Origin of the sequence: Niallia endozanthoxylica, assembly GCF_008710145.1 — a bacterium.
GTDB classification, from domain to species: Bacteria; Bacillota; Bacilli; order Bacillales; family Cytobacillaceae; genus Bacillus_BD; species Bacillus_BD endozanthoxylica.
In genome coordinates this window covers 1-53,971 of the sequence record NZ_VYKL01000048.1, presented here as the reverse complement: position 1 = coordinate 53,971, position 53,971 = coordinate 1, and the positions used below count along the sequence as shown (strand labels likewise).

At 37.1% G+C, this 53,971-nt stretch carries 48 protein-coding genes and 2 pseudogenes; 35 read left to right on the top strand and 15 right to left on the bottom strand.

Features of this window, described 5'->3' with window-relative positions; translation table 11 throughout:
* Positions 1 to 188: 188 nt before the first annotated feature.
* Both F4V44_RS24590 and F4V44_RS27655 read left to right on the top strand, forming a co-directional pair.
* On the top strand, positions 189 to 971 hold the full coding sequence (locus F4V44_RS24590) for a DUF2935 domain-containing protein (protein ID WP_150442648.1): 783 nt from the start codon (positions 189 to 191) through the stop codon (positions 969 to 971).
* Positions 972 to 1,231: 260 nt separating this feature from the next.
* Positions 1,232 to 1,495, top strand: coding sequence for a hypothetical protein (locus tag F4V44_RS27655; protein ID WP_191090851.1), 264 nt, complete (start codon positions 1,232 to 1,234; stop codon positions 1,493 to 1,495).
* A gap of 194 nt (positions 1,496 to 1,689) precedes the next feature.
* Here F4V44_RS27655 and F4V44_RS24580 read toward each other — a convergent pair whose 3' ends face one another.
* From F4V44_RS24580 to F4V44_RS24570, 3 genes and pseudogenes are all read right to left on the bottom strand, one after another.
* Entirely contained in the window at positions 1,690 to 2,430 is a 741-nt protein-coding gene (locus F4V44_RS24580) for a hypothetical protein (protein WP_150442646.1), read from the bottom strand.
* Between the two features lie 298 nt (positions 2,431 to 2,728).
* Positions 2,729 to 3,379: a helix-turn-helix domain-containing protein gene (locus tag F4V44_RS24575; RefSeq protein WP_150442645.1), complete on the bottom strand. Its 651-nt coding sequence runs from the start codon at positions 3,377 to 3,379 to the stop codon at positions 2,729 to 2,731.
* Positions 3,380 to 3,523: 144 nt separating this feature from the next.
* Positions 3,524 to 3,778, bottom strand: a pseudogene (locus F4V44_RS24570) (nitroreductase family protein); the annotation flags it as partial.
* Positions 3,779 to 3,961: 183 nt separating this feature from the next.
* On the opposite strand from F4V44_RS24570, the gene F4V44_RS24565 reads away from it, so the two are divergent.
* On the top strand, positions 3,962 to 5,032 hold the full coding sequence (locus F4V44_RS24565) for an S-layer homology domain-containing protein (RefSeq protein WP_191090850.1): 1,071 nt from the start codon (positions 3,962 to 3,964) through the stop codon (positions 5,030 to 5,032).
* 295 nt (positions 5,033 to 5,327) lie between these two features.
* On the opposite strand, the gene F4V44_RS24560 is transcribed toward F4V44_RS24565, so the two are convergent.
* The gene (locus F4V44_RS24560) at positions 5,328 to 6,242 is read right to left on the bottom strand and encodes a restriction endonuclease (RefSeq protein ID WP_191090849.1); all 915 of its coding nucleotides are present in this window, start codon (positions 6,240 to 6,242) and stop codon (positions 5,328 to 5,330) included.
* Positions 6,243 to 6,508: 266 nt separating this feature from the next.
* Here F4V44_RS24560 and F4V44_RS24555 point away from each other — a divergent pair.
* Positions 6,509 to 6,718, top strand: a pseudogene (locus F4V44_RS24555) (IS1595 family transposase); the annotation flags it as partial.
* A 17-nt stretch (positions 6,719 to 6,735) separates the two neighbouring features.
* The gene (locus F4V44_RS24550; RefSeq protein WP_150442642.1) at positions 6,736 to 7,188 is read left to right on the top strand and encodes a hypothetical protein; all 453 of its coding nucleotides are present in this window, start codon (positions 6,736 to 6,738) and stop codon (positions 7,186 to 7,188) included.
* A gap of 88 nt (positions 7,189 to 7,276) precedes the next feature.
* Here F4V44_RS24550 and F4V44_RS24545 read toward each other — a convergent pair whose 3' ends face one another.
* Positions 7,277 to 7,909: a LysE family translocator gene (locus F4V44_RS24545; RefSeq protein WP_150442641.1), complete on the bottom strand. Its 633-nt coding sequence runs from the start codon at positions 7,907 to 7,909 to the stop codon at positions 7,277 to 7,279.
* Between the two features lie 681 nt (positions 7,910 to 8,590).
* On the bottom strand, positions 8,591 to 9,403 hold the full coding sequence (locus F4V44_RS24540; protein ID WP_191090848.1) for a glycerophosphodiester phosphodiesterase: 813 nt from the start codon (positions 9,401 to 9,403) through the stop codon (positions 8,591 to 8,593).
* A gap of 150 nt (positions 9,404 to 9,553) precedes the next feature.
* Here F4V44_RS24540 and F4V44_RS24535 point away from each other — a divergent pair, with 150 nt between their 5' ends.
* From F4V44_RS24535 to F4V44_RS24520, 4 genes are all read left to right on the top strand, one after another.
* Entirely contained in the window at positions 9,554 to 9,859 is a 306-nt protein-coding gene (locus F4V44_RS24535) for an isochorismatase family protein (protein WP_223882027.1), read from the top strand.
* 229 nt (positions 9,860 to 10,088) lie between these two features.
* Positions 10,089 to 11,441 (top strand): S-layer homology domain-containing protein, encoded by a 1,353-nt coding sequence (locus F4V44_RS24530; protein WP_150442639.1) that lies wholly within the window; start codon positions 10,089 to 10,091, stop codon positions 11,439 to 11,441.
* A 275-nt stretch (positions 11,442 to 11,716) separates the two neighbouring features.
* Positions 11,717 to 12,232 carry a CBO0543 family protein gene (locus F4V44_RS24525; RefSeq protein ID WP_150442638.1) on the top strand — a complete coding sequence of 172 codons (516 nt, stop codon included), beginning with the start codon at positions 11,717 to 11,719 and terminating at the stop codon, positions 12,230 to 12,232.
* Positions 12,233 to 12,324: 92 nt separating this feature from the next.
* Positions 12,325 to 12,882: a CBO0543 family protein gene (locus tag F4V44_RS24520; protein WP_150442637.1), complete on the top strand. Its 558-nt coding sequence runs from the start codon at positions 12,325 to 12,327 to the stop codon at positions 12,880 to 12,882.
* Between the two features lie 248 nt (positions 12,883 to 13,130).
* Here the strand turns inward: F4V44_RS24520 and F4V44_RS24515 are convergent, their stop codons facing one another.
* On the bottom strand, positions 13,131 to 14,426 hold the full coding sequence (locus F4V44_RS24515; protein WP_191090847.1) for a C40 family peptidase: 1,296 nt from the start codon (positions 14,424 to 14,426) through the stop codon (positions 13,131 to 13,133).
* Between the two features lie 246 nt (positions 14,427 to 14,672).
* On the opposite strand from F4V44_RS24515, the gene F4V44_RS27650 reads away from it, so the two are divergent.
* The 18 genes from F4V44_RS27650 (at position 14,673) to F4V44_RS24425 (ending at position 37,517) form a co-directional block, all read left to right on the top strand.
* Positions 14,673 to 14,822 (top strand): hypothetical protein, encoded by a 150-nt coding sequence (locus F4V44_RS27650; protein WP_191090846.1) that lies wholly within the window; start codon positions 14,673 to 14,675, stop codon positions 14,820 to 14,822.
* Positions 14,823 to 15,501: 679 nt separating this feature from the next.
* Positions 15,502 to 17,493: a penicillin-binding transpeptidase domain-containing protein gene (locus F4V44_RS24505; RefSeq protein ID WP_150442636.1), complete on the top strand. Its 1,992-nt coding sequence runs from the start codon at positions 15,502 to 15,504 to the stop codon at positions 17,491 to 17,493.
* Positions 17,494 to 18,004: 511 nt separating this feature from the next.
* Positions 18,005 to 18,874, top strand: coding sequence for a UTP--glucose-1-phosphate uridylyltransferase GalU (galU, locus tag F4V44_RS24500; protein WP_150442635.1), 870 nt, complete (start codon positions 18,005 to 18,007; stop codon positions 18,872 to 18,874).
* Positions 18,875 to 19,365: 491 nt separating this feature from the next.
* Positions 19,366 to 20,133, top strand: coding sequence for a tyrosine-protein phosphatase (locus tag F4V44_RS24495; RefSeq protein WP_150442634.1), 768 nt, complete (start codon positions 19,366 to 19,368; stop codon positions 20,131 to 20,133).
* Positions 20,134 to 20,707: 574 nt separating this feature from the next.
* A complete protein-coding gene (locus F4V44_RS24490) occupies positions 20,708 to 22,534 on the top strand; it encodes a nucleoside-diphosphate sugar epimerase/dehydratase (protein ID WP_150442633.1) in 1,827 nt (608 codons plus the stop codon).
* A 246-nt stretch (positions 22,535 to 22,780) separates the two neighbouring features.
* Entirely contained in the window at positions 22,781 to 24,007 is a 1,227-nt protein-coding gene (locus F4V44_RS24485; RefSeq protein ID WP_150442632.1) for a DegT/DnrJ/EryC1/StrS family aminotransferase, read from the top strand.
* 1 nt (position 24,008) lies between these two features.
* Entirely contained in the window at positions 24,009 to 24,626 is a 618-nt protein-coding gene (locus F4V44_RS24480; RefSeq protein ID WP_150442631.1) for a sugar transferase, read from the top strand.
* Positions 24,619 to 25,806 (top strand): ATP-grasp domain-containing protein, encoded by a 1,188-nt coding sequence (locus F4V44_RS24475; RefSeq protein WP_150442630.1) that lies wholly within the window; start codon positions 24,619 to 24,621, stop codon positions 25,804 to 25,806. Before F4V44_RS24480 ends, F4V44_RS24475 begins: the two co-directional genes overlap by 8 nt.
* A 5-nt stretch (positions 25,807 to 25,811) precedes the next feature.
* Positions 25,812 to 27,011 (top strand): ATP-grasp domain-containing protein, encoded by a 1,200-nt coding sequence (locus F4V44_RS24470; RefSeq protein WP_150442629.1) that lies wholly within the window; start codon positions 25,812 to 25,814, stop codon positions 27,009 to 27,011.
* 148 nt (positions 27,012 to 27,159) lie between these two features.
* A complete protein-coding gene (locus F4V44_RS24465; protein WP_150442628.1) occupies positions 27,160 to 27,900 on the top strand; it encodes a xenobiotic acyltransferase family protein in 741 nt (246 codons plus the stop codon).
* A gap of 93 nt (positions 27,901 to 27,993) precedes the next feature.
* Positions 27,994 to 29,226, top strand: a complete 1,233-nt coding sequence (locus F4V44_RS24460) for a glycosyltransferase (protein WP_150442627.1) — start codon at positions 27,994 to 27,996, stop codon at positions 29,224 to 29,226.
* A gap of 118 nt (positions 29,227 to 29,344) precedes the next feature.
* Positions 29,345 to 30,655: a nucleotide sugar dehydrogenase gene (locus F4V44_RS24455; protein WP_150442626.1), complete on the top strand. Its 1,311-nt coding sequence runs from the start codon at positions 29,345 to 29,347 to the stop codon at positions 30,653 to 30,655.
* 33 nt (positions 30,656 to 30,688) lie between these two features.
* Entirely contained in the window at positions 30,689 to 31,513 is an 825-nt protein-coding gene (locus tag F4V44_RS24450) for a glycosyltransferase family 2 protein (protein WP_150442625.1), read from the top strand.
* An 88-nt stretch (positions 31,514 to 31,601) separates the two neighbouring features.
* Entirely contained in the window at positions 31,602 to 33,023 is a 1,422-nt protein-coding gene (locus F4V44_RS24445; protein ID WP_150442624.1) for an MATE family efflux transporter, read from the top strand.
* Positions 33,024 to 33,125: 102 nt separating this feature from the next.
* Positions 33,126 to 34,391, top strand: coding sequence for an O-antigen polymerase (locus F4V44_RS24440; protein ID WP_150442623.1), 1,266 nt, complete (start codon positions 33,126 to 33,128; stop codon positions 34,389 to 34,391).
* A gap of 447 nt (positions 34,392 to 34,838) precedes the next feature.
* The gene (gene rfbA, locus F4V44_RS24435) at positions 34,839 to 35,717 is read left to right on the top strand and encodes a glucose-1-phosphate thymidylyltransferase RfbA (protein ID WP_150442622.1); all 879 of its coding nucleotides are present in this window, start codon (positions 34,839 to 34,841) and stop codon (positions 35,715 to 35,717) included.
* A gap of 66 nt (positions 35,718 to 35,783) precedes the next feature.
* Positions 35,784 to 36,803 carry a dTDP-glucose 4,6-dehydratase gene (gene rfbB / locus F4V44_RS24430; protein ID WP_150442621.1) on the top strand — a complete coding sequence of 340 codons (1,020 nt, stop codon included), beginning with the start codon at positions 35,784 to 35,786 and terminating at the stop codon, positions 36,801 to 36,803.
* A 267-nt stretch (positions 36,804 to 37,070) separates the two neighbouring features.
* On the top strand, positions 37,071 to 37,517 hold the full coding sequence (locus tag F4V44_RS24425) for a VanZ family protein (RefSeq protein WP_150442620.1): 447 nt from the start codon (positions 37,071 to 37,073) through the stop codon (positions 37,515 to 37,517).
* 653 nt (positions 37,518 to 38,170) lie between these two features.
* Here the strand turns inward: F4V44_RS24425 and F4V44_RS24420 are convergent.
* A complete protein-coding gene (locus F4V44_RS24420) occupies positions 38,171 to 38,476 on the bottom strand; it encodes a hypothetical protein (protein ID WP_150442619.1) in 306 nt (101 codons plus the stop codon).
* A 285-nt stretch (positions 38,477 to 38,761) separates the two neighbouring features.
* On the opposite strand from F4V44_RS24420, the gene F4V44_RS24415 reads away from it, so the two are divergent.
* The 4 genes from F4V44_RS24415 to F4V44_RS24400 are packed head-to-tail and all read left to right on the top strand — an operon-like array spanning position 38,762 to position 41,707.
* Positions 38,762 to 39,283: a DUF6431 domain-containing protein gene (locus tag F4V44_RS24415; RefSeq protein WP_150442649.1), complete on the top strand. Its 522-nt coding sequence runs from the start codon at positions 38,762 to 38,764 to the stop codon at positions 39,281 to 39,283.
* 39 nt (positions 39,284 to 39,322) lie between these two features.
* A complete protein-coding gene (locus tag F4V44_RS24410; protein ID WP_150442618.1) occupies positions 39,323 to 40,678 on the top strand; it encodes a DDE-type integrase/transposase/recombinase in 1,356 nt (451 codons plus the stop codon).
* A complete protein-coding gene (locus F4V44_RS24405) occupies positions 40,671 to 41,471 on the top strand; it encodes an ExeA family protein (RefSeq protein ID WP_150442617.1) in 801 nt (266 codons plus the stop codon). The genes F4V44_RS24410 and F4V44_RS24405 overlap by 8 nt, the downstream gene beginning before the upstream one ends.
* Positions 41,468 to 41,707, top strand: coding sequence for a hypothetical protein (locus tag F4V44_RS24400; protein ID WP_150442616.1), 240 nt, complete (start codon positions 41,468 to 41,470; stop codon positions 41,705 to 41,707). The genes F4V44_RS24405 and F4V44_RS24400 overlap by 4 nt, the downstream gene beginning before the upstream one ends.
* A gap of 4 nt (positions 41,708 to 41,711) precedes the next feature.
* On the opposite strand, the gene F4V44_RS24395 is transcribed toward F4V44_RS24400, so the two are convergent.
* The 5 genes from F4V44_RS24395 to F4V44_RS24375 all read right to left on the bottom strand — a co-directional run bounded on the left by F4V44_RS24395 (position 41,712) and on the right by F4V44_RS24375 (position 47,942).
* On the bottom strand, positions 41,712 to 42,749 hold the full coding sequence (locus tag F4V44_RS24395; RefSeq protein WP_150442615.1) for a hypothetical protein: 1,038 nt from the start codon (positions 42,747 to 42,749) through the stop codon (positions 41,712 to 41,714).
* Positions 42,736 to 45,018, bottom strand: a complete 2,283-nt coding sequence (locus tag F4V44_RS24390) for a hypothetical protein (protein WP_150442614.1) — start codon at positions 45,016 to 45,018, stop codon at positions 42,736 to 42,738. The genes F4V44_RS24395 and F4V44_RS24390 overlap by 14 nt, the downstream gene beginning before the upstream one ends.
* Positions 45,011 to 46,219, bottom strand: coding sequence for a VPA1262 family N-terminal domain-containing protein (locus tag F4V44_RS24385; protein WP_150442613.1), 1,209 nt, complete (start codon positions 46,217 to 46,219; stop codon positions 45,011 to 45,013). The genes F4V44_RS24390 and F4V44_RS24385 overlap by 8 nt, the downstream gene beginning before the upstream one ends.
* A 652-nt stretch (positions 46,220 to 46,871) precedes the next feature.
* On the bottom strand, positions 46,872 to 47,456 hold the full coding sequence (locus F4V44_RS24380; protein WP_150442612.1) for a competence protein ComK: 585 nt from the start codon (positions 47,454 to 47,456) through the stop codon (positions 46,872 to 46,874).
* 261 nt (positions 47,457 to 47,717) lie between these two features.
* Positions 47,718 to 47,942 carry a helix-turn-helix domain-containing protein gene (locus tag F4V44_RS24375; RefSeq protein ID WP_150442611.1) on the bottom strand — a complete coding sequence of 75 codons (225 nt, stop codon included), beginning with the start codon at positions 47,940 to 47,942 and terminating at the stop codon, positions 47,718 to 47,720.
* A 514-nt stretch (positions 47,943 to 48,456) separates the two neighbouring features.
* Between F4V44_RS24375 and F4V44_RS24370 the strand changes: the two genes are divergently transcribed.
* The 4 genes from F4V44_RS24370 to F4V44_RS24355 all read left to right on the top strand — a co-directional run bounded on the left by F4V44_RS24370 (position 48,457) and on the right by F4V44_RS24355 (position 52,417).
* Positions 48,457 to 49,998 carry a YifB family Mg chelatase-like AAA ATPase gene (locus F4V44_RS24370; protein ID WP_150442610.1) on the top strand — a complete coding sequence of 514 codons (1,542 nt, stop codon included), beginning with the start codon at positions 48,457 to 48,459 and terminating at the stop codon, positions 49,996 to 49,998.
* 1 nt (position 49,999) lies between these two features.
* On the top strand, positions 50,000 to 50,581 hold the full coding sequence (locus F4V44_RS24365; RefSeq protein ID WP_150442609.1) for a transposase: 582 nt from the start codon (positions 50,000 to 50,002) through the stop codon (positions 50,579 to 50,581).
* Positions 50,582 to 50,810: 229 nt separating this feature from the next.
* A complete protein-coding gene (locus F4V44_RS24360) occupies positions 50,811 to 51,665 on the top strand; it encodes a HipA domain-containing protein (RefSeq protein WP_150442608.1) in 855 nt (284 codons plus the stop codon).
* Positions 51,662 to 52,417, top strand: a complete 756-nt coding sequence (locus F4V44_RS24355) for an HIRAN domain-containing protein (protein ID WP_150442607.1) — start codon at positions 51,662 to 51,664, stop codon at positions 52,415 to 52,417. The genes F4V44_RS24360 and F4V44_RS24355 overlap by 4 nt, the downstream gene beginning before the upstream one ends.
* 434 nt (positions 52,418 to 52,851) lie before the next feature.
* Here the strand turns inward: F4V44_RS24355 and F4V44_RS24350 are convergent, their stop codons facing one another.
* Both F4V44_RS24350 and F4V44_RS24345 read right to left on the bottom strand, forming a co-directional pair.
* Positions 52,852 to 53,076 carry a hypothetical protein gene (locus F4V44_RS24350; RefSeq protein ID WP_150442606.1) on the bottom strand — a complete coding sequence of 75 codons (225 nt, stop codon included), beginning with the start codon at positions 53,074 to 53,076 and terminating at the stop codon, positions 52,852 to 52,854.
* Positions 53,077 to 53,646: 570 nt separating this feature from the next.
* The gene (locus F4V44_RS24345) at positions 53,647 to 53,817 is read right to left on the bottom strand and encodes an acyltransferase (protein ID WP_150442605.1); all 171 of its coding nucleotides are present in this window, start codon (positions 53,815 to 53,817) and stop codon (positions 53,647 to 53,649) included.
* Positions 53,818 to 53,971 lie beyond the last annotated feature (154 nt).

Genomic DNA, 53,971 nt, shown 5'->3' with positions numbered 1-53,971 from the left:
CAAAAATCCGGAACGTTGTCAGAAAGAAGACCAGATTCTGACAAGACAACCCACAAAACCCAAAACCCTGTCAGAAAGCAAGCACGATGCTCCACCTAACCATACCAAACTAGAGAAACCTACTAATAAACCCCTCTACTCCCGAATAAAGTGGAAAAAGTCAGTATGAAAGGAGAGGAATACCTCATATGAGCAATCACATACAGACAGCCGTTTTTGAGCACCAATTTTGGCTCCAGGTCCTTGCAGACCATTCCCGCTTTATTCATGATTCGCTTTATCCTTCACAGAAGGAGGACATTGCCAAAGCCAATCACTTTATCAGGCTGTTTGATCAGCTCCACATGCAGGCCCAATCCATCAATCCATCCAATGCCGTTACTTTTTCAAAAACGGTGGAAGAACCGGTCAGCCAATTAAAAGCCTTTAAGCTTTCCATCATTAAAAGGCATCTCACAGGCCAAATGGGCATCCACCTTACACCGACTTTCGTTAATCATATGGTGAACGAATTAGAAGAATACGAGCGAATAGTAGGCTGCCTTAAGCAGGGGCAGGAACCGCCGGTATGTCACGAGCTGCACCATCATTTAGTTTGGCTAGTGGATGCGGCCGGTCATGCTGGAGCCATCAATGACCAAATGGATGCCGTGGAAAACAAGCTGAAGAAACAAAGCAAAACCTTTATGAAACACTTTGAACAATTTTATCTAAAAGCGGTTGAACTCACCGGCTACCTGCGCACGAACGTCCATCACTTTCCCGCACTGAACCGATTTACACATGACGTCGAAGTGGAAATGAAATTATTTATGACCTTTTTAAAAGAGCTGGAGGAATGGGAGGTAAGCGCCGAGGTGCTAAGCATCTTCACCGCACCAATGGCAGACCATATGTATCGAGAGGAGCGCTACTATTTAATGAAACTGGCGGAATCCTCCAGGCCAGCAGATAATGAGGATCATTCATGATACAGCGGTTTAAATAAAAGCATAGAAGCAAACAAAAAACGCTCACACCAAGCGTTTTTTGTCTTTTCCTTTAAGAAAATGCTGCATGGTTTTAGTTGTGTTCCTTCAGAGCCTTTGCCTCTACTCTCATCGTTTCAGATGCTTCTTCACCTTTCTTAATCATTTCTCCAAATATAAGACATTTAATCAATAGAATGGCCGTTACCAATCATTGCCTGTCCTAATAAGATATAAAGACTTTAATGAAAGGAGAGATGCAAATGAGTGATGAAATGAAGGACAATAAGAAAAAAGATGAAAAAGACGAAAAAGGCAAGCACAAGCACAAGAAGAAGCATAAGAAACCGAAGAAGCATAAAAAGCCAATGAAACCAAAACCGAAGAAGCATAAAAAACCTAAGAAACACAAGAAGCCAATGAAACCAAAACCGAAGAAGCATAAAAAACCTAAGAAGCACAAGAAACCAATGAAGCCAAAACCGAAGAAAAAAGACAAAAAGAAAGACAAGAAAAAGCATAAATAACAGGATTGACAAACAAACAAAAAACGCTTGCTGCCAAGCGTTTTTTGTCTTTCAACTATAAGGTCTGCGGCAACAACCAGCTAGCATTACCATCCTCTAACCAGCTCATTTGATTCAATTATCAGGGGACCTAGAGACACTAGTTTTTATCGTTTGCCGGGTCAAGGTGTCTGTCCCTATGTACCGCTTACTGTTCAACTCATTGGGCTTATCCCCGGTCTGATTTTTTTCTGGAGGGAAAACCACTTTCGTTGAACATCCGATTTATGGCGTTTCAACCTTGTGCTTGCAATAGGAATCGTCTGGAACACAGACAAATGAGGATACTCCTCCGTTACGATTTTTGTCAATAAGGCTTCCTCTTCTTCTGTCCAGTTTTTGGCCTGCTCCTGCTTAATCTGATAGACAAGATCCCTGTAGCGTTGATCGACTTTTGTGTACCAATAAGTCGAACATCTAGCAGGCGAAATACCGATTTCCTCACCCACTGCTTCGAAGATAGAGGAGAGCGTTTGGGCCTCTTTCGTGCCATCGATAACCGATCGAATAAGCAGCATTTCTTTTTCTTCATTCCAGTCAGCCGGATAGTTTTTCTCTTGTGCAACAGGGGTTGTCCGCACCGTATGTTCTTGCTGCCAGCCCTGGAAGATTTCATTGTATTTTTCAAAATAGGCCTCATACCACCGCTGATACGCATCGAATGTGGAATACGGGCACCCAAAGGCTGACTTTTGAAAAAGATTGAAATAGTTCGTCCAAAAATTCCAATAATCATTTTTGCCGCTTCCCCACAAACTTCCTGGCTGGAACATGCCTAACATCTCTTCAGTCCATCGCATATACTGTTGATTCAAAGCGAACATATCTCCAAAGTTGCCCTGCGCCTTGTTCAAATTCGGGAATCCCTGATAAAACAGCTTGAAAGTATCAACCATCCTATACCAACTCCTTTTATAATCTTAGATCATCCTGTTATCATTATCATTTTTAGATAAAAACAGCTCTGTCCTATTGCTATTCCTTTACGAAGGTAAATAGAACTCGAAAAGGGAAAAGAAACAGGATGGAAAGGGAGTAAAAGCGGATGTGGAAGGGAGGAAAGAGGCTGGCTGTCAGTTGATGGTGGCTTTTCAAAGCAGGACATTGGCAGGCGTTATAAGTATGGGAAAACGTCAGGAACTTTGGCTTGGAGAAAGTACTGTTGTATCAAATAAAACAATAGGGGAGGCAGGATTAGAGGAATTCATCTTCATTTGCCTCCCCATATTGAGCATTAAATTCATTTAATTCCTGTTCAAAAGCTTTCCGCTTTCGCGCTTCCTCAATGGAAATCTTAAAATACTTCTTTGGAATCCTCCAATGACGGCCCTCGGTTTGAAAGGCACCTGGATATTTCCCTTTTTCACACCAGCGCCGAATAGTCTGATCAGTAACACCAATGATCTCAGCCGCTTCTGTAGATGTGTAGGCTTCAGTATGTTCTACTGTAATCGGTATAGTCAATTCGGCTACTGCCATATGATTCTCGTTATAGTTTTGTGTTTGTTCTGCTAAAATTTTAGCTATAATTTTTTTCCCGTCTGTTTCAGGAACAATTTCTGATAATTTTAGAATGTATTCCACGAATGATTCATAGGCCAGCGTTGTATCGCTGCTTTTTAAGGATTGATAGATTTTCTTATCAAGTATACGAATAAGGTTTACAACTTCATTAGAGGGCAAATCAATTTTGATGTCTTCTAAAAACTTTGTTGGTAGTTTTAATGTCAAAAAGGTTCTTTCAATAAGAGTTTTGAATAAGACCGAGGCATTTTCAAAAAGATTTTGCTCTTTTAATATTGTGACAGTATCCCACAAAATTTCTTCTTCACGCTCTTTAATCATGAAATGATCACCTCCTATTCTTATTATAGTTGAATTTGTGTTGGGTATTCAATGAAAACCAACAAAACCAACAAAAATATAGTAAAACCCATCTCAATCTAAAAAAAGACTGTCAAAAACGATGATCTCCTCTCTAAAAAATCCTTATTTAAACACCAGTACACGTTCTTCAAGCGACTGGTACTGTTTCTCATTCGGAGGAGCAGTTGGCTTGTCAAATGGCAGTTGGGCAATAAGCTTCCAATGGCTTGGAATAGTCCATGTTTCTTTAACTTCCTCGTCAATCAGCGGATTGTAGTGCTGCAGCGATGCGCCAAACCCTTCGTTTTCTAAAGTGTTCCAGATGGTGTGTTGAAGCATTCCTGACGTTTGCTCTGACCATGGAGCGAAGTTATTTTTTAACGTAATAGAGATACTTGTAAAATGATTAATATTTAAACCTAATTTTGTCCGCATAAAGGTTTTCAAAAGAGGGTTTTGTTGTTCTTAAAATAGAACAATTTTAAACTTTTTATCTAACAAAATGTTGGTAAGCGTTATATAATAGACTTGTAGTAGATGGCGAACAGTGGAGGGGTCTATTTGAGAAAATCAATCATTGCGTTAGGGGTAGCCGGATTATTATTAACAGGCATGGCTGCACCACAAGAAAAGGTATACGTACAAAATAATCCAATCCAAACGGGGCAAATAACTCCATACGTAGATTTTGAACCAAACGCCTATTGGGCAGATGCCATGAAATGGGCGGTAGAACAGGGAATCGTAAAAGGTACAGACACGTCCCATTTAAACCCATATGGAACAGTAACAGAAGCTCAGTTTGTTACGATGTTCATGCGCTACATAGACCCACATACGTTAATTCAAAAGAGTGATATCTATGATAGGTGGTTTGCAGAAATGCCCTACTACTTGGCTGATAGTTATAACCTCCCAACAATAGGCTCAGCAGATGACCACAATGGAAATATCCATATAAGCCGAGGGCATCTAGCCAAATTACTGGGCTCATTAGTAGGCGGAGTATTACTTTCCGAGGAAAAAGCGATCCAGTACTTGTATGACCATAGAATCACCGCAAACGAACCATCCATATTCCACCCTGAACAGACCTTAACCAGAGCCCAAGCAGTGACCTTCCTTTATCGTACAGAGAATATCTTTGGAAAACGGATGTTTGAAGATGGATTAGTATGGACACCTATCCAAACAGAATCGAGTCCGCCGCCACAACCGCAAAATCCTTACAAAACCCAATTATGGCATGATATAAAACCTCTCATTTCCAACTTTAACGAACTTCACCAGGGTGCCAATATAAAGGCTGAACCAGGCGATGATATGGTAGAAGTATTTTCAGGAGAAAGAGAGCTCTCTCTCTTTGCTACGTTCATCCCGAACAACAGGGGTTATCAGTTCCTCACTCTCTTCCATGCAACAGACGAAAGAATCTTTAACTTATATGTCGATATCATCGATACGATCCAAACCATCCCATTAGACCGCAAAGAAATTGAGGCCAATTTAAGGGCCGTCAGAGACAATCAAGGAGTAACAAAGGACTTCGCTCAGTCAGGCTACTCGATAAGAATATACAGACCAGGTTCTGACGCTAATGTACTCTTGTTAGAATGGAAAGCGATGGAATAAGAAAGAAGAGGCTGGCTTTATTTCGAGCAGTTTGAGGAGTAAAAAAGACATCGAATAACATTCTAGTCAGTAACACATCACAAGGATAAAACCATGAAATTCTGGGGCTGTACCTTCTTTGTATGAACAGCAGCAGTTAAAAATAAAGAAGAAAAGTCGATTTTACACACAGAAGTCGACTTTTCTTCTTCATGTTTTTTAGTGCCGTATACTATTTTAATAGGCGAGATCCAGTTTTGCCCTTTTCAATGACCTCGAAAAAATAAGGGATGTCCGCTTGGAGTAATTGAAAACTTTATAAGATTTCTAGAAGTTTATGTTTATCCCATAATTCAACTTGAAGTTTTGGAGCTACTGATTTTGCCTGGTCAGAGAACGTAGAATTAGTAACAACAATAGCTTCTGTGCAGTCAAAAATAGTCATAGCCGTATAGATTTCTTGTATCGCTTTCATTCCTACCTTCGCTTTATGCCGTTTACATTGGAAGGCAGTTCTTTTTCCAGAAGAAGAAGTGGCAATAATATCGACACCATAATCACTGGTCTTTCTTGTGATTTCAATATTGGTATATCCAACTTTCGGTAAAATACGCTGGCCAACAAGTTCCTCGAATTCGAATCCTGTTATCTGATTAAGATCATGAACAGGCGTATGATACAAACGAGCTTTCTCAAGTAGTAACCTTTGATGTTCTTGTTGTTTTCTTTCTTCCTCTTCCTTTTGCTTGATTTTAAAAGCTTTGAGTATCTTTTTCTTTTCAAGCGTGAGTAAATGATTAGAACACCAGGTGCAAAGAGGTTCATTGAAAGTGATATACTCATCACATTGCTGATAATGATAGTCTCTTTCTTTTACAAATTTTTTAATGTTAAAGCATCGAGCACATTGATCTTTATGCGTTAAATTAATCAGTTGATAATGGGGCATTCGATTGGTTAGAAATTGTATGATGCCACTAATTACTTCCGTGTAAAAACCACTTTCATCAGGGAATTCTGTAAAGAGTGTCCTTGTTAGCAAATCAGCAAAACTGTCCCGATAATAAAAACTAGGTTTTGGGCAAATATAGATGGAAGTTTTGTTGAGTTTTCCAGACGGTCTCATAACAATCCAACCGGATTTCACAGCATTTTGATTATGTTTTGCCTTTTCATTCCCCTGATCATCGAGATCAATATAATTATCCGGGTTAATATGAATGACATGCATACTTAGAAACCTCACATTCATTTAAACGTTGTTAATGAATACATGATTTCCAGTTTATAAAGTTTCTATACTAGTGGTTTAATAGAGTTCATTTAGAAATGGCACAAGAGGTGGCCGACGAATGGATTGCAAGCGGTGAAGAGCTGAGAATGCCAGCGGGCTAGAGCTGCTATTACTGACTTTTAGGGAATGGAAAGGACAAAGGACGCTGAGTCATCAAGCAACCCCAAAGCAGCTATCATTGATAAAGAGAGACCCTTCGATTTCAAAATGTCAATGGTCTTCATTCACGAATGAAAAGGTGGATAGAAGGTTTTAAAGGTGTGGCTACGAAATACCTTGCTTGGTTCCTATTTGTAGATAGCTGTAGTAACAAAAGCACAAAACACCATATAAAAGAATTTCTTTTATCATCATTTGTATTTGAAATGACGGATACTTATAATCGTTTGCGTTTATCTAAATTCATTGTGTAACGGATGGTGAACACAGGATGAAACTTCCTAATGGAGTAACTGGTTTTTATGATTCAAAAGTCAATAACCCCCCACAAGTAGATGGGAAACAATTCAAGCGATTATGCTTCGACTTTGCTTCTTGTAACAGTGGAAAAGTAATAGATTTTATTACGCCTCAATACCCATCAAATTTTTATTATGCTCATGTTGAGATTGCAGGTAATCGGTTTTATATCCTGCTTAATGAACATTATCCTTATCTTGCATTCGCCTCAGTAGTTGAAGTTGGAAACATAAAATTTATCAACAAACCTGTTCTCTATGAGATATTTTCATCATTCTATCGAGTCATAGGTACAGGAGAACTACATGCTCCTTTAAATCAACATCTTTTAAAGCAAACGGAATTAAATAGTGCTGAATTGGAACAAATTGCTTATTGGAAGCCTGAAACGATAGGACAAATCATCTTTAACTATTGGGATTGACTAATTCGGAACTCCACAAAAATCGGAGTTCCGATTAGTTTATTTAAAATCAACATTAAAATGTAACAGAGCCTTTTACATAAAAAATCTAGTGATGGGCCTTTTCCAGAGCCAATCTCAACCCAAAACCAATCAAGATAGCGCCTGTAATCCCTTCAATCATCCTTTGTGTTTTCGGTTTCTTCATAAACGCACTAATTCGATGAATTAAGTAGACATACAGTAAGAACCATACGGCCGTTAATACCGTATAAGTAATCCCCATTAGCAGAAACGGGATAAAGGAACTGCTGCCAGATTCGACGAATTGGGGTAAAAAGGTTAAGAAAAAGACAGCCACTTTCGGATTTAAGAGGTTGGTCAGAAATCCTTGCTTAAAACAAGAGGCGTTTTTAAACCGACTCTTTGTGTGAACCTCAACGCTTGCTGCTGTGTCCTTTTTCCTCAAAGACCATAATGTCTTCACACCGAGATACATTAAGTAAACGGCACCAACATATTTGAAGACCGAAAATAATAAGGCGGACTTCACAATGAGTGCGGAAAGTCCTAATACAGCAGCAGACGTATGGATTAAAAGAGCGCAGCAAGTACCTAAAGCGGTTTTCAGCCCCCCAATTCTTCCAACGGTAACCGTATTTTTTGTAGCAATGGCCGTATCGGGACCTGGTAAAAGAATGAGTAAAGAGCACATAAGGACAAATAGAAGATAGTTTTCCATTCTAATCACACCTTTCTAGTTAGAATAAGTTCTGATTATATGATTCTACCATCGATAATCTAGAAATCGCATATTTAATTAAAAAAAGCCCAATCCACAAACAGCTGACTTCCAGCTGCCCACGGATTGGGCTTTTTATATGAAGGAAGTGCTGGCCGTTATGGTTAGCTGAATCACTGTACCTGTCCCTATGTCCCGCTCTCACTCTCTTCCATGCAACAGACGAAAGAATCTTTAATTTATATGTCGATATTATCGATACAATCCAAACCATCCCACTAGACCGCAAAGAAATAGAGGCCAATCTAAGGTCCGTCAGAGACAATCAAGGCGTAACAAAGGACTTCGCCCAGTCAGGTTACTCTATCAGAATATATAGACCAGGTTCTGACGCTAATGTACTCTTGTTAGAATGGAAAGCGATTGAATAAGAAATAAGAGGCTGGCTTTGTTCGAGCAGTTGGAGGAGTAAAAAAGAAATCGAATAACATCCTAATCAGTAAAAAATACTGAATGAAAAACAATGAAATGTACTGCGTTACTGTCCCTGTTCTTAGGCCTAGTCGTGTGTAAAAAGACAAAATCCCGCCCATTCACAATGAACGGACGAGATTTTGTCTTTTTCTTATAGTCCCATTAAGCAGGGAATCCTTGTCTTATAGATGAATGCTAGCCATAAAATTAAGGGACAATCACATCTGTTTCAATCAATCGAGGATGAATGCTTTTCGCTTTTGCATAGGTTTCAGCAGTGTTGACGGAGTATACATGGAGTTTAAGGCCTGCTTTTCTAATCTTTTTGGCCGTTTCTGCATCGACATTTTTAATAGATGTGGTGTAAATGGCGTTATCGTATTGTTTTAATTCTTCAATATCAGCATCTACATTCTTCAATGCATTTCCAAGGAAGGTCACCGTTGCTTCTGGGTACCATTCGTTAAATTGATTTCGAATATCATCATTGCTTAGAACAAAGAATGAATGATTCAATACTTTGGCCTCTTCAGCTTCTTCCATAATATCATCTACAAATTCCTTATCATGCCAGTCACCTTTTGAACCATCAAAATTGATGCCAATCTTGTATTTATGAGCTTCATCTAGCACTTCCTCAAGTGTAGGTACTTTATAATCTGTTACATTTCCTGCTTTATCTTCAATAGCAAAACGTTGAATTTCTTCTAAGGTTAAGTTTTTAACCTCTCCAGTGCCTGTAGTCGTGCGGTCAACCGTTTTGTCATGCATTAATATGTATTGGCCGTCCTTTGTTCTTTGGACATCAATTTCAACAAAGCCATATCCTAATAGCCCAGCCTGAGTGATTGCCTCTAATGTGTTTTCAGGAGCGGCCACTTGTGCACCGCGGTGAGCACTCAACTCCGTTTTACTGCTTTTCAACCAGTTATCATTTGGGGCTGCACTGGCAGCACCTGCAAACAAAGAAGTTGCCAATACAAACGGCACACTTAATGACAGGATTGTTTTCTTCTTCAATGTTCTCCACTTCCTATTCATTCGTATTTGATATACTTTAAAAATACATAAACAATGTAAATAGCCTATTAATCCATTGTTAATTTATAAGAAAATTTTGTTGTTTTTTCAGGTCTAAGGTAAAACGTGTGAAGCTTTTAGGAAGAGAGTATGATTCAAGAAAAAGGGATGGGACACAGGACCTGTCCCTATGTCACGGAAACGTTAATTATAACAGGTACTGTTACCAACATGTGTTGTGAGTCAACGGCGAGAGATGCTCAATTTAGGGACTATAATGTCATTTTTGTATCAGATGCCAACGGTACAATGGATCACCCTGATTTAGGAGCAGGAGCTATGACAGCAGAAGAGGTTCAAAAGGCTACACTTACTAGTTTGTCTCTTTGTATTGCTGAAATTGCTTCAACACAACAAGTGATTGATAAATTAGAAAGTTCAAATGTAATAGTTTGATTAAAAGGTTATAAGCTAGTTCCTAGCATAAGGAACTAGCTTTAGTTGTCAACTAATACCCAATTAAGTAAAAGAGATCGTCATTGGCGGTCTCTTTTCTTACGTTTAGTCAAGCAGTTTTCTTAAGAAATTAAATTGCTTTTTCATAAAACATTAGGGGTCATAATTGAATGAAAGATAAATAGGATGGAAGGATTCCTGTATAATAAGAATCATAGGAGGGGGTCATTTGAAAAAGTACTTTATATTGATAACGTTAATGTTAATAGTGGGAATGTTTGCTCCAGTCGTAGGACAAGCAGCTGGATTCAAAGATGTATCAAGTAACTACAGGTTTTATGATGAGATCTTGTATTTGTCAGAAGAGGGAGTTATTTCTGGATTTAAGGATGGGAGTTTCAATCCAGATAGTGTGGTTACCCGTGCGCAAGCAGCCATAATGATTGGCCGGGCTTTAGATTTAAATGGAGACCCCAAAAATACAAGATTTAAAGATGTTCCATCCACCGTAACCGGATCAGGTTATATTGCTTCAGCTGTTGAAAAAGGTATTATTACTGGTTTCTCTGACGACACTTACCGGCCAAGTGATCCTGTAACTCGTGGACAAATGGCAATATTTTTAAACAGAGCCTTTATACTAACTCATAGTCTAACAAACACGTATAAAGATGTTTCGCCAAATATGAAGGCGTATCAATCTATTTTAAACGTTTACGCAAGTGGGATTACAAATGGATATACGGATGACACTTATCGTCCTGACCTTGCTGTTACTCGTGGTCAGTTTTCTGCATTTATGGCACGTGCGCTAGAGCCTTCATTTAGAAGTTTGCCAGCGCTGACTATCGAATCCATTTCGGAATGGGAAAGAGATTCTTCTATCATAGAGGTGGATATTGATAAAGAATGGGTCATTCACTTTAATGACGAACTAGACTCGAGAAGCCTTTATGACAATATTTATGTTGTCCGTGAAAGAGACAATGAACGAATAAACATTACTGAGCCCTGGGATGATAAAAAATCGGTAAAACTCCGTTTAGGAGAATTATATGATTTTAATGAGACTTACTATTTATATATTACTAAAGATGTGAAATCTATAAATGGAACCCATTTAGCGGAGCCTTTGAAATTAAAATTTCAAACAAGAGAATCTGAATTTAACGTTAAAAAGACGATCGAACAGGATGGAATACAATTTGAAATCATGATAGATCAGTCGGATGAGAAGGTGTATACAAAAGTAAAAGCAACCAATATAAGTAGTGAAACCATTCCATATATAAGTGGTCATGGGTGTGATCCAGGAATGTCTGCGGATCTTTTCGCTGAAAGTGAAGCTGAGCAAGTAAAAGTAGGTAGTAAATGGGTTACTGTAATGGCCTGTCCTCAAATGGTTAACCAGTATTTTCTTGATCCCGGTGAATCAATTGAAATGCTAGAAGTGCTATATCCACCAACTCGGCCATTAAATCATAATTATTATATAAAAGTAACATTCAAAAAGGGAATAATTAGAGGTAATTCTTTTGCGACCTCAGTAGAAATTCCTATAGCTATACAAGAATTTGAGTGAAAGCTAGAATGTTAGATAAATTTAAAGTCGATTCCTTAACTTGAGAGGATCGGCTTTTTATGTTCTCAAAAAGATATAACCGACTGTAACAGTCTTATAAGGTTTCATAACTTAAGAGTTATGGAATGTTTACTTGTTCAACAGGCAGAATAGTGCAAAAAAGAAACATAGTTGACTGCTAACTAGCTTATCAAAATGAAATAGTTTGATTCCTTTACATGATTTTACAGTAAAAAGTGAAAACTGTTATTAAAACACGTGAAAGGGTATGTTTAATGCACGTCACTATTGCGATTCTAACTCTTATGGCTTCCTTTAGGTGGGGAAACTGGAAAAACTGGAGGGAGCACCATGCCAGTATGTTTTTTATCGCTACGGGCGGTTTGTTGTATGAATATATTGTAAAAGAAAACACCTTATGGAAGTTCCATCCTGATTTTCTTTATGGTCATGAAATGGTTGTGATTGTTTATGCTCTAATTACGATGCCTGTTAGTATCTTTTTATTTCTTTCCCATTTTCCTGAAAGGTGGTTTCAAAGACTTAAATACATATTGCTTTGGTCTGGAATTTACATTTCTGTTGAGTGGATATTGTATGTGTTCGGAAGAATCTCCTATCAGAATGGCTGGACATTTTGGTATTCTTTTTTATTTGATATTGCCATGTTTTCAGTCATTGCACTGCATCAATATAAACCATTCAGAGCTTATATCCTTTCTTTATTTATCATCATCTTCTTAATATCTTACTTTGATGTTCCTTTTAAGTTCATTAATGATACTCGTTGAATAACCAGTTCAGGTGAAGCATGGCAAGAAAGTTAAGATCCTTACATAAGTCCTTTTTTGCGGACGCATACTGGAATAAAAAAGGCAGCGACATGGATAAATTTCAAGAAATAGAAAAGCATTATGAGCATTTACGGCAGTTGTGGCTGGATTACTGGATTCAAGAAGTGGTTTTTACTTATCAGTGGTGGATCATAGTTTTTGTGTTGATTATCCCTATTTTTATATGGTGGAGATTGGTGGATAAAACTCGGATTATAGAAATAAGCATAGTTGGACTAATTGTATCTAATATTGCTTTTATATTAGACCAAATTGGTTCATCACTAGGTTATTGGACTTATCCATATACTTTAACATATTTAGAAAGAGACATGTGGGCAGTTGCTGATTTTTCTATTTTTCCCTTTTTTTATATGATGATTTATCAATGGTTTCCTAAATGGGAAACATACATATTAGGAATTATAATATTTGCATTATTTTCTGCATTTGTCGGGGAGACTCTTTTCCAATGGCTGGGTATTTATGTCATGTTAAATTGGAAACATATTTACTCTTTCCTAGGTTATATTTTATTGGGATTGTTTGTGAAAGTCGTACTGCAAAGGTTAAAAACGCTTCAGGCTGTTTTCAAAAGCAAAGAATAATATTCTTAGTTAGATTAAAGGGGGACTAGAGTTCAATAAGTTCTAGCCTTCTTCAGCAGCCGCAGATCTTCAATAATCGGGCGCTTTCCTATAAGGAAGGGGCTTTTTATAAAGGGAATGATCATCATGTATTATCCATCCTTTGTTACTGGATATTTCACTTACTCATTTTATCACAAAAAATAAAAAGCCCCATCCACAAACAGCTGACTTCCAGCTGCCCACGGATTGGGCTTTTTACGTATATATTAGTAGAATCGTTTAAAACTATCAAAATGCTTTTTCCAATAGACATTATCTAAACTTGTAATATCGACACCGTTTGAGCCGGCGTGGATAAACTCATTATTCCCGAGGTAAATCCCTAAATGGGAGATTCCTTTAATATATGTATCCTTGAAAAAGACCAAATCGCCAACCTGCGGTGAACTGACGTCAAACGAGCGGTCGTAATAACCTGCGGCAGATAGGCGTGTGATTGATTCACCTGCTTGGTTGAAGACATAATATATAAAACCACTGCAGTCAAAGCCTGCTGGCGTTTTGCCGCCAAACACATACGGTGTGCCGATCAACTTGGTCGCATGTTGAAGCACCTGTGCAATCGTTGGATTAGCTGTTTCCGCAACGCTTGTTTGCTTATCTTGGTTGTTGTTCGTGACTGGCTGCACATTGGCGCTGGCGGTTCCGCTTATCTTCAACGTTTGCCCAGGAAAAATCAAATCAGATGATAACCCGTTCAATGCCTTTAACTGCGTAACATTCAAGCCGACTTGTAATGCAATCTTAGCTAATGTATCCCCGCTTTTAATCACATATTCAGACGTTCCTGCATTAGTTGGTGTAGAGGATGAATGTGTAGGCGCTGCCACAGGCGGTGCACTCACACTAGGGCTAGAACCTCCTACACTCAACACCTGGCCTGGATGAATGAGAGACCCCGAGATCCCGTTCCAGCTTTTCAGCTCAGCGAGTGAAACGCCATATCGGTTGGCAATCTTTATCAGCGTATCCCCGGCTGCAACAGTATAAGTCGATCCGGAAGCTGCTGGTGCTGAAGATGGTGCAGACGTTCCAGTAGACGCACTTCCTGCAGGTACCTTTAATACTTGACCAGAATAAATCAAATCACCAGAGATTCCATTCAGGGCGCGCAGTTCAGCGAGTGTAATGCCATGCTGAAAGGCAATCTTACTTAACGTATCTCCAGCTGCAACCGTATAAGAAGCAGAAGCTGTATTCACAGCAGGTGCTGGAGCGGGCGCAGGAGTGGAAGCAGCCGGCGTTACTGCAGTATCTGTTGCCGCCGTTTCAGTACTTGCAATTTGGAGCTTCTGATTCACATAAATCTGGTTGGATGTCAATCCGTTTAATTGCTTTAATTGATCAACAGTCGTACCGTGTTTTTTAGCGATGCTAAAAAGGGTGTCCCCCTTTTGGACTGTGTAGGAACTGGCTAACGCTGTCGACGAAAACGCGGTCGACAGGAAGGCAGCAGTGGCAAGAGTAGCAACCATTTTTTCCATATTGACATATACCCCCAAAAATCACATAATTTAATCTTATTCTACCATATTAGACTTGTGAGATAATAGATATTTTGATAGGAATTGTCAAATTATTAGGTAATTAGTAAGATATTAGAATATTTTGAAACATATTGCCAAACTTCTAGATAATGAGTATGATAGACACATACGTGTATTTAACACATATTACCTATAACTAGACAAATAACGAGCTTAGATACCCAATAGGGAACAAATGAATATGAAGAAAGGTTGAGAGGATTGAAAGAGCAAAAGTCAGAGCAAATGCAGCTATTTAAAAACCTGCTGCAAAAAATGTATGAAAAGGGAGAAACTGACGAAAGAGTCTCCACAAAAGAACTTCTGCAGGCCATGGAAGGCGACTTGCGCATGATCTTTTCACAAAAATAATCTAATATATATACACAATCTCAAGAGACTGACTGGAAAAGGCTCGCTTCAAGGCCGGCAACAGATTGTCTCTTTTTTTATTACTGGCAGTGTGAAAAAGTATGCGCTCATGGCCGGGGTGGGTCATTCTGAAAGCAGAAGCGGAAATCAATCAAGCTTATAGGCGCCTGAACTAAGGTGATTGTCTCCTTTTGGGTCACCTATCGCGCTTATTGATGCCCGAAAAGCGGAGGTACTCTCTTTTTTGGGCACTTATCAAGCGTATTGATGCCCGAAAAGCGGAGATACTCTCTTGTTCGGGCACTTATCAAGCGTATTGATGTCCGAAAAGCGGAGATACTCTCTTGTTCGGGCACTTATCAAGCGTATTGATGCCCGAAAAGCGGAGGTACTCTCTTGTTCGGGCACTTATCAAGCGTATTGATGCCCGAAAAGTGGGGGTTCTCTCCTTTTCGGGCACCTATCAAGCCTATTGACGTCCGAAAAGTGAAGGTACTCTCTTTTTCGAGCACCCATGAAGCTTATCAACAACCGAGTTTGGCTGTAAATCAACCAAACTCAGTCCGAATACAAAACCCATCCAGACAGAGCAAGCAAAGTTCCCGCAAACCATCAATCAATCCTATAACTAAAATCCACCCCTAGTGGTACACTAAACCCAAGGAGGCGATCCAAAACAATGAAAAAGCTCTACTACGCATTTATACTAATTATGCTATTAATCCTCACTGCCTGCAACAAAGCACCAGAGCCGGCAGACACTATGACACAATACATAAACCTTTGGAATAAGCAGAAATTCGCTAGCATGTATGAGCTCCTCTCAACACAAGCACAAAAGTCGATCAGCAAAGAAGACTTCGTCAATCGCTATGAAAAATACTACAAAGACCTGGAAATCGCAGAGCTCAAAGCAACATTCAAAAAACCAGAAAACGAAGAAAAACCGAAAGAAGACAAAGTGACCTATCCTTTCTCCGCCAGCATGAACAGCATCGCCGGAGAAATCGCATTCGACCATCAAGCCACACTCATCAAAGAAGAAAAAAACAACGAGGAAAGATGGACCATCGACTGGAATACAACCTACATCTTCCCTGACCTTGAAGAAGGGGCGAAAATCAGTCTATCAACCGTCACAGCCAAGCGCGGCGAAATCATCGACCGCACAGGTCAAGGGCTCGCAGTCAACGGCCAGGTGTATGAAGTCGGCATCGTTCCAGCTGAAATGGGCGAACAAAAGGAAGAAATCATTACCCAGCTCTCCACCCAGCTTGGCATCACTACCGAAAAAATCAACAATGCCCTGAACGCATCATGGGTAAAGCCGGAGTATTTCGTCCCGATTAAGAAGCTTCCGCTGGAGGAACGTGAGCTTGCGGCCAGCCTAACAACCATTCCATCCGTCAACACGAAACAGGTCGCCGCACGGGTCTACCCGATGAAGGAAGCGGCCGCCCATCTCATCGGCTATGTTGGACCCATCACCGCAGAGGAGCTGGAGAAACGAGAAGGAAAAGGCTACACTGCCAATGATTCTATCGGAAAAAGAGGCCTCGAGCAGGTACTTGATGAAAGGCTCAAAGGTGAAAATGGCGTCACCATCAAAATAAATAAAGCGGATGGAACTGAAACCGTTCTTGCAGAAAAAGAAGTCAAGGACGGAGAAAATGTGCAGCTGACGATTGACGCAGCACTTCAAACAAAATTATTCGGGCAGCTTGCTGATCAAGCCGGAACCGCTGCGGCCCTCCATCCAAAAACAGGCGAAACACTGGGCTTAGTCAGCTCGCCAAGCTTTGACCCGAACCTGTTGTCATTAGGAGCGACAGCCGAGCAATGGACGGCACTGCAGGACAATCCGCTCAAACCCCTGCTGAACCGTTTCAGTGCCACCTATGCACCGGGCTCGGTCATCAAACCGCTGACAGCAGCAATAGGTCTCAAAGAAGGAACGCTTGATCCTGCGGCTGCCATCCAAGTGACAGGTCTCCAGTGGCAGAAGGATTCTTCCTGGGGAAACTATTATGTCACAAGAGTCACCGACCCGGGAACGTCGGTAGATTTGGAAAAATCCCTGCTCTACTCGGATAATATTTATTATGCCCAGGCTGCCCTTGCCCTTGGAAAGGACAAGCTGGCAGACGGCCTGAAGGGATTTGGCTTTGAAGAAGAGATAGAATACCTCTTCCCGCTCCAACCATCAAAGACAGGCCCGATGGACAGAGACATCCTTTTGGCTGATTCCGGCTATGGACAGGCACAGGTGGAGATGAACATCCTCCATCTCGCGGCAACCTACACACCGTTCATCAATAGCGGCAAGCTGATTAAACCGACCTTATTGATTCAGAACGAGCTCGGCAAAGCGTGGAAGCAGAACGTCATCAGTGAAGAACAGGCAGCCCACATCCATGCTATCCTGCAGAAAGTCGTTAATGACCCGCGGGGCACAGCGCATAGAGCCTATATACCAGGAATGCCTCTAGCAGGAAAAACCGGCACCGCTGAGCTGAAAGCAAAACAAGGAGAAAAAGGCACCGAAAACGGCTGGTTTGTCGCCTACAATACGGAAAATCCATCCCTCCTCATTGCCATGATGGTCGAAGGAGTTCAGGAAACAGGTTCATCAGTAGTCGTGGAAAAAGTGCGGAACATTTTTGCACAATAAAATCGTTGAGTTGGAAAGTTGGATAGTTATTAGTTGGCTAGGGGTTAGTTGGACAGGAAGTGCTTTTTCAGCCTTTCCTAACCAACTATCCCACCAACCAACAAACCAACTATATATAATAGAAGGAAAGCGTTTTCTAAATCTAGAATCATTGAAAAAATAGTTGATTAGGGGTTAGTTGGGCAGGAAGTGCCTTTCCTGCTCTTCCTACCCAACCATCCCACCAACCAACAAACCAACTATATATAATAGAAGGAAAGCGTTTTCTAAATCTAGAATCATTGAAAAGATAGTTGATTAGGGGTTAGTTGGATAGGAAGTGCCTTTCCCGCTTTTCCTACCCAACTTTCCAACCAACCAACTACCCAACCACTATGAAATAAACGTCAGTTTAAAAAAGAAAAATATAAGAAACCAATCAAGCCATCATGTCCCCTAAGAAGAATAAAACATGATACCATTAATAAGATAAATAAAAGCATGAAAATAAATAATCCAAGGGGAGATGAGTTTGAAAAAGGTACGTAAAGCGATTATCCCGGCAGCGGGACTCGGCACTCGATTCTTGCCGGCGACCAAAGCGATGCCGAAAGAAATGCTCCCGATTGTCGATAAGCCGACGATTCAGTACATTGTCGAGGAGGCCATACAGTCAGGCATCGAAGATATTATTATCGTAACAGGGAAAGGAAAACGCTCGATTGAGGATCATTTTGACCATGCGGTGGAGCTTGAGCAAAACCTCATCAGCAAGGAAAAATACGAGCTGTTAGAAGAAGTCCGCAATATCGCCAATATGGTTGATATCCATTATATCCGCCAAAAGGAACCAAAGGGACTTGGCCATGCGGTTTGGTGTGCGCGGAATTTCATCGGCGATGAGCCGTTTGCGGTACTGCTCGGAGATGACATCGTACAGGCCGAAACACCATGCTTGAAGCAGTTGATGATTCAGCATGACAAAACCCTTTCTTCTGTCATCGGCGTCCAGAAGGTTCCTGAAAGTGAAACACATCGTTACGGAATCATTGATCCCGTGGAAAGCTTCGGACACAGCTATCAGGTCCGAAACTTTGTGGAGAAACCCTTGCAAGGAACGGCGCCGTCCAATCTGGCCATCATCGGCAGATATATCTTTACACCGGAAATCTTTATGTTTCTAGATAAGCAGGAGGTCGGATCAGGCGGTGAAATCCAGCTGACCGATGCTATCCAGCAACTGAATCAAATTCAGCGTGTGTTTGCCTATGAATTTGAAGGCCAGCGCTATGATGTGGGAGAAAAGCTTGGCTTTATTGAAACAACGATTGAATTTGCCTTGCAGCACGAGGATTTGCGGGAAGATTTGCTGAAATTTATGGCAAAGAAGCTAGATCAATAGGATAAATGGGCTTAAGAAAAGGCAGTTGGAGCGGATCTCCACTGTCTTTTTTCCTAACCTCTCCCAGTTTTCTGCCATGTAATAAATACCAAATAGTAATTTTCCCTTCACAGAAGAGCAAAAAGATAGTTTAATTAGTAGTGTTCTAGTTGGTATTTCGCATAAAACATCAAATCTTAATACAATACAACAAAATTCGACAAGCAATATCATGTATTCATGATATGATAGGTTTGTTTTTGAAAAATCAATAGAAATAATTTTAATAGATAGTAGGAAAAAAGATATAACATTTATATAAAAAAGGATTCTTTTTATAGTGATTTCGTTGTAGAATAAGAACTATTCAGACAATTATCAACAAATTAATTGTTTTTTTATTAAAAGATGCATTTGAAATCATTGTTTTTATAAAAGGTTTCAAATTTATAAATTTTTAGTCTATTTATTTTTTCTATATTTACATATTCAAATATTAGGGGGTGTGAAGGGTGATTGATATCCATTGTCACATACTGCCGGGAGTCGATGATGGCGCACAAACCATTGAAGATTCGATCATAATGGCAAAAGAAGCGGTTCAAGAGGGAATACGAACAATCATTGCTACTCCACATCATCAAAACCATCAATACATCAATGAAAAACACTCCATCTTAGAAAAAGTTTCCGATTTAAATGAACAACTGGTAAAAGCAGAGGTCCCACTTAAGATTCTACCTGGGCAGGAAAACCGCCTATATGGAGAGATTCTTGAGGATTACCTAGCCGGCGGCAAGATTCTTCCATTAGCAGAAAGCTCCTATTTGTTTATTGAATTTCCTTCAGGTCATGTACCGCGTTATGCAGAACGGCTTTTGTTCGAAATTCAAACAGAAGGACTCATTCCAATCATTGTTCACCCAGAACGAAATCAAGAACTGATAGAGAATCCGGATATGCTGTACAAGTTTGTGAAAAACGGCGCATTAACACAGGTCACAGCAGGCAGTGTTTGCGGTTATTTCGGCAAAAAGATTAAAAAGTTCTCCCATCAGTTGATTGAAGCCAATCTTACTCATTTTATTGCTTCCGATGCTCATAATGTAACGAGCCGAGGGTTTAAGATGGCAGAGGCATTTGCTGAGGTAGAGAAGAGTTACGGAAATGATATGGTTTATATGTTGAAGGAAAATGCGGAGTTGCTTGTTAAAAATCAGCGTGTGAATAAAGAGATTCCTGAAAAAGTCGTGAGGAAGAAGTTTTTGGGGATTTTTTAATAGCAAACCTTGTAGCTTTGCAAAGAGCAGGATGGCGGAAATAACATCAAATGATTTTCTTGTTATGGGTATTCTATGCACTTCAGTAAGTTAAAGCATCTGAGTAGCACTTATCGATGAAAAGAATTATAATTATCCTTTCTCTTTATCCTGCTCGTTTTTTGTGTTTATTTAGTTGAATATTTTAATATCTCAGTGTAGTTATGAGAATGGGCAAATGAAAACCATTGGTTTTTTGAGGTTAAACATCATAATCGTTGACATTGTTATTCTGGGCATAGTAAATAACTAGAATAAACAAACGAATAGCATTTGGCGATGTCTCCTGTCCGTTATCCATGGAGGCACTCGGTTGCGCTGTGGGGCTTTTGTAGCGAGTCCTTAGACACTGGTTGTCGGGAGCGTGATGTGAGGGTGGGTTAGATGCCTATTTTAATTATAGTCTATTTTTTTAGTTGGTTAGTAGTATCGCAATATTAATTAGAATTTAATGAGAGGACATGTTTGTGAATGTGTATTGTCATTAAATACTAATAGTCACATCTAAAAATAAAGTAAAAAGAAGGGATTGCTGGTGAGTTATAAAAAACGAGTGCCATTGTTAATTGTCTTGGATTCATTGATTGTTTTAACTGCAATCTTTATTGGTTATTACGTTTTACATCCTTACATGAATGTGTACACGATGCCGATGCTCTGGATCAGTGCGATTACATTATTATGCAGCCATCATTTATTTGCTTCTGTTTATCGTCTGTACCAGAAAGCATGGGAGTATGCGAGTGTAGGAGAGTTAAAGGCGATTGTTAAAGCTGTTACGTTTTCTATTGCTTTGACAGCTATTGTTCAGCTAGTAGGCTATCAAAATGTTTATGTACGAGTGCTGGGGATTACCTGGATGCTGCACGTAATTTTAATCGGAGGATCTAGGTTTTCATGGCGTGTGTTACGAGACCACTTTATTGCACCGAATCCAAATAAGGAAAAAACATTGATTGTTGGTGCGGGTTCTGCAGGAACAATGGTTGCACGACAATTATTGAAAAGTAATGAAGCAGACCTTTATCCAGTGGCATTTGTTGACGATGATGAAAACAAGCAAAAGCTGCAAATTTATGGAGTAGAAGTAAAAGGCAATTCTAGTGATATTCCTAGAATTGTGGAACAATGTAAAATCAGTCATATTGTTATTGCAATTCCTTCATTAAGTAAGCAGGAAATGAAGAATATTTATGATGGATGTGCAAAAACGAAGGCGAAAACAAAGATTATTCCCATGATTGAAGATTTAATGACAGGAAAGGTTTCTGTCAGCCAAATCAGAGATGTTGAAGTAGAAGACTTGCTTGGCCGTGAGCCAATTGAATTGGATATGAACAGTATCTCTGATAAATTAACAGGAAAAACCGTTCTTGTAACGGGTGCTGGTGGATCAATTGGTTCGGAAATTTGCCGGCAGATTTCACGCTTTTCACCATCAAAGCTCCTTCTTTTAGGGCATGGTGAAAATAGTATTTATACGATTGATATGGAATTGCGTAAGAAATATAGTAATGAATTTGAAATCATTCCTATAATTGCTGATATTCAAGATCGTAATAGAATTTTTGATATCATGGCGCAATACAAACCGGATGTTGTCTACCATGCGGCAGCACATAAGCATGTGCCATTAATGGAGTACAATCCAACTGAAGCGGTAAAGAATAATATTTTTGGTACTCGTAATGTGGCTGAAGCAGCAGATGCAATGGGTGTGAAGAATTTTGTCTTAATTTCAACAGATAAGGCCGTGAATCCTCCAAACATCATGGGTTCAACAAAGCGGTTTGCTGAGATGATTATTCAAAACTTAGCGAAAGAAAGTAAAACAAAGTTTGTCGCGGTACGATTCGGAAATGTACTTGGAAGTCGCGGCAGCGTCATCCCATTATTTAAAAAGCAAATTCAGGCAGGAGGCCCTATAACAGTTACACACCCTGATATTACAAGATATTTTATGACAATTCCAGAAGCATCAAGACTTGTCATCCAAGCAGGTGCGTTGGCTCGCGGCGGCGAGGTATTTGTATTAGATATGGGAGAGCCAGTTAAGATTGTGGATCTTGCAAAGAATCTTATTACACTTTCTGGATATTCAGTAGAAGAAATTGGGATTGAATATTCTGGATTACGCCCTGGTGAAAAAATGTATGAAGAGTTGTTGAATGATAATGAAGTTCAGAAGGAGCAGGTGTTTCCGAAGATTTTTATTGGGAAGGCAGAGCCGATGGAGAAGAACGAGTTATATTCGGTTATTGGAACACTTCCTGATATGGATGCTGTTGAGTTGAAGGAAACGCTTGTGGGGATTGCTAATACGAAGTTTAGTGAGAAAAAGATATTGGTTGGTAGTATGTGATTATTTAGGGTGTGGGTGGATACTTACGGTATTCATTTACATCCTTCTGTTTTGTTGTTTTAAGTAGAGATAGGGAACTCATTTCCTATTGATTGGTCAACGGTTATAGAAGTAATATGATGTTGTATTTAGTGAATTAGTAGTTGGTTGAATTGGTTAATATCTAAAATGCAATTAAGTACTAAGTTACTAGATAAATATATTTATTGAATAAACCTAAACTAGTATAAAGTGAGGAAAATGTAAATGATTGATTCAAAAGTAAGAAATATACCATTCTCTCCACCAGATATTACAGATGCGGAGATTGAGGAAGTTATAAAAGCAATGAAGTCTGGTTGGATTACTACTGGACCAAGAACAAAGGAGTTTGAAAAAAGAATTGCTGAGTATGTGGGTACTAATAAAGCTGTTTGTTTAAATTCTGCAACAGCAGCTATGGAGCTTACTCTGCGTATTTTAGGTGTTGGACCCGGTGACGAGGTTATTACATCAGCCTATACCTATACAGCATCTGCCTCAGTTATTGATCATGTAGGGGCAAAGATTGTTCTTGTTGATACAGCTCCAGATTCTTTTGAAATGGATTATGCAAAACTTGCCGATGCGATTACAGAGAAGACAAAATCTATTATTGCTGTTGATATTGCAGGAAAAATGTGTGATTACGAAACAATCTACGAAATAGTAGAAAGCAAGAAAGAACTATTTAAAGCAAATAATGAACTTCAAAAGGTATTTGACAGAGTGATAGTAATGACTGATGCAGCTCATGCTTTTGGGGCGAAAAGAAAGGGAGAGCAGTGCGGGCAAGTTGCTGATTTTACATGTTTCTCCTTTCATGCGGTAAAGAATTTGACAACGGCTGAAGGTGGGGCTGTTGTTTGGCGTAATGACCAAGGAATTGATGATGAGTGGCTCTATAAACAATACATGTTATACAGTCTACATGGTCAGTCTAAAGATGCACTTGCTAAAACTCAAAAAGGTGCATGGGAATATGATATTGTTTACCCAGCCTATAAGTGTAATATGACGGATATTATGGCAAGCATTGGTTTAATTCAGTTAGATAGATACGAAGGTTTGTTGGAAAGACGTAGAGAGATTATTGAGATGTATGATAAAGCGCTTTTGCCAATTGGTATTCAAAGTTTGCAGCATTATGGTAGGGATTTTTCTTCCTCAGGTCATCTTTATTTAGCTAGGATAACTGGATTTGGGGAAGAAGAGAGAAATGAAGTTATTGTTAAGATGGCTGAAGCTGGCGTTGCTTGTAATGTTCACTATAAGCCATTGCCTATGTTTACGGCTTATAGGAATTTAGGCTTTGATATTAGGGATTATCCTAATGCTTTTAAAATGTATAGGAATGAGATTACACTTCCGCTTCATACTTTGATGAGTGATGAGGATGTGGAGTATGTATGCAAGAATGTAATCGAAAATATTGGGATTGTAAGAGGTTGTTAAAATGTATAAAATGGGTATAAAACGGATATTCGACATTGTTTTTTCTATATTACTTCTGCCCTTTCTGATTATTATTGTAGTTGTTGTTTCACCACTTATCTATTTTGGAGACTTTGGTACGATCTTTTATGTTTCAGATAGACGAGGATTGCATGGGGAAATATATAAAATGTACAAGTTTCGAACAATGAAAATGAATTCTCCCGACTATAGAAATTCTGATGGGTCCACATATAATTCAAATGGAGATGACAGATTAACAAAGGTTGGAAAGCTCTTAAGGAAAACAAGTATTGATGAGTTACCTCAATTATTTAATGTTTTAAAAGGGGATATGAGTTTTATTGGACCTCGACCTACTTTAACTGGAAAAGGCTTAGAGGAATATAATGAAAATATGAAAAAAAGAATTAAAGTACGCCCAGGTTTAACTGGTTATAGTCAAGCCTATTATAGAAATTCAATTAATCAAGAAGAAAAATATCAATATGATGCTTTTTATGCAGAGAACTTGTCTTTTGTACTAGATCTTAAAGTCTTAATAAAAACAATAGTTACTATTCTAAAAAGAGAAAATGTGTATAATAAAAATTCCGCTAAGGGGTTAAATAATGAGTAAGAAACTATTAGTTATTGGTGCTTCAATTTTACAATTGCCTGCTATTAAAAGGGCAAAAGAGAAAGGTTTCATAGTTGCAGTTGTTGATATGAATCCTAAAGCAATAGGAATTAAGTATGCTGATAAGTTTTATAATATAAGTACTCTTGATAAAGAGAAGGTATATAGTGCTGCTAGAGATTTTTCTGCGGATGGGGTAATGACTTTGGCTACTGATATGCCTGTAAGAAGTGTAGCTTATGCAACAAATAAACTTAACCTTCCAGGAATATCTTTTGATACAGCATGTAAATCAACAGATAAAGGAGAAATGATTAAGACTTTTAAAGAACAGGGTGTAGCATCTCCATGGTTTTATATTATTAATGATTATAATATGTTGAAAAAATATATAAAAGAAATTAGATACCCTTGCATAATTAAGCCGGTAGATAATGCTGGAAGCCGTGGGGTAATGTTAGCTAATGACGAGCATGAATTGTTAAAAGCATATCCATATAGTTTGCAATGTTCACGAAATGGAAAGGTGATTATTGAAGAATTTATGCAAGGACCTGAAGTAAGTGTAGAAACTATGACAATAGATGGGGAGACTACGGTTTTAAATATTACAGATAAGCTAACTACTGGTTCACCTCATTTTGTGGAAATGGGACATTCACAACCTTCAATATTGTCGGAGTACGATAAAATCAAAATAACTGAATTGGCTAAACAGGCAGTTAATGCTATAGGTATAAATATTGGTCCGGCGCATGTTGAGATTATTTTAACAGCAGAAGGTCCCAAATTAGTTGAATTAGGAGCCCGGATGGGTGGTGATTGTATCACAACTCATTTGGTACCTTTATCTACTGGCATTGATATGGTCGGGTTAACGATCGATTTATTAACAGGTCAAAAAGTTAATCTGAATTCAATAATAAATCTGGGAAGTGCTATTAGATTTATATCAGCTTCAAGTGGAATAATTGAAAAAATAGATGGGTTGGAAGAAGTTAGAAAAATAAATGGTGTTAAAGAAGTTTGTCTTATGAAACATGTTGGAGAAAAAGTAACTGATATTAATAGTAGCTTAGATAGAGTAGGCTATGTAATAGCCCAAGGTAAAACAGCTATTGAAGCTATGGATATATGTGAAGAAGCATTAAGTAAAATTAATATTTTAACTAAGGAGTAAGTATTATGGAAACTAACAAAAAAAAATTGATGGTATTAGGTTCTAGCTATTCTCAGGTACCTCTAATAAAAGCAGCAAAAGAGCTAGGTTATAAAACGGTGGTAGCTACATTACCTGGAGATAATCCAGGGATAAAAGAAGCGGATGAAGTCTTTTATGGAGATTTGAGAAATCCAGATGAAATTTTGGCTGGAGCACAGCAAAATAAGATTGATGGTATAGCCACATGCTGTATGGATACAGGTATTAAATCTTTAGGATATGTTTGTGACAAAATGCAATTAAAGGGAATCTCAGAGAAGGCAGGAATTATTTCTTCAAATAAAGCAGATATGAAGGATATATTTGAAAAATCTGGGGTAAGTACAGCAAAATTTCGAAAAGTATCTTCAAAAGAAGAATTAGAAAATGTAATAAACGATTTACAATTACCGTTAATAGTTAAGGCTGTTGATTTGCAGGGGAGTTTAGGGATATATATCGCTAGAACAAAGGATGAGGTACGTCATTCATATGAAAAAACTATGAGTTTAACAAAGGAACACTTTTGCATTGTGGAAGAGTTTATAGAAGGCAATGAATTTGGTGCACAGGCCTTTATTTACGAGGGAGAGATTATATATGTCCTTCTTCATAACGATATGACATATTCAAGTAGTACGGCTATTCCAGTTGGACACTCTATGCCATTTGAAGGGGATAAAAGTATTGAAAAGATAGCTATTGAACAATCAAAGCTGGCAATAAAAGCAATAGGACTTGATAATTGTGCTGTAAATATCGATTTAATAGAAAAGGATGGAAAAGTATATATTATAGAATTGACTGGAAGAATTGGTGCTACATGTCTTCCTGAACTTGTTAGTATATATTATGGTATAGATATATATAAGATGATTGTTTTAATGGCTATGGGGGAGAACCCTAAAAGTGTTTTTGAAAATCGAAATGCAGAAACTACACCTTGCCTTGCACAATTATTGATATCTGAAAAAAGTGGTACTGTAAAAGATCTTATTAATAAGAATAAAATAGATGATAATATAGTTGATATATCTTTCAATATTAATAAAGGCTCAGAAGTCGAAAAGTTTACTAATGGATCTAACAGAATTGGGCAAGTTATTCTAAAAGGTACTACTCTAAATGAGTGTAAGTCACTTCTTAAATCTGTAGAAGAAAATATTACAGTAGTATTTGAATAGTAATATATTACTATTCAAATAAACCCTGTTAAATTAATCTGAATAATTAATGATGTGAATATAAAGCTTTGTCAGCATTATTAAACAGCGGTGATTATTGAAATATTTACTAATAACTGTTTAATTAATGGAATAAAGGAGAAGCGATATGAGCCAACAAAAAAACGGTTATGTCGATGAAAGTGCTTTTATAAAAGATGTGACTTTTGAATCTTCTTGTAAAATATATAAAGGTACGAGAGTCATCAACTCCAATTTAGGAGAACATGTAGCAATAAATGACTTTACCGTGGTACAAAATAGTGAATTGTGTGAAAGAAATACCATTCAACGTAATAATTCAATTTATAATTCGAAAATAGGTAGATATACTTATACTGGAAGAAATACACATATTTGGAATGCTGAGATTGGAGCATTTAACTCTATATCTTGGAATGTTGGTATTGGTGGAGCAAATCATGATTATGAAAAAGTTACGACTCATGCTTTCCTATACTCAAAGGATTTTGAAATTATAAAAGAGGCTCCTTTATATGATAGGTTTCAAGAACCTTGTATCATTGGAAATGATGTATGGATTGGTTGTAATGCAGTTATATGTCGGGATGTTATAGTTGGTGATGGAGCAGTAATAGCAGCTGGAGCAGTAGTTACAAAGAATGTTGAACCATATACTATTGTTGCAGGAGTTCCTGCTAGAACTCTAAAAAAAAGGTTTCCAGATGAAATTATTCAAGAACTACAAAAATGTAAGTGGTGGAAATTAGGTCCGGATATTTTAAGTAATAATTTAGATTTATTCAATACCAAACCCACAAAAGCAGTATTAAAAAGGATAAAAGAAATTTGTATTGAGAATAACGTATATTATTCTGAAGGTAAATGATCCTCAATAAATATAAAAGAACTAGTGTCTAATTTTAAAAGTAATTAACAAGTCATTTAATAAAAGTTATATTTGTATATTTGGAGGAAAACGATGAAGGTATGGATTGTAAGTGATGGTGAACCTTTACCAGTTGATGGTGAAAATACGAGATTAAGAAGAATGGGAAATTTGGCGAATTATTTAAGTGATAAAGGTCACACAGTTACTTGGTTTGCCAAAACATTTGATCATCATAAGAAAAAACAGCGTGCTGATAAAGATGTTAAAATAAGCGTACGACCAAACTATACCTTAAATCTATCATACGTGGAAGGTTATAAAAAAAATGTATCAATTGGCAGATTATTATCTCGATATAAAACTGCAGAGAGAATCAACTCCAAATTCTTTGAAACTGAAAAGCCAGATATTATTATAGCAACAATGGCCCATGTGGATTTAACTAATTATGCTTGTGAGTATGGATTAAAATATGATGTACCTGTTGTGGTAGACGTCCGTGACTTATGGCCGGCCTTTATTGGGGATATGGTTAAACCGATAATGAGAAAAATACTTATTCCCTATATTAAATACCATGAATTAAAACTATCTAAAATGATGAAAAAGGCTTATGCAATAATAGGATTGTCAGATTATTTCTTAGAATATGGACTTAAGTATGCTAAAAGAGCAAGAAAGACTGAGGATACTGTAATTCCAATAGGCTATCCTAATTATGATTACACCAATTTCAGAGGTAGAATAAATGGTTATTGGAATGGTCTCAATGATAATGATTTTATAATTGCATGTACTGGGACATTCAGTCAACAATTTGATTATTCATCAGTAATTGAGGCAAGCAGATTATTAGAAGGTCAAGATGATATTAAATTTGTATTATGTGGAACTGGCGTTCAGTTTGATTCCATCAAGAATAGGGTTGGAGCGAATGTTATAATGCCTGGTTGGGTAGAAAAGGAGCAAATTTCATCTTTATTAATTAATTCAAAGGTAGGACTAATTCCTTATATAGATGGGATAAATTATCGGGGAAATACGCCAAATAAATTTGGAGAATACCTTTCTGCAAATTTACCAATACTTGTAAGTGTTACTGGTTCAATGGAAAAACTACTTAAGGAAAACAAATGTGGATATTTTTATTCAAACGGAAAAGATTTGGCAGAAAAAATACTTGACTACAGAAATAATAGTCAAAAGCAAAGGGCAGATTCAAAAAATTCAAGAACTTTATATGAAAGAATGTTTAATGGTGATAAGGTTACAGTTGAGCTTGCTGATTATTTGTTGAAAACAGCAAAAACATATAAGAAATAATATTGTTTCTTGTCCGCTTAAATTATTGATACGCTATGCCCTGAGATATTCGAACAGTTTTATAAATACAACGGTAAGAGCCTGGGGAAATAGATTTCAGATAGGAGAATAGGTTGTTATGAACTTTGATTTATTTAAAGAAAAAAACCCGAAAATTTCTGTGATTGGATTAGGCTATGTAGGTTTGCCTTTAGCTATCGAATTTGCTAAAAAGTTTGAAGTAATTGGTTTTGATATCAATAGTAGAAAGCTTGATAAATATTTATCTGGAATCGATGTTACAGATGAAGTAGGTGATGACGCAATAAAAAATACAACAATGATATTTACAAATGAGGAAGAGAAGTTAAGAGATTGTAAATTTCATGTTGTAGCAGTACCTACTCCAATTAATAGTGATAAGACACCAGACTTAACCCCAATAATTGGTGCAAGTAAAACTGTGGCTAAAAACCTTACAAAAGGATCCATAGTAGTTTTTGAATCCACGGTCTACCCCGGAACAACTGAAGAAGTTTGTATTCCTATTCTTGAGCAAGAATCTGGTTTGAAATTTGGTATTGATTTTAAAGTTGGTTATTCTCCTGAGAGAATTAATCCAGGAGATAAGGTAAATACATTAACTAAGATAACTAAAGTTGTATCTGGCTCAGATACAGAAGCCTTAGAAGTAATTTCAAAGGTTTATGAGACTATTATTGAAGCTGGTGTTCATAAAGCTGATTCTATTAAAGTTGCAGAGGCTTCCAAAGTTATAGAAAACTCACAACGGGATATTAATATAGCATTTATGAATGAGCTTTCAATGGTTTTCAATAAAATGGGAATAGATACTCAGGCTGTTTTAGACGCAGCTGGAACTAAGTGGAACTTTCTTAATTTTTCCCCTGGATTAGTCGGTGGTCACTGTATAGGAGTAGATCCATACTACTTTACCTATAAGGCTGAACAGTTAGGATATCATTCACAAATTATCCTTTCAGGTAGAAAAATTAATGATGATATGGGTTTATATGTTGCCCAAAACGTAATAAAAAGTTTAATTAAAGCAGAGCAACCAATAAAAGGTTCAAGAGTAGCAATTATGGGAGTAACCTTTAAAGAAAATTGTTCTGATGTAAGAAATACAAAGATAATAGACATCATAAATGAATTAGAGGAATTTGGAATTGAGGTTTTGGTTCATGACCCCGTGGCGAATAAGGAGGAAGTCTGGGAGGAGTATCGAATAAATCTTGTCGATATAGACGCTATTAAAGATTTAAATGCTGTAGTAATCGCAGTTAAACATGATGTTTTTAGAGATAATTACGATTTAAACTATTTTGATAAAGTTTATGCTGATAATAATAAGGTATTAATTGATATTAAGGGTATGCTCCGCAGAAAAGAATGTGTAGATAAAGGATATATATACTGGAGTTTATAGGACCCTTTTAACAAGATTTAAGAGGTGGGACATTTGCAGGACGACAAATATGATTTTATATTCATAGTACTAACATATAGAAATACTAAAGACTTATCAGATTTTATTATTACTACAAAAAATAATGTTAAAAATAGTTACAAAATAATAGTAGTAAATAGTTATTATGATGAGGAAAGTTGTAAAGCATTTAATAGGATTGCGAATGAAAATGAATGTGACTTTTTAAATGTTGAAAATAAAGGATATGGCTATGGAAATAATCGTGGTATTGAATTTGCGAAAAAAAAATATGACTTTAATTACTTAATTATAAGTAACCCAGATATTGAAATAAATAGTTTATCCATATCAGATTTAGTTGGAACAGAGGATTATATAATTGCTCCCAAGATTACTACACTTAATGGAAAAAATCAAAATCCATATTATTATTCTAAAATTGAGCTTTTTGAATGGTTGATATATTTTTATTATAAAAGTGGTAATAGGTTAGCTTTGTATGTATCACTTATTCTAAATAAGTTGTATAGAGAATTGAATCTTTTTATAGATTGGTTATTAAGGTTAAAAAGGAGAAAAATCTACGCAGCTCATGGAAGTTTTTTAATCATAGGACATAGTGCTTTGGAGAAATTAGGTAGTTTATATGATGAAAAAATGTTCCTCTTTTGTGAGGAAAATCATCTTGCTAGGCTAGCAAATAGTAAACATGTAAAGACATATATGATTCCATCAATTTCTGTATTGCATAAAGAGGACGGGAGTGTTGGTTTAGAAAAAAATAAATCTGTAAACCCAGCCAAAGAATCATATATAGTTTACTATGAAAATTGGAAGAGAAGCAGCAATAATTAATATTTCTTTTATAGTGAAAATAAGAGATCTTTAATATACCTCCAATTAATTAATTAATTAATTAAATTTGAAGTACGAGGGATTAATTTTGAATACAAAAACAATTACATTTATAAAAAATTTTTCCTTTACCTTATCATCGAATCTTATATCATTAGCAATTTCTGCAATAGTAATTCTCATTGTACCAAAATTATTAGGTGTAGAGGAATATGGATACTGGCAGTTATATCTCTTTTATTCTTCATATGTAGGTTTCCTTCATTTTGGTTGGAACGACGGGATTTATCTTAGATACGGTGGTAAAGAATATAAACAATTAAATAAAGAGTTATTCTTTTCTCAGTTTTGGATGTTAGTTGCCTTTCAGACTTTAATTGGTTTGATCATTATATATTGTGCAAATATATTTAGTACCGATACAAGTAAATTATACATTATTAATATGACTGCGTTGTGTATGTTCATTGTTAACATTAGGTATATGTTAATTTATTTATTACAAGGCACTAATAGAATAAAAGAAGATGCACAAATAAAGATGCTAGAAAAGGTATTGTATTGCTTACTAATAATATTCTTTTTATTATTAGGTATAAGAGAATATAAATTATTGATTATTGCTGATATAATTGGAAAACTTATTTCATTAGGATATGCAATTTTCTGTTGCAGGGATATAGTCTTCAAAAAACTCTCATCTTTTCATATGAATTTTATAGAGACTTATAAAAATATTAATGTAGGAATAAAATTAATGTTTGCCAACATTGCAAGTATGTTAATTATAGGAATCGTTAGGTTTGGAATCGAACATACATGGGATGTTTCAATATTTGGTAAGATATCATTAATCTTAAATATTTCCAGTTTCGTGATGATCTTTATCAATGCTGTTGGTTTAGTACTGTACCCAGTATTAAGACGTACTAATATGGATAAACTATCAAGTTTATATATTAATATTAGAACATTATTGATGTTTCCTTTACTAGGTATACTTTTGGTGTTTTTTCCAATGAAGGTATTTCTGTCGGCATGGTTGCCTCAATATGCTGACAGTTTTGTGTTTATGGCTATTATATTTCCAATGTGTGTATACGAAGGTAAAATGGGATTATTAATTAACACATATTTAAAAACGCTGAGAAAAGAGAGAGTTTTACTTGTAATTAATTTAATAACAGTAGTACTTAGTATAATTTTCACAGTATTATTTACGGTAGTTTTAAAAAATTTATTATTAGCCATATTATCGATTGTTTTGTTACTTGCTATTCGATGCGCTTTTGGAGAAATCCTTTTGTCCAAAACTCTAAACATTTCTGTATATAAGGATATTTTACTAGAAATGTTATTTACATTAATTTTTATTATTATTGGTTTGTTTATTACATCAATCTGGCTAGGAGTTAGTGCTTATTTAGCAGGATATTTAATTTATCTAGTAATTAAGGGAAAGGAAATCAAAGAATCTGTGTTATATATAAAGAAATTAGTACAAGCCTAGAAAAAGTTTTTAGTCTATTTGACATGAATTACCTACCTTTTAATAACTTTTCTATTTGTAGGAACATAGGGGGAGAATAATGTTTTATTTTGATGATGTCCAATGTTAGTTCTACCAACTACTGTACTAGTTATATTAACTATTCTATTTAGATTACAAGCTAAAACATGGATAGCACCAGCTCCTATTTTTGCGGCGTATTGGACCGTTTCTATTGTTTTTCCATTATTATTTGCACCTTCCGATTATCTTGTATCTCCTTCTGCAATATGGTGGATAGATGCTTCCGTATTATGTCTAGGAATTGGCTCAATGGTAAGCAGAATATCTAAACGAGAACTGCCCGATACTCATGAAATTAATGAATTTACTAACTATAAATTGAGAAATATTAATAGAATTGTTTTATTTTTTTCCTTTCTAGGGATATTAGGAGCGGTTTATTATGTTCAGCAATTAGGATATGGGCTTGGGATATTCTTTTCAATAGATACTTTAACAAACGTTGCATCATCTGTGTCTGAATCTAGATATATTAAACGAAGTAATCCTCCAGCACTTTATACACTACTTCTATGTTTTACGTATGCAGCATGCTATTTAGGTGGAATGCTGAGGTCACTAAGAGCAACAAAAATTGCATTTATCCCATTTATCCCAATTATTTTGACTGCTTCAGTGAATACAACAAAGGCACTTATCATATTTCCTGTTTTCTTATGGATAGCAGGATGGTTATCCATGCGAGTAAGGTTAGGAAAGCTTAATATTCCTGCCCGGTTATTTTTACAACTTAGTATAGTAGGTATATTCCTTACAGGCATATTTGTTTGGCTTTCGATGTTACGATATCAAATGTTTAGCTTATCGGGTCTAAAATTTATTTTTGATAGACTAACAGTTTATTATGTTGGTTACCTTGCTGGATTCTCAGAATGGTTTGTATCATCTGCATATGCTATAAACAATATAGGGATGGGCGCATTTACATTTGCTGGAGTTTTTGATGTTTTGGGTATTAAAGCTAGGAGTGCGGGTATTTTTACAGAAGGTGTTTCTGTTGGTGACTCTGGAACAAATATTTTTACCATTTTTCGCTATCTTATTGAGGATTTGACTCTTCCGGGATCTTTAGTGTATTTATTTCTAATTGGTATAATTGCAGGAAAGGCTTTTGAAAGCACAAGAAGAGGATCCTTTGTCGCCCTACCTATTTTAGCAATGTTCTATTTACAAGTATTGTTCAGTAATACTACTACGGTATACGGATATAATACAATGATAGCCTCCTCTTTAATTATTTTTATATATATTACTTTGAAGCAAACTAAATTTCCAAAAGTAATACTAGGAAATAAAAGCAGTTAATATTTATAGAAATAAGCTAAGGACTCATGTTAAGAGTCCTTTTACTTAAGAAATTTATCCGTTACTATTAAGATTATGTATTGCCATAATGATTCGGGTATTGAATTATTTTTTGTTTCTACAAAGTTCAATCAAGACATTGATGATAACAACTCAGATTGGATATTAAGACCCTGTCACTGTGACAACTCGAAAAATCTTGTTTCACAGGATGTTCCACGAAATGTTGTATTGAAGTATGGTTATCAAATAAATGGAAAGGGAGGGCAGCCGAATTTGAACTGCTCTCCTTTTGTTCTAGGTCACAGTGGCGAATCAAAAAATCCTGTTTCACGAAATGTTTCACAGGTAAATAAAGGCTACTAACCGGGATTTATTGGACTGGGGGCCACCAGTCGAACATATTGTATAAATTGAATTTTAAAGAGCAGGAAGGGGTTCTATGAAATGAAAGGAATAATATTAGCAGGTGGTAGTGGTACTCGACTCTATCCATTAACAATGGTAACGAGCAAACAATTATTACCAATCTATGATAAACCAATGATTTATTATCCATTATCAACATTAATGTTGGCGGGAATTAATGAAATTTTGATTATATCAACACCAGAGGATACTCCTCGTTTTGAAAGCTTATTAGGAGACGGTTCTCAATTTGGTATCTCACTACAATATAAAGTTCAACCAAGTCCTGATGGTCTAGCTCAGGCTTTTTTAATTGGTGAAGAATTTATAGGTCAAGATTCTGTTGCCATGATATTAGGAGATAATATCTATTATGGCAGTGGTTTGAGAAGAATCCTTCAACGTGCAGCTAATAAAGAAAGTGTAGCGACAGTATTTGGTTATCATGTACAAGATCCACAACGCTTTGGTGTAGTTGAATTTGATAAGAATGGCAAAGTAATAAGTGTAGAAGAAAAACCAAAGCTACCAAAATCTAATTATGCTATTACTGGATTATATTTCTATGATAATCGTGTGATTGATATTGCTAAAAATGTTAAACCTTCAGCACGTGGTGAATTAGAGATTACTTCAATAAATGAAGCTTATTTAAAACAAGGTCAGTTAGATGTTGAACTATTAGGACGTGGGTATACTTGGTTAGATACAGGTACACATCAAAGTTTAGTAGAAGCAACGAACTTTGTTAAGACAATAGAGGAACATCAAGGAATTAAGATTGCTGCTCTTGAGGAAATTGCATTTGTTAATGGTTGGATTACAAAGGAACATCTATGGAGTTGTGGTGAAAAGCTAAGTAAAACTGGATATGGCCAATACTTAATGAAAGTAGCTAATGGAGAAATTCAATATTAAATAATTTGTAGTAAGTAGAATGTAGTTAGAAAATACTTAAATAAATTGAAACAAGAGGTAGAATAAATGGTGAAGAAGAAAATTCTTGTAACCGGTGGAGCAGGCTTCATTGGTGGTAATTTTGTGCAGTATATGGTTAATAAGTATCCTGAATATGATATTTATAACCTAGACCTTTTAACTTATGCCGGTGATTTAACGAAACATCGTGATATTGAAACAAAGGATAACTATCATTTTGTTAAAGCGGATATTGCGGACCGTGAAACAATCATGCTGCTTTTTGAAAAAGAGAAGTTTGATTATGTGGTTCACTTTGCTGCTGAAAGCCATGTCGATCGTTCAATTACAGATCCTAGTATATTTGTACTTACGAATGTTTTGGGTACCCAAGTATTATTGGACGCAGCAAAGGAAGTTGGTGTTACGAAATTTGTCCATGTATCAACAGATGAGGTTTACGGGGAGCTGGACTTTGATCCAACCACATTTTTTACGGAAGAAACACCGTTACAACCTAATAGTCCATATAGTGCGAGTAAAGCATCTTCAGACTTATTAGTCCGTGCCTATCATGAAACCTTTGATTTACCAGTAAATATCACTCGTTGTTCTAATAACTATGGGCCATATCACTTCCCAGAAAAATTAATTCCATTAACTATTTCTCGCGTGTTAAATGACCAAAAGGTCCCTGTATACGGTGACGGCAAAAATATTCGTGATTGGTTACATGTAATCGATCATTGTGCTGCCATTGATCTAGTGATGCACGAAGGAGTAAATGGTGAAGTCTATAATATAGGTGGTCATAATGAGCGGACAAATTTAGAAGTAGTAAAAACTATTATCACCACCTTGGGGAAATCTGAAGGTTTAATTGAATTTGTTAAAGACCGCCTAGGGCACGATAAGCGCTATGCGATTGATCCTACTAAATTAGAACAATTAGGCTGGAAACCTACTTATACGTTTGAAACTGGAATTTCTCAGACTATTCAATGGTATTTGGATAACAAAGAATGGTGGGAGCAGATTATTAGTGGGGAGTATAAGGGGTATTTTGAAAGACAGTATACTGTATAATAAATGTTCAAATGCAATAAATTGGGTGTACCAGTAAATGTGTTATTATTTCGTATATCTGGGCTTGATACTTTGCATATAATGAGCTTAGTAGTTTAATGGAGAGTACCCGCTATACATAATGTTTAATAGTGTAGCGGGACTTTTTTATCTGTTAAACATTAACACATCAGTTTTGGGTGCCTATCACTACTCGAGTTTTGTTGAGATTTGCAATATGATAGACTTGAACTGGTGTGCAAGGTATTATCGAAAGGAATTATATAAATGTATAAAATTCTTTCTTGGCTGGCTCTCATTCTTTGGATGGGATTAATTTTCTTCCTATCTCAGCAACCAGCTACAGAGTCTAATGAGCTTAGTAGGATCATTACAGAATATATAGTTAAGATAGTTGCAATGGTTCATCTAGATGCTGATTTTAATATTAATAATAGCAGTATAAGAGAATATGCCCACTTCTTAGCTTATTTAATACTCGGTATATTAGTGACGATTATTTTGCAGGTTATTGGAATACGTGGTATTCGGGGGATGGGACTGGCTTTATTGCTTTGTGTCTTTTATGCCGTATTCGATGAAATTCATCAGATCTTCTCTCCGGGAAGGGGCATTCAATTAAAAGATGTGTTTGTAGATAGTTTTGGAGCAGGTGTAGGAATTATAATAGTATGGGTTATTGGTTGGATAGGGGAAAGGGGGGGAACTCGTTAGCCTATAGTGGTTAAACTATTTAAAAAAATCTGGGTGCCTAGTTTTTAGTCTTGAGTGCCTGTGCATAAGAAACATGGGGACGGTTCCAATAATGATATTTTATTCATAGGGAGTGATTCCAAATATGCTGCCAGAGGAATTTTTTCAAACGTTAGAGTTGGAACCAATCGGTAGATGGGTTCCGGCATCAAGAGAAGATGGAAAAAGAGTTTTTTGTGCCTGTCACCACCCGAAGTTTGTCGATATTTGTAGAATTATAGGCTTGAAGAATTAATGGTTGAATCATCGGAAGCATACAATATTTTTTAAACGTTTGACTAAGAGTGAGCCTGTTCCAAAAGAACGGGCTCGGTTGTATTCAATTTATTTACTTTTGCCGATTATAACATGTTCCTCTTGAATGATGCCGTCAGGGTCAAAAGCTTTTAGCTTTGGGTGCCTGTCACCACCCGGGATTTGTCGAGATTTGTAGGATGATAGAGTATTGAAACATGGGTGGGGACGGTTCTTCGTATTTCATTATGAAACAGCAGAACCGTCTCGGTGTTTCCCTTTCTGAGCTACCTTTTTATTTGCTTTTTCAATAAAGGTATAAATACCATCAACTGTTGATATTACATGGAGTTTAATGAAACATGGAAACTGGAACACGGTCAAATCATCAATGTTGTTCCTACTGCCCTGTCCCTTTTGACAAGCTCAATTAAACGCCTTTGATTTCCGAAGTCACTTGATTTAATTGAACGGATTGTTTCCAGTAAATCAAAGATGGTACCACCGTTTACAATATGGTTTGCTATCCCTTTTGAAATATGAAGGCTAGAAGAGTCCAAGGTTTCCGCACGATTTGCAAAGATAATTCGAAAGGGTTCGTTATTTTTCGATGGAATTGACTGATACATTCGTTCCATTGGGTGAAGCTTGTTTACTAGATAACCAGATATATCTGTCATTCTCATGGTCGAGCAACAATTAAAGATTGAGATGAATGGAGGATTATGAAAGAATATCTCTCTTAATTGTGTTATTGCTAATCAAAAATAACCGAAAGTTGACGGTATTGCCTGTCCAGAAATTGACGAGTATAATGTCCGTATAATACTGGGAATTTTTGGACATTTATAATTCTGGAGAAAGGAAAAGACGCCTCCCATGATGTATATCTGCGCCAACAGATATACGGGAAGCGTCCCCTATTAAAAACCATATGATTATTGTATCAGATTATAGACTAATTGAAAACAATGGAGTTTTTGGTTAGAGGTGCAGGGAGGATTCCATCCCCTTGTTGTGGGAAAGGCATGAGCATCATTGGTACTAGAGATAGAAAGTCAAAAGAAAGGTCTGGAGAAACAAAAGTATATAATATTCGCCGGTTGCGCTGTAATCAGTGTGGTCAGATTCATCATGAGCTACCAGATTTCTTAGTTCCATATAAGAGATATGAGTCAGAATGCATAGAGTTGGTTCTTACGAACCCTTCTACACATGACATTCCAGCTGATGAATCTACCCTTTTTCGATGGTTCAAGTGGTTTCATCGTTTTGTAGATTATTGGATTAATTGTCTCATATCCATTGTGCTTCGAACAAACCAGGAGATGAGCCCTTTGAGTTTGATGTCCGCAAATTCAGAGACTGCGCTTCAAAGAATCGGACAACTTGTGGGAGATGCCCCCAGATGGCTGAAGAGAATTGTCCGCCCGATTGTGAATATAAATTTATGGTTACATACCCGTTCGGCATTTTTGTCCGAAGATAGCTGATTTACACTCATGATAATCACATTAAAGAGGAGTGTTATCATGAGAGATCAAAAAAAGGCAGAAGAAATTGCCGTACAGCGATTTCAGCTCATTTCCCCCCTTTTAGCGGAAGGGCTAGATGCAGGTAAAGCAAAAGAACTAAAAGCACAGATATGTAGTTCTACTGGTATTTCTGAAAGGACAATTAGGCGTTACCTTGAACTATATCGCAAGGATGGTTTTGGAGGTCTAAAACCAAAGGGTCATATTGGAAACAAGAAAAGAGAAGCTATTCCACCACATTTATTAGAACAGGCTATTCTCCTACGAAAAGAGGCTCCAACTAGAAGTATTGCACAAATTATTCAAATTCTTGAGTGGGAGGGTTTAGCAGAGCCTGGTCAGATAAAACGTTCTACTCTTCAGGAAAAATTAACAGAAAGAGGATATAGTTCTCGTCAAATGAAGCTATATTCTAAAACAGGGGTAGCTGCTAGACGGTTTCAGAAACGGCATCGAAATCAACTTTGGCAGTCTGACATTAAATATGGACCTTATTTACCTATTGGTCCAAATGGCACTAAAAAACAGGTTTACTTAGTGGCCATTATAGATGATGCGACTCGATTTATTCTTCATGGTGCCTTCTATCCTACTCTGGATTCTAGAATTATTGAAGATGCTTTTAGAAATGCCATCCAAAAATATGGTGTACCTGAGGCCGTTTATTTTGATAATGGAAAACAGTATCGAACCAAATGGATGACACGTACATGTTCTAAATTAGGGACGCGACTGATTTATGCAAAGCCATATGCGGCTGAATCCAAAGGAAAGGTTGAGCGTTTTAATAGAGTTGTAGATTCCTTTTTAGGAGAAGTAGCGATTGAAAAGCCAAATTCCTTAGATCGTTTAAATGAACTTTTTCAAGTGTGGCTTTCGGAGTGTTATCAACATAAACCACACGCTGGATTAGGAGAGAAAATCAGCCCTGAAACGGCTTTTCGAAGTGATAAGAAAGCTCTGCGCTTTATTAATCCTGATGAACTAGCCAATGCTTTCCTCCATTGCGAAACGAGAAAAGTAGATAAGTCGGGATGCATCAGCTTTATGGATCAAAAATACGAAGTGGGTCTTTCCTTTATCGGGCGTCAAGTAGATGTTGTCTATGATCCAGCAGATTTAGAAGAGTTAACCATTGAATATGAAGGCTACACCCCTTGGAAAGCCAAGAAGCTTGTGATTGGAGAAAGGTCTGGAAAACGGCCAACACTCCCTCCACATCTTCAACCACATGAGGCTGATTCTTCTAGACTATTAAAAGCAGCTGAACAAAAACATCAAGAAAGAAAAATAGAGCAGGCCCCAGCTGTATCATTCCGAGCTGTATGGAAGGAGGATGGCGGTCATGTTTGAAGCTTTTTATGAGATGAAGTACACTCCTTTTACCAGGGATGTCCCTACGACTCAACTATATGATTCATTTACCATGCAGGAAGTATTGGGACGCTTAAAATATACAGCAGAAAGGCAATTATTTGCCGTATTAACAGGAGATTGTGGGACAGGAAAAACAACGACCATTCGAAAATTTGTCGATGGTCTAGACCAAGGAAAATACCAAGTACTCTATTTATCCGATTCAAAACTCACTCCACGTCACTTTTATAAAGGTTTACTAGAACAGCTAGGGTCGGAAGCGAAGTTTTATCGAGGTGATGCCAAACGACAACTTCACCGAGAGATTGAGTTAATGAAAGGAATTCATGGAATTCAACCTGTAGTTGTAGTCGATGAATCACATCTTCTAGACCGTGAAATGCTTGAAGAAGTAAGATTTTTACTCAATTTTAAGATGGATGCACAAAGTCCGATGGCTCTCATCCTTGTGGGACAGAGTGAGTTATGGGACCGCCTACGTCTTCAATCATACGCTGCTATACGACAAAGAATAGATATTCAGTTCAAGTTAGGTCATTATGATCGGGCTCAAGTAGATGAATATGTCGCAAGACATCTAGCATATGCAGGAGTGGAACAACAAATTTTCTCAGATGGTGCTTTAGAAGAAATCCATCGATATTCTGGTGGAACTCCAAGGTTAATTAATAAAGTATGTACACACAGTCTCCTTTATGGAGCTCAAAATGGTCGGCGTATTATCGATGACCATATGGTTAAACATGTTATTCAAGGTGAGCTGTCATGAATCATCAACGAAAGTATCTTTGGTATTATAAAGACTACGGATGTTGGATAAAAGTAGAAGGAGATTATGCAAGAGCAATGAATCCTGGGGAATCCTTTAATCTGCGCTTAGATAAAGAACTCAGCGTTCCTTGTCATCTTAAATTAGCAGAGCAACAATTATGGTATGTGGAAATAGGATTAAATCAAGTGAAGTTAAATTTGAGAATGAATGAAGTCTATGAGATTGAAAACTAATAGATCAGGGAAGCTTGATGATTATAAACAGCTTCCCTTTTTTAGGAAAAATATCCAGCAGAATGCGGACAACTAAGACCGTCAATTTCCGGACATAATACTTTGTCAGTAACATTAATTGTTCATGTGCAATATAATCGTTTCTTTTGTTTGCAACTAATTGTGGCCAGTATAATTCGCCGTCAATCGTAGAGCTTTTCGTATGAAGCCCATGTCCCGAGAAGATGAAGAGATAGGGCTCTGTAATGGACGAGATAATATTTTTAATATCCTCAAGTTTTGCATTATCTGGAAGATAGTGCATTCTAAAAGAAGAAGGATTATTTGCCGTTCTTTCTCCATAAAGTTTAAAACCTTTGTAGTCGTCTTCTGAATCATCAGGAAACAGCGTTTTATACATATATTTTACTTCCTGTTCCACATCCAATTTATCTAGTTGCTGGGGATGCGGTGGATTTGGTCCTGTTAAGAAAACAATTTCTTTTGGTAAATTCGTTTGAAGCCATATTGGCCAGTTCCTTTGATTATGTTCTTTTCCTGTGAACTTAATGACAGATAGTTGCTGATGATCCAGTTCTTCCTCTTTCATTCCAGCCATGCATTCAATTGGCCATGTCGCTACGTCTTTTCCCCTTAACATAATTACCCCCGGTCTAATGCTTTGACGGGATAACTCTATAAACCTAGTCCACATTTCGGTGACTTTCGAATCATTGTGAATAAAATGCCAGATTTGTTTGCCGATATTGGTAATGGTACTACTAAGAAAATTCAAATCACCATCTTCATTTAATGATTTTCGTGTATGGTGATAGTGATCAAATGTTGACCGCAGGTAACTGCTCCACATTCCCATATGTTCCTCAACATGATGAACGGGACGACTATAGCTTCCTATCAACCTTTGTTCATTCCAAATAAATATTGATAATTTATCGGGTTGTACATAGATTTCATATATAGCTGGATGATGTTCACCAAAGTGGTCTTTTGGTGATAATATTGGCGGTGCGGAAAAAATTAAATCATTAAATGTCTCCATTGATGATCTCCTCGAAAAATGTTTGCAATGCCCTAGGAAGCCATTGTTTAGAAGCTTTAATTTTTTCTTGTTCCATCATAATCATTGTCCGTTCCATATCTTTTCCAGTAAACAGTGCATACCAGCTTCGTAGGAGTTCCTGGGTGAGTTGATGTCCCGGTAAGTCCGACATTCTTTCTATGGCTACTTCCATTTGTTCTAAATGATAAGGTTCAGGTTTCTCTGATGCAGATAATAGTCGTACTAAAATTAAGCTGCTAACATAGTAATCTTCTGAATGTAGTGCTCCACTTTCGATTTTCCAAGGTTGCAAAGCAATTAAGTTGTAGGCATTTAATAGTTCTGAGTATGAGGCCTCATTGCGATCGAAAAGCCACCCAATGATTTGCACGGTTACAGCTTGATTTTCCTTCATATAGGGATTGTATGAATGGTCCACCTTTTGTCGGCTAAATTGTAATGCAGCTTTAAGGTTTTGGATTTGTGTAGAGATATTTTTAGATTCAAATGCAGCATTAAGATATGCTGTAGATGTAAGCCGCTTCCAGTAGGACATTTGATCAGCATTAAATGATTTTATTTGAATGTGGCTTAATATTTTTGCCGCTAATGTAAAGTTCTTTTCTGAGTATATCTCATAGCCTAATTCTAAAAGATCCTTTGACCGTAGCAATTGAACATATAAGGGAAACCTATTTTCAATTAAAGCAAATATCTCATCCTTTTTTTCGAGCTCAATACCACTCTTTATTATGGCAAGATAATCAAAGGGATCATGAATCAACCTAAGCCATTTATTAAAGGTATCTGGGTATCCATATACAGCGAATAGAGATCCAGTAGCAGTAAAAACAGCAGTTCTAATCTTTTGGTCCATAGGGGAGTGTTCCTTTGAATCTAATTCCGTAAAATGAAGAACAAAATCAAAAAAGCCATCCCACTTTTCCTTTGGAATTTCTTTTTGCTCCCCACGTATAGTCAAAAGTTGGCAGGCTAAATAGGCATGAACTAATAGAAGTCTTTTAGATTCAATTAACTGGCCATATTCGTGAGCATCCCTTAAGTAAAATAAGTCGAAAAGGTCGGGTATGTCTTTGAATTGGTCAAGTAGGTCGAAGGATTGCTCTTGGTAGCATGCGTTTATAGCAATAGCTAATTCTTCTACTAAATTTATGGTTAAATCTTCGCTGAAAGAATACCGAGTATGGTTACCTTTTGTTTTCCAATAAGAAGGGTAGCTATTGATGATTGTTTGTCGAATTTTTCGAGTGTTCTTGATTGGATATTCGTATGTGCAATCATTTTCCACTTTCTTAACAAGTGTAAGGCAAGCCCATATCACTTCCTGATTAACTGGATTGTAGAAATTATCGACAAATTGATTGACCTCCGCTTCAGTCAGTAATGGAAGATTTACAAACTGTTTTGCAGCTAGAGTAAGCAGAGTTTCCAGTTGTCGCTCACTTTTTTTGATTTTTTCAATATGATTTAGGGTAGAGAAATGATTATTTGTAATATTTGAAAGAATTCTCGCCACCATTGACAAGAAGAAAGACCTAGGCAGTTGCATGTGGAAGAGAAGCAACTTGTTTGTTGTTTCGCGACATTCCTTTTCCTTCTTCATTAAACATTGATCCCATAAATAGGCTGATAGGATTCCTTGGTGTCCGATTGGCAATCCTTCAAAAACCTCTTTATTCAGGATTATGTCACTAGTGAAATTGTCCAACCGTTGAACCCATCTTAATGACCACAATGGATTTTGTTCCTTCTGACAAAGATTTGTAAAGGTTTTTGGATCTATTAGTGCGATCGAATCTAGCATATAGCATATCAGCTCGTGCAAGAATCGTTCTGTTTCAAATAGCAGCATGCTTGGCTGATAAGTAAAATATGCGTCAAAACCTTTAACTGGATTGGTGAGTTCCTGATAGGTTTGCAGTCTCCATTCCCGCTCCTTGTCCCGTTCATATGCTCTACCAGTATGGGAGGAAAGGGAGTGAAGCTTCTCTGTTAATTGGGACACAACTTCTAATTTCCAAGCTTGCTCCACATCGAATGCATCTATAAACTGTTCCCCTCCAGTCATTTGTCCATAATGAAGGAAGGAAGCTAAAGATACAAGGTTATTTGATTCGTTATAATCTAAGCTTTTTATAAAAGTAACTAATTTAGAAATTTCATCTTTGTTCAGTCTTTCAATTTTACCAGGTTGATCCGTATCTCTTGAGATTATATGAAGGAATTGTCGGTAGTAAGTCTCACTCATTTTGCTCCCCCTTTGGTATAAGCCGCCAGTCTGGAAAGATGAATAATCCACGTGGTTTCATATGTCCAAAATGACCTTCCCAGCCATTTTTAAATTCCTCGATAACTTGTTCAGGTAAATCTCCTTCTAGACGATAAATAGTCGTGTGGTAATTACCGATGTCTTTCAATGAAGAACCAATACTCCATACAAAATCGTCAATGATGATGAAGCGGTCATGAAACGTGTGCTTTCCTGAACGATACCAATTCCGAACTTCGAAACGTTTCAAGGCTTCTAGTGATTCATTTCTTTCCGCAAAATAGTTATTGATAGCGGTACAACGTGGAAAGGAGCTATTTTTCACTTCTATTGAATCATCATCTTGTCTTTTAACTTGCTTATCCTCACCTGTTTTTTCCCCTTCAAATTCACTTAATAATAATTTGATATCAAGGGTTTGTTTTTTTAATCCTAGAACAAAAAGTTCATCAAGTATACTTTCATCTAAAAAAGGATCCCATATCCAAATGCGTTGTTCAGCCTTTTTAAGTAACTCATTCACGATTAATTGCCAGCTTTCCTGGTGGGAGGAGCCCCCTTTATAAGGGAGGAACAGGCTTCCTAGTTGCCGAATCTCAACGCCTTTATTGATTTTTAATCGCTGTCTTTCTGCGTCAATCCAAGGTTGTTCGGAGGAAGAAGACCCTGTTTTAATTGGTTCTTGACGAATGGTGATGTCATGTTCTTCCGTTTCATCCCCCTTTTTCACAACAAGTTTACCGACTGTAATGTCCATATTGATATGAATACGATGGATTAAATAGGAAGAATGCTGTTTTACTAATTTCCATTGTTGATCTATTATTTCATATAATTGGTAGCCGATTTTGGTAGGGTAGAAAGGCAATTTCCACATGCAAAATTGATTATCAACTAAATCAAACATTTGAGATTGTAACGTTTCTTCCCCGTCCCATGCCTTAAGTACAATTCTTTTGTCCTTTTGCTCTACAACCTCTTGAATTCCAAAGATAAGTTGCATGGAATCGGGATTGAATTGAAAGCGAATGGGTGGGCTTCCGTTATCGTGAATATAAAGTACTGTACCCAAAAGGTCATGAAGGAATTGTAAGTTGATAAATGTCTTATCCTTAATAAATTGGAGTGAATTTTCTTTCGCTTTAGGGCCCATTTCAATTTGAACGTTGCTATATAGCATGTTGAAATGAAATCCGTTTCTTAAAGATCCGGGCCACCAGCCACGGTCGATAGAATTCCCCGGTAGATTCGGTAGGAAAACAGAGGGCCGACACTGAAGTTCTCCAAAATGAATGGTTACGTCCTTTCCCTGGCAATAGTTTTGGGTGCCTGTCACCACTCGGAATTTGTCGATATTTGTAGACTTATAGAGTATAGCAAGTTGTAACCTTTTCCCTTAAGATTACGAGTTCCTTAATGAGTAATATAGCTTTCATTGACGATTTAGGATTTTTCGTGTTAAGGGAAAGGTGATTTTACGAGTGAACTCTAGGGGAATGAGAGGAATAAAAGATAAGGTTAGAGCGCAGTTGTGAACAACGGTAATGCCAGTTGGTTTAAATGGAATGGATGGCTACCGTGTAAAAGTTGAAGTAAATGCTAGGACAGATAAGGAATTAGTTTTGGGTGCCTGTCACCACCCGGGATTTGTCGAGATTTGTAGGATGATAGAGTATTGAAACATGGGTGGGGACGGTTCTTAGTTTTGGGTGCCTGTCACCACCCGGGATTTGTCGAGATTTGTAGAATAAGAGGAAAAGCTTGTATCTTTTCCTCTATCAAGCAAGGGTTTACATTTTGATGTTACTTCCAATCCTATGGTCAGAATATGTTTATTCTGTTTCTAGTTTGACTATATCGTTATTTTTCTTCAATGTATAATTGAGCTGCCCGGTTTTTTTGACAAGTTGGAAACCGTGGTCTTTGTCATAGAAAAAGGTCATTGCCTTGTTCATCTCTGAGTTTTTTAATAAAGTGGAATTCAGGAATGAAGCTTGACTGCGCCTTGTCTGAAGTCTGTCTAACTTCATGTCAATGGTGAATGAATGACCATGATTTGTATGAACGATGGTTTTGTTGTGATGATTAGGATCGGGTTCGATGCTGTGAATATGGGAATGAACCAGCCAAACGATACCAGTTTTATCGACAGCTGGACAGCGAATAAGAGCAATATGATGCTTGGCAGATAGGACAACAGGGAGTTTGTATTTTTTGTTCAAATGGTAGCGGGCAGATTCGATGGCGCCCTCAAGGGTAGATCCATTTTGAAGAAAGGATTCTTTTACAATATCATCTGGAGATTGAGCAACAAGAAACGTTTCCGTTCCTTCCAAGACTTGCGTGTATTCATAACCATTGTGAAAATGTGAGGCAAGAGCGTCTGTATAACGATTAATGATGTATTGACTGAACATGTGTCATCCTCCAATTCGTAGGGTAATGGTTGTTGTGGCACGTGCTTGTTATGCTATTGTACTTGTCTTTCTATACTAACCTCCTTTATATGTGATTTTATTCACAAATGAAATCATCAATAGTCCAAAGGGATTTAGAGAGATATGATTTTTGTAAATCATCACCCGTATGGAAAAGTAGGACATAAGGAAAATAGTTTTAAAATGGCTTAAGATTGTGGAATGATAGAAAGTAAATATTGCTTATAAAAAGGTCATTATTTACCTTCTATCATTCTTATCAAAGTCAATAATTTTTCTAATATCTTCAATATTAAGCGCCTCGGCAATTTTTTCAATGTGACGAAAATGGATACCCTGCCTCTTTTGGTTTGCTAATTTACTTAATTTGTCATGACCAATATCAGTTAGTCTTGATAATTCTCTCAGAGAAATATTATATTCAAGTAATAGCTGTTTAATATTGACATTTACCTTTTTCTCCATCGCTCTCCCTACAATCATACTAAACTGACTATAAGGAAAAATTACCATATTAAAACAATGAAAGTGGTATCCCCGCGGATACCATTAGCAAATAATTTTGTTTTCAGTTTTGGGTGCCTGTCACCACCTGGAATTTGTCGATATTTGTAGATTGATAGAATATAACAAGTTGTAACCTTTTCCCTTAAGATTGCGAGTTCTTTAATGATCGGTGATTAATATAGCTTTCATTCACCATTTGACTCTATTGTGCGGTAAGGGTCTAATCATTTTCTTTCTAAGCAGAAGATTTATCACCAAAACCCTTACTGCTCAGTCGGATGAAAGTATACGGTTAAGGTAATTTTCAACCAACGACCCCAGATTAAATCTGATATCCTTTTTCTCATTCATAGAGGAATATTTTTTTGATTTTCAACAGAACATATATTCCTGTAAGTAATTGACAAAACTATTATAATCGGTTACTATTCTAATAGAACAAATGTTCCCTATAAAGCGAGGTGTATGAAAGATGGCGACAATTATTCAAAGTATTGGTTTAAAAGGGATAGAAGGTTATAGAGTTCAAGTTGAAATCCAAATGGTTCAAGGGAAGGAAGGAATTAGTATTGTAGGATTGCCAGATGCTTCTGTAAAGGAGTCAAAGGACCGTGTATTAGGAGCATTAGCAGCAATTGATTGCGAGTTGCCGGAGAAGCGGATCATTATTAACCTTTCCCCAGCGGAGCAAAAGAAGAACAGCCCGCTTTTTGATTTGGCCATGGCAATCGGAATGATGAAGGAAGTGGGCCACTTTTCGGAAAAAATTCCTAAAGAAGCGGCATTTCTAGGTGTTTTATCACTGGACGGCTCGATTAAGTCAGTAGAAGGCATGATGCCAGCTATTATTGCAGCTAAGCAAGAAGGATTTCAAATTCTTTATCTTCCGTTTATTAACGAGTTACCTTTTCAGCAAGTAGACGGTTTAGAGCTTCGGTTTGTTCAAACAATCGAAGAGGTGATTCAATCTTTTTCAGGACAGACGTCCCTTTTTCTTCAACAAAGAACTTCCTCACATCGAGAATCATCAGATTCACTTATTCCTGTTTACCCAAAAGATTTCAAAGATATTATTGGACTAAAGCAAGAGAAAAGAGCATTAGAGATTGCGGCTGCTGGCGGTCATAACGTTCTGATGAGCGGACCACCTGGCTGCGGAAAGAGCATGTTGGCAGAAACCTTTCTATCGATCCTGCCTCTTTTAACGCAGAATGAGCAGTTTGAAGTCATGAGCATTTATCAGCTTGCTGGAAAGAAGAGAGATTCGTATCGTCTTCCGCCATTTCGTTCACCACACCATTCGTCATCGGCTATTTCATTAGTAGGTGGAGGGAATCAACCAAAGCCAGGCGAAGTATCGTTGGCCCATAATGGGGTGCTATTTCTTGATGAAATGCCAGAATTTCCGAAACGGACGATTGATATGCTTAGGCAGCCATTGGAATCAGGGAAAGTAACCATCAGCCGGGCTGCATCATCCGCAACCTATCCGTCCAGATTTATTTTAATTGGTGCAATGAATCCATGTCCGTGCGGATTTCTTGGTGCGAGAAACAAATATTGTACATGCACGGCCAAACAAATCCAAGCCTATCAAAGCCGTATTTCCGGACCGATGAAGGATCGCTTTGATCTGCTGCTTTCTGTTCAGTCTGCACTAATTGTTAAAGATATCACACAGTTAGTAGAAACTTCAGAAGATATTCGCAAGCGGGTGATCGCTGCTCGGAATAGACAATATGAACGGTATGGGGAAGGAATCAATAATGCTAATGCATCAAATGATTTGTTTTTAGAAAAGAATCCACTAAGCCAGAATCAAAGAATCATGTTGCAGCAATGGTCAAGTAAGGAACAATTTAGTAATCGTGTACAGGTAAAAATTCTCAAGCTGGCACGGACCATTTCAGATCTGCAGGGTGAAGAAATGATAACAAATGAATCCCTTTGGGAAGCGATCTCGCTTAGGAGGAATGAACAAAAGATCAATCAAAAATGGCAGGTGAACGGTTAGAATGGGCAGAAAGAAACGGACCTGGGATCAAACGAGTTTTTATCATATTGTTTGCCGCGGAAACAGACGGGATCCGCTTTTCAAAGATCGAGGTGATTTCATGACTTTTTTGTATATCCTTCAGCAAGTATATGGAAAAGTCCCATTTGAATTAGCCTCCTACTGTTTGATGACAAACCATTATCATCTTCAATTAAGAGCAGCAAAGGAACCCATTTGGAAAGTAATGTCCCTTATTAACAAACGATATGCCGATTATTATAATACAAAATATTGTTTGACTGGCCATGTATTTGAAAAAAGGTATTTTTCCAAAGTGATTGATTCCAATAAAGGGATGATTGAGGTCAGCTGCTATATTCACTTAAATCCAATTGAAGCCAAGATGGTTGAAAAACCAGAGGATTATCCTTGGAGCAGCTATTCTTATTATAAAGGCAGTGCGATTTGTCCTTATATTTATATGGATAGGAATGTACTATTAAAAAACTTTAAAGGAACGATTAGAGAAAAAGAAAGGCAGTATTGTGAGGAAGTGTTGGCTAGGTGTACGAATGAAGAAATGCAGGAACAACTGGGATAATGCCAAATGGCTGGAATATATGAATATTGATAAAGCGGGAATTTGCTGCAGGCCAGTCCCATTAAAACTTCGGGAAGCGTTCCTGTGTTTCCACAAAACAAATGCAAATCCTGTCTCCTACCTCTTTAAAATGCTGATTAAGAATTTTTCATGTTTTCTAAGTGACATGAAGAAACATAAATTATATACTTGTCGATAATAGTTACTTTAGTTGAAGGAGCGATGATATATGATCGATACTTCGCTCTGGAAACGGGATATCAAAAGCCAAGCTTCAGGAACACGGAAAAAGTTTTGGTTATTTGAACCTGGCAAGGACCCTGAGCATGCTGAAAAGTATCTCTTTAAGATACCTACCGAAGGGACTGGTGGGCATTGGGCTGAATTTGTAGCGAGTAAAGTTGGTGCTGAGTTAGGATTTCATACAGCTGAAGCGGAGTTAGCCATAAATGAAGGAATTATAGGTACCATTTCGAAGAACTTTCGAACAAAAACTGAAGAATTGTATGAAGGTGGAGACTTGTTTCTGGCAAAATTTGAGGAATTTGATCGACATTCATTGACCTACTACGAGTTGCCCTACATCCTAGAGCTCCTTAATGCATATGATTTAGAGAAGGAGTTTGTGGCCGTACCGGTTTTTGATGCATTGATTGCTAATAATGATCGGCATTGCGATAATTGGGGAGTTCTTAGCGGATCCAAAGGATATCGATTGGCTCCTATTTATGACAATGGTTCTTCCCTTGGTTTTAACGAGATAAATAATAAAAAGCAGAAAATGTTGACTGACAATCACATGTTGGAGGGCTTTTGTAACAGAGGTAAACCAAGTATTGGTTTATCTGGTAGAAAAAGACCTAAGCATTTTGAATTGCTATCCACTCTGCATAACTACATGCCCCAAGAAACTGCAGCGGCTGTGACAAGGTTAAATAAACTGAATGAGGGAATGCTAATAACAATAGTTGAGGATATTTCAATCGACATTATGAGCGAATTAGATAAAGAGTGGGTCGTCCGGCTTTTGATGTACCGTAAGGAATGGATCATGAATTGGTATGAAGGGAGTGTGAGAGTATGAGAAAAAGACCATTTGAGCTGTGGCTGATTTGGCAAAATGCTGAGACTCGTCAACGGTATCATGTAGGAAGATTGCTTCATCAAGATGGAATTTATACGTTTTCCTATGAGAAGAGCGGCTATAGAAGGAAGCTAGCAGAAGCTATGGAAAATGGTTATCGACCTCATCTGGCTTTCCCAGACACGAATAGAGTGTATACTTCTAATAAACTTTTCGGACCGTTTGCTCGCCGATTGCCTGATTCGAGAAGACCGGATTATCAAACGATTCTAAAAGACTTAGGACTTCCACTAGATTGTACTGAAATGGATCTATTACGTGCATCAGGGGGGATTTTAGCAACGGATTCTTATGAATTTGTTTCGCCTATCTTTGTAGAAGAGAACCAGTTCTATTTAGATTTCTTTGTGGCGGGATGGCGTTACTATGACGGGGAGAGTATGATTGACCAACTTCGTAGAGGTGATACAGTAGATTTCACTTGGGATCCTACAAATCCCAAAGATCACAAAGCTGTGTCAGTTTTGACAGTAGGCGGAGAGAAGTTAGGTTTTATTCCTGCATTTTACAGCGGTTGGATGTTCGAAGTCATCCAAAAGAAATGCAGATACGAAGCAAGAATTGAAGAAATGCATCCAAAGGCGGTTCCGCATCGTAAAGTTAACATTTCAATTGTTGGTGAAATAAACGAATCTGTAGATATTGATGAAGTCCTAAACGATAAAGAACAATTAAGATTAGTGATGTGTTAAAATGTTTTTAACCTGCCGAATTTGTACTGTTTCGGTTCGTTACAAAGACTTTAATACCTCCTTTATTATTAAAGTATAAAAATCTATAGGTAACCCAGAAGCCGAAAGACCCTGCTTACGTAGCGTAGCGGGTCTTTTTTTCAGTGCGTTACTGCGACAGAGCCAAAGGTAATTACTGCCAACGTTTTTTACCACCTTTGCCATCTTTTGTACCGTTATTTTACAAACAATTTACCAGTCGTTGACACCACATGTTTATGGCATCATTTTTATGATGCCATAAACATGTGAAATTAATGTCATGTACTTTATTGATATAGATAGTGACACATTTATGATTTCAAGAAGATATAGCATATGCACATTCGTACAGGGGAGATAAGAGAAAAGAACTAAAAGCCATTTCCTGTATGGAAATGACTTTTGATATAAATTTAAACACAGATAGATGAAGCAATTGAGCTAGATGGAAATGAAGTTGGTGCCATTGTTGGTGGAACTCTTCCAGTTGTAAATCCTAATGGATCAGCTGAGTCTACAACTATTCCGAAAGTTTGACCTGTATTTAATGTGATTAATGTAAATTTTCCTACACAACCAACAGGGGTTAATCTTTGATCGACAAATTGATAATTGGGGAAATATTGATAAGGATACAAGTAGTATCTCTTCCTTTCGTATTAAAAATTTTTTGAAGTTCCGTCACTGTGACCACCCGAATAATCTTGTTTCACAAGATGTTCCACGAAATGTTTCATGGTATCTAATTTGCTTGTTTATTGTGGATGTATTATTTTTCACCATGAAGAAAGATTTGAGTAAGGTTTTAACTGCTAGAATAACTTTTATAGCATTCCCTGTGGCCGGATATCTGCTAACACTTGTAGGCGACAGATTACCTTTTGAGTTTGACATTGCAGTTATCGGAACAGTGTTTTATGGTGTCGGCTATTCTATTAGGCAAACTAATGAGGTTGAATAGATCTTTAGTAAAAAATTTGAGATTATTAGTTTTGCAAGTCTTTCTTTAGTATTTAACTCTTTATTTGGGACGTTTTTAATGATTGAATAAGTGTCTATCATTTTGAATTTCATAATTATATTAACTTTTAAGTAGCTGCAATTGCGAGATTCTCAATTGCAAAAAGGAGCCTAGTGCTCTTTTTTTGTTGCACTTATTTTGGGGATGTTGCGCAGTTAGTGAGTATTACTAACTGCGCGTATGATATCTAAAAGTCAAATTTTTGGACAAAATTGCACTCTTTACAAGCTCTGCCTATTTGTTTATTGGTCATAGCGTCTATGTAGTAAATTTCATCAAATCCACAAATGGAACATTCCATTGCATGAAGTATTTCTCGTTTACCAAAAAGAGCATCTAGTACGAATTCAAAATTCATTGAAAACACTCCTTAAAGAACATTTATTTCTTTATAACAGACATCGTTTAGAGAATTAGTCGAAATCTTGTACTATATAAATAAATGTATTCGACAAATAAAAGTCAAGTCACTGTGACCACCCGATTGGATCTTATGTTTTCGAGGTTAATCA

Bases quoted from the DNA above. Each gene is read 5' to 3' on its own strand.
- F4V44_RS24345 (WP_150442605.1), bottom strand. From the start codon at position 53,817: ATGAATTTTGAATTCGTACTAGATGCTCTTTTTGGTAAACGAGAAATA.
- F4V44_RS24560 (WP_191090849.1), bottom strand. From the start codon at position 6,242: ATGCATGTCATTCATATTAACCCGGATAATTATATTGATCTCGATGAT.
- F4V44_RS24485 (WP_150442632.1), top strand. From the start codon at position 22,781: ATGATTGATTCAAAAGTAAGAAATATACCATTCTCTCCACCAGATATT.
- F4V44_RS24520 (WP_150442637.1), top strand. From the start codon at position 12,325: ATGGATAAATTTCAAGAAATAGAAAAGCATTATGAGCATTTACGGCAG.
- F4V44_RS24575 (WP_150442645.1), bottom strand. From the start codon at position 3,379: ATGATTAAAGAGCGTGAAGAAGAAATTTTGTGGGATACTGTCACAATA.
- rfbA (WP_150442622.1), top strand. From the start codon at position 34,839: ATGAAAGGAATAATATTAGCAGGTGGTAGTGGTACTCGACTCTATCCA.
- F4V44_RS24465 (WP_150442628.1), top strand. From the start codon at position 27,160: ATGAGCCAACAAAAAAACGGTTATGTCGATGAAAGTGCTTTTATAAAA.
- F4V44_RS27655 (WP_191090851.1), top strand. From the start codon at position 1,232: ATGAGTGATGAAATGAAGGACAATAAGAAAAAAGATGAAAAAGACGAA.
- F4V44_RS24360 (WP_150442608.1), top strand. From the start codon at position 50,811: ATGATCGATACTTCGCTCTGGAAACGGGATATCAAAAGCCAAGCTTCA.
- F4V44_RS24535 (WP_223882027.1), top strand. From the start codon at position 9,554: ATGATTCAAGAAAAAGGGATGGGACACAGGACCTGTCCCTATGTCACG.
- F4V44_RS24420 (WP_150442619.1), bottom strand. From the start codon at position 38,476: ATGAGAATGACAGATATATCTGGTTATCTAGTAAACAAGCTTCACCCA.
- F4V44_RS24545 (WP_150442641.1), bottom strand. From the start codon at position 7,909: ATGGAAAACTATCTTCTATTTGTCCTTATGTGCTCTTTACTCATTCTT.
- F4V44_RS24550 (WP_150442642.1), top strand. From the start codon at position 6,736: ATGAAACTTCCTAATGGAGTAACTGGTTTTTATGATTCAAAAGTCAAT.
- F4V44_RS24470 (WP_150442629.1), top strand. From the start codon at position 25,812: ATGGAAACTAACAAAAAAAAATTGATGGTATTAGGTTCTAGCTATTCT.
- F4V44_RS24400 (WP_150442616.1), top strand. From the start codon at position 41,468: ATGAATCATCAACGAAAGTATCTTTGGTATTATAAAGACTACGGATGT.
- F4V44_RS24440 (WP_150442623.1), top strand. From the start codon at position 33,126: ATGTTAGTTCTACCAACTACTGTACTAGTTATATTAACTATTCTATTT.
- F4V44_RS24370 (WP_150442610.1), top strand. From the start codon at position 48,457: ATGGCGACAATTATTCAAAGTATTGGTTTAAAAGGGATAGAAGGTTAT.
- F4V44_RS24525 (WP_150442638.1), top strand. From the start codon at position 11,717: ATGCACGTCACTATTGCGATTCTAACTCTTATGGCTTCCTTTAGGTGG.
- F4V44_RS24405 (WP_150442617.1), top strand. From the start codon at position 40,671: ATGTTTGAAGCTTTTTATGAGATGAAGTACACTCCTTTTACCAGGGAT.
- F4V44_RS24475 (WP_150442630.1), top strand. From the start codon at position 24,619: ATGAGTAAGAAACTATTAGTTATTGGTGCTTCAATTTTACAATTGCCT.
- F4V44_RS24590 (WP_150442648.1), top strand. From the start codon at position 189: ATGAGCAATCACATACAGACAGCCGTTTTTGAGCACCAATTTTGGCTC.
- rfbB (WP_150442621.1), top strand. From the start codon at position 35,784: ATGGTGAAGAAGAAAATTCTTGTAACCGGTGGAGCAGGCTTCATTGGT.
- F4V44_RS24425 (WP_150442620.1), top strand. From the start codon at position 37,071: ATGTATAAAATTCTTTCTTGGCTGGCTCTCATTCTTTGGATGGGATTA.
- F4V44_RS24395 (WP_150442615.1), bottom strand. From the start codon at position 42,749: ATGGAGACATTTAATGATTTAATTTTTTCCGCACCGCCAATATTATCA.
- F4V44_RS24365 (WP_150442609.1), top strand. From the start codon at position 50,000: ATGGGCAGAAAGAAACGGACCTGGGATCAAACGAGTTTTTATCATATT.
- F4V44_RS24480 (WP_150442631.1), top strand. From the start codon at position 24,009: ATGTATAAAATGGGTATAAAACGGATATTCGACATTGTTTTTTCTATA.
- F4V44_RS24380 (WP_150442612.1), bottom strand. From the start codon at position 47,456: ATGTTCAGTCAATACATCATTAATCGTTATACAGACGCTCTTGCCTCA.
- F4V44_RS24385 (WP_150442613.1), bottom strand. From the start codon at position 46,219: ATGCTATATAGCAACGTTCAAATTGAAATGGGCCCTAAAGCGAAAGAA.
- F4V44_RS24505 (WP_150442636.1), top strand. From the start codon at position 15,502: ATGAAAAAGCTCTACTACGCATTTATACTAATTATGCTATTAATCCTC.
- F4V44_RS24410 (WP_150442618.1), top strand. From the start codon at position 39,323: ATGAGAGATCAAAAAAAGGCAGAAGAAATTGCCGTACAGCGATTTCAG.
- F4V44_RS24415 (WP_150442649.1), top strand. From the start codon at position 38,762: ATGGAGTTTTTGGTTAGAGGTGCAGGGAGGATTCCATCCCCTTGTTGT.
- F4V44_RS24455 (WP_150442626.1), top strand. From the start codon at position 29,345: ATGAACTTTGATTTATTTAAAGAAAAAAACCCGAAAATTTCTGTGATT.
- F4V44_RS24375 (WP_150442611.1), bottom strand. From the start codon at position 47,942: ATGGAGAAAAAGGTAAATGTCAATATTAAACAGCTATTACTTGAATAT.
- F4V44_RS24355 (WP_150442607.1), top strand. From the start codon at position 51,662: ATGAGAAAAAGACCATTTGAGCTGTGGCTGATTTGGCAAAATGCTGAG.
- F4V44_RS24580 (WP_150442646.1), bottom strand. From the start codon at position 2,430: ATGGTTGATACTTTCAAGCTGTTTTATCAGGGATTCCCGAATTTGAAC.
- F4V44_RS24390 (WP_150442614.1), bottom strand. From the start codon at position 45,018: ATGAGTGAGACTTACTACCGACAATTCCTTCATATAATCTCAAGAGAT.
- F4V44_RS24460 (WP_150442627.1), top strand. From the start codon at position 27,994: ATGAAGGTATGGATTGTAAGTGATGGTGAACCTTTACCAGTTGATGGT.